50 protein-coding genes (2 of these 50 only partly in view) are annotated in these 57671 nt (G+C 43.8%); 42 read left to right on the top strand and 8 right to left on the bottom strand.

The features are described 5' to 3' along the window. From EDD67_RS01780 to EDD67_RS01725, 12 genes are all read left to right on the top strand, one after another. Positions 1-55, top strand: partial view of a tyrosine-protein phosphatase gene (locus tag EDD67_RS01780; protein WP_186805956.1) — the final stretch only. 734 nt of this gene lie to the left of the window's left edge; the window shows 55 of its 789 coding nt (coding positions 735-789); its start codon lies off the left edge, out of view; its stop codon occupies positions 53-55. A 12-nt stretch (positions 56-67) separates the two neighbouring features. After that, a complete protein-coding gene (locus EDD67_RS01775) occupies positions 68-913 on the top strand; it encodes a hypothetical protein (protein WP_121439457.1) in 846 nt (281 codons plus the stop codon). Between the two features lie 355 nt (positions 914-1268). Then, on the top strand, positions 1269-1931 hold the full coding sequence (locus EDD67_RS01770) for a sugar transferase (RefSeq protein WP_277872118.1): 663 nt from the start codon (positions 1269-1271) through the stop codon (positions 1929-1931). Positions 1932-1986: 55 nt separating this feature from the next. Beyond that, positions 1987-2649, top strand: a complete 663-nt coding sequence (locus EDD67_RS01765; protein WP_121439456.1) for an acetyltransferase — start codon at positions 1987-1989, stop codon at positions 2647-2649. 47 nt (positions 2650-2696) lie between these two features. Next, positions 2697-3992, top strand: a complete 1296-nt coding sequence (locus tag EDD67_RS01760) for a phosphotransferase family protein (protein WP_121439455.1) — start codon at positions 2697-2699, stop codon at positions 3990-3992. 309 nt (positions 3993-4301) lie between these two features. Then, complete coding sequence (locus EDD67_RS01755; protein WP_121439454.1) at positions 4302-6122, top strand: polysaccharide biosynthesis protein; 1821 nt, start codon at positions 4302-4304, stop codon at positions 6120-6122. Positions 6123-6169: 47 nt separating this feature from the next. Further along, positions 6170-7282 carry a DegT/DnrJ/EryC1/StrS family aminotransferase gene (locus EDD67_RS01750; RefSeq protein ID WP_121439453.1) on the top strand — a complete coding sequence of 371 codons (1113 nt, stop codon included), beginning with the start codon at positions 6170-6172 and terminating at the stop codon, positions 7280-7282. 92 nt (positions 7283-7374) lie between these two features. Then, the gene (locus EDD67_RS01745) at positions 7375-7989 is read left to right on the top strand and encodes a sugar transferase (protein ID WP_211331295.1); all 615 of its coding nucleotides are present in this window, start codon (positions 7375-7377) and stop codon (positions 7987-7989) included. A gap of 3 nt (positions 7990-7992) precedes the next feature. Further along, a complete protein-coding gene (locus EDD67_RS01740; RefSeq protein ID WP_121439452.1) occupies positions 7993-8523 on the top strand; it encodes a GNAT family N-acetyltransferase in 531 nt (176 codons plus the stop codon). A gap of 22 nt (positions 8524-8545) precedes the next feature. After that, positions 8546-9535 carry an ATP-grasp domain-containing protein gene (locus EDD67_RS01735; RefSeq protein WP_121439451.1) on the top strand — a complete coding sequence of 330 codons (990 nt, stop codon included), beginning with the start codon at positions 8546-8548 and terminating at the stop codon, positions 9533-9535. Positions 9536-9565: 30 nt separating this feature from the next. Next, positions 9566-10654, top strand: a complete 1089-nt coding sequence (locus EDD67_RS01730; protein ID WP_199739584.1) for a glycosyltransferase family 4 protein — start codon at positions 9566-9568, stop codon at positions 10652-10654. A gap of 157 nt (positions 10655-10811) precedes the next feature. Continuing rightward, a complete protein-coding gene (locus EDD67_RS01725) occupies positions 10812-11630 on the top strand; it encodes a glycosyltransferase family 2 protein (protein ID WP_121439449.1) in 819 nt (272 codons plus the stop codon). A gap of 177 nt (positions 11631-11807) precedes the next feature. Here the strand turns inward: EDD67_RS01725 and EDD67_RS01720 are convergent, their stop codons facing one another. Next, entirely contained in the window at positions 11808-12938 is a 1131-nt protein-coding gene (locus EDD67_RS01720; RefSeq protein ID WP_121439448.1) for an IS256 family transposase, read from the bottom strand. A 209-nt stretch (positions 12939-13147) separates the two neighbouring features. Here EDD67_RS01720 and EDD67_RS01715 point away from each other — a divergent pair, with 209 nt between their 5' ends. The 6 genes from EDD67_RS01715 to EDD67_RS01690 all read left to right on the top strand — a co-directional run bounded on the left by EDD67_RS01715 (position 13148) and on the right by EDD67_RS01690 (position 19912). Beyond that, entirely contained in the window at positions 13148-14269 is a 1122-nt protein-coding gene (locus EDD67_RS01715; RefSeq protein ID WP_121439447.1) for a glycosyltransferase, read from the top strand. After that, positions 14270-15529, top strand: coding sequence for an O-antigen ligase family protein (locus EDD67_RS01710; protein WP_121439446.1), 1260 nt, complete (start codon positions 14270-14272; stop codon positions 15527-15529). A 41-nt stretch (positions 15530-15570) separates the two neighbouring features. Then, entirely contained in the window at positions 15571-16857 is a 1287-nt protein-coding gene (locus EDD67_RS01705; RefSeq protein ID WP_121439445.1) for a lipopolysaccharide biosynthesis protein, read from the top strand. A 242-nt stretch (positions 16858-17099) separates the two neighbouring features. Beyond that, positions 17100-17804 carry a ParB/RepB/Spo0J family partition protein gene (locus EDD67_RS01700; protein ID WP_121439444.1) on the top strand — a complete coding sequence of 235 codons (705 nt, stop codon included), beginning with the start codon at positions 17100-17102 and terminating at the stop codon, positions 17802-17804. A gap of 71 nt (positions 17805-17875) precedes the next feature. Continuing rightward, positions 17876-18820, top strand: coding sequence for an ATP-grasp fold amidoligase family protein (locus EDD67_RS01695; protein ID WP_121439443.1), 945 nt, complete (start codon positions 17876-17878; stop codon positions 18818-18820). Positions 18821-18901: 81 nt separating this feature from the next. After that, a complete protein-coding gene (locus EDD67_RS01690) occupies positions 18902-19912 on the top strand; it encodes an NAD-dependent epimerase (RefSeq protein ID WP_121439442.1) in 1011 nt (336 codons plus the stop codon). Between the two features lie 192 nt (positions 19913-20104). Here EDD67_RS01690 and EDD67_RS01685 read toward each other — a convergent pair whose 3' ends face one another. From EDD67_RS01685 to EDD67_RS01675, 3 genes are all read right to left on the bottom strand, one after another. Next, the gene (locus EDD67_RS01685) at positions 20105-20386 is read right to left on the bottom strand and encodes a hypothetical protein (protein ID WP_121439441.1); all 282 of its coding nucleotides are present in this window, start codon (positions 20384-20386) and stop codon (positions 20105-20107) included. Next, positions 20364-20891, bottom strand: coding sequence for a competence protein ComK (locus EDD67_RS01680; protein WP_121439440.1), 528 nt, complete (start codon positions 20889-20891; stop codon positions 20364-20366). The genes EDD67_RS01685 and EDD67_RS01680 overlap by 23 nt, the downstream gene beginning before the upstream one ends. A gap of 164 nt (positions 20892-21055) precedes the next feature. After that, positions 21056-21556 (bottom strand): sigma-70 family RNA polymerase sigma factor, encoded by a 501-nt coding sequence (locus tag EDD67_RS01675; protein WP_121439439.1) that lies wholly within the window; start codon positions 21554-21556, stop codon positions 21056-21058. Between the two features lie 473 nt (positions 21557-22029). Between EDD67_RS01675 and galU the strand changes: the two genes are divergently transcribed. The 14 genes from galU (at position 22030) to EDD67_RS01605 (ending at position 39040) form a co-directional block, all read left to right on the top strand. After that, positions 22030-22929 (top strand): UTP--glucose-1-phosphate uridylyltransferase GalU, encoded by a 900-nt coding sequence (gene galU, locus EDD67_RS01670; protein ID WP_121439438.1) that lies wholly within the window; start codon positions 22030-22032, stop codon positions 22927-22929. Positions 22930-22955: 26 nt separating this feature from the next. Then, positions 22956-24122, top strand: a complete 1167-nt coding sequence (locus tag EDD67_RS01665; RefSeq protein WP_121439437.1) for a nucleotide sugar dehydrogenase — start codon at positions 22956-22958, stop codon at positions 24120-24122. Positions 24123-24370: 248 nt separating this feature from the next. Further along, entirely contained in the window at positions 24371-25174 is an 804-nt protein-coding gene (locus EDD67_RS01660; protein WP_121439436.1) for a hypothetical protein, read from the top strand. A gap of 295 nt (positions 25175-25469) precedes the next feature. Beyond that, entirely contained in the window at positions 25470-26702 is a 1233-nt protein-coding gene (locus EDD67_RS01655; protein WP_121439435.1) for a glycosyltransferase family 4 protein, read from the top strand. Next, positions 26695-27717: a polysaccharide biosynthesis protein gene (locus EDD67_RS01650; RefSeq protein ID WP_121439434.1), complete on the top strand. Its 1023-nt coding sequence runs from the start codon at positions 26695-26697 to the stop codon at positions 27715-27717. The genes EDD67_RS01655 and EDD67_RS01650 overlap by 8 nt, the downstream gene beginning before the upstream one ends. Before the next feature lie 21 nt (positions 27718-27738). Further along, positions 27739-28827, top strand: a complete 1089-nt coding sequence (locus EDD67_RS01645) for a polysaccharide biosynthesis C-terminal domain-containing protein (RefSeq protein ID WP_121439433.1) — start codon at positions 27739-27741, stop codon at positions 28825-28827. Positions 28828-28830: 3 nt separating this feature from the next. After that, positions 28831-29961: a non-hydrolyzing UDP-N-acetylglucosamine 2-epimerase gene (gene wecB / locus EDD67_RS01640; RefSeq protein ID WP_121439432.1), complete on the top strand. Its 1131-nt coding sequence runs from the start codon at positions 28831-28833 to the stop codon at positions 29959-29961. After that, complete coding sequence (locus EDD67_RS01635) at positions 29958-30950, top strand: glycosyltransferase (protein ID WP_121439431.1); 993 nt, start codon at positions 29958-29960, stop codon at positions 30948-30950. Before wecB ends, EDD67_RS01635 begins: the two co-directional genes overlap by 4 nt. 161 nt (positions 30951-31111) lie before the next feature. Next, positions 31112-32503 carry a hypothetical protein gene (locus tag EDD67_RS01630; protein ID WP_121439430.1) on the top strand — a complete coding sequence of 464 codons (1392 nt, stop codon included), beginning with the start codon at positions 31112-31114 and terminating at the stop codon, positions 32501-32503. 32 nt (positions 32504-32535) lie between these two features. After that, the gene (locus tag EDD67_RS01625) at positions 32536-33642 is read left to right on the top strand and encodes a glycosyltransferase family 4 protein (RefSeq protein ID WP_158638183.1); all 1107 of its coding nucleotides are present in this window, start codon (positions 32536-32538) and stop codon (positions 33640-33642) included. A 65-nt stretch (positions 33643-33707) separates the two neighbouring features. Beyond that, the gene (gene murJ / locus EDD67_RS01620) at positions 33708-35225 is read left to right on the top strand and encodes a murein biosynthesis integral membrane protein MurJ (protein WP_121439428.1); all 1518 of its coding nucleotides are present in this window, start codon (positions 33708-33710) and stop codon (positions 35223-35225) included. 96 nt (positions 35226-35321) lie between these two features. Then, positions 35322-36476, top strand: coding sequence for a CDP-glycerol glycerophosphotransferase family protein (locus EDD67_RS01615; protein ID WP_158638182.1), 1155 nt, complete (start codon positions 35322-35324; stop codon positions 36474-36476). Positions 36477-36675: 199 nt separating this feature from the next. Further along, on the top strand, positions 36676-38130 hold the full coding sequence (locus EDD67_RS01610) for an oligosaccharide flippase family protein (protein ID WP_121439426.1): 1455 nt from the start codon (positions 36676-36678) through the stop codon (positions 38128-38130). Positions 38131-38344: 214 nt separating this feature from the next. Then, entirely contained in the window at positions 38345-39040 is a 696-nt protein-coding gene (locus EDD67_RS01605) for a hypothetical protein (protein WP_121439425.1), read from the top strand. Positions 39041-39591: 551 nt separating this feature from the next. Here the strand turns inward: EDD67_RS01605 and EDD67_RS01600 are convergent. Further along, a complete protein-coding gene (locus EDD67_RS01600) occupies positions 39592-40803 on the bottom strand; it encodes a YibE/F family protein (RefSeq protein WP_121439424.1) in 1212 nt (403 codons plus the stop codon). Between the two features lie 437 nt (positions 40804-41240). Further along, the gene (locus EDD67_RS01595) at positions 41241-43484 is read right to left on the bottom strand and encodes a bifunctional 2',3'-cyclic-nucleotide 2'-phosphodiesterase/3'-nucleotidase (protein WP_121439423.1); all 2244 of its coding nucleotides are present in this window, start codon (positions 43482-43484) and stop codon (positions 41241-41243) included. 788 nt (positions 43485-44272) lie between these two features. On the opposite strand from EDD67_RS01595, the gene EDD67_RS01590 reads away from it, so the two are divergent. From EDD67_RS01590 to EDD67_RS01560, 7 genes are all read left to right on the top strand, one after another. Beyond that, entirely contained in the window at positions 44273-46198 is a 1926-nt protein-coding gene (locus EDD67_RS01590) for a BglG family transcription antiterminator (RefSeq protein ID WP_121439422.1), read from the top strand. Positions 46199-46582: 384 nt separating this feature from the next. Beyond that, entirely contained in the window at positions 46583-46906 is a 324-nt protein-coding gene (locus tag EDD67_RS01585) for a PTS cellobiose transporter subunit IIB (RefSeq protein ID WP_093074326.1), read from the top strand. A 111-nt stretch (positions 46907-47017) separates the two neighbouring features. Then, positions 47018-47338 carry a PTS cellobiose transporter subunit IIA gene (locus EDD67_RS01580; RefSeq protein WP_121439421.1) on the top strand — a complete coding sequence of 107 codons (321 nt, stop codon included), beginning with the start codon at positions 47018-47020 and terminating at the stop codon, positions 47336-47338. Between the two features lie 10 nt (positions 47339-47348). Further along, positions 47349-47849: an MFS transporter gene (locus EDD67_RS01575; protein ID WP_121439420.1), complete on the top strand. Its 501-nt coding sequence runs from the start codon at positions 47349-47351 to the stop codon at positions 47847-47849. 19 nt (positions 47850-47868) lie between these two features. Beyond that, positions 47869-49221 (top strand): PTS cellobiose transporter subunit IIC, encoded by a 1353-nt coding sequence (gene celB / locus EDD67_RS01570; protein ID WP_093074332.1) that lies wholly within the window; start codon positions 47869-47871, stop codon positions 49219-49221. Positions 49222-49609: 388 nt separating this feature from the next. Next, positions 49610-50584, top strand: a complete 975-nt coding sequence (locus EDD67_RS01565) for a DUF4003 family protein (protein WP_121439419.1) — start codon at positions 49610-49612, stop codon at positions 50582-50584. Between the two features lie 795 nt (positions 50585-51379). Then, positions 51380-52015 carry a thioredoxin domain-containing protein gene (locus tag EDD67_RS01560; RefSeq protein WP_121439418.1) on the top strand — a complete coding sequence of 212 codons (636 nt, stop codon included), beginning with the start codon at positions 51380-51382 and terminating at the stop codon, positions 52013-52015. A 331-nt stretch (positions 52016-52346) separates the two neighbouring features. On the opposite strand, the gene EDD67_RS01555 is transcribed toward EDD67_RS01560, so the two are convergent. Next, positions 52347-52529 (bottom strand): hypothetical protein, encoded by a 183-nt coding sequence (locus EDD67_RS01555; RefSeq protein WP_123875791.1) that lies wholly within the window; start codon positions 52527-52529, stop codon positions 52347-52349. Between the two features lie 46 nt (positions 52530-52575). Next, positions 52576-53493 (bottom strand): cation diffusion facilitator family transporter, encoded by a 918-nt coding sequence (locus EDD67_RS01550; protein WP_121439416.1) that lies wholly within the window; start codon positions 53491-53493, stop codon positions 52576-52578. 217 nt (positions 53494-53710) lie between these two features. On the opposite strand from EDD67_RS01550, the gene EDD67_RS01545 reads away from it, so the two are divergent. From EDD67_RS01545 to EDD67_RS01535, 3 genes are all read left to right on the top strand, one after another. Then, entirely contained in the window at positions 53711-55252 is a 1542-nt protein-coding gene (locus tag EDD67_RS01545) for an AbgT family transporter (protein WP_186805999.1), read from the top strand. A gap of 106 nt (positions 55253-55358) precedes the next feature. Further along, positions 55359-56567: a M20 metallopeptidase family protein gene (locus EDD67_RS01540; protein ID WP_121439415.1), complete on the top strand. Its 1209-nt coding sequence runs from the start codon at positions 55359-55361 to the stop codon at positions 56565-56567. Next, positions 56557-57671 carry the 5' portion of an amidohydrolase gene (locus EDD67_RS01535; protein WP_121439414.1) on the top strand. Its footprint extends 211 nt past the window's final position, so only the first 1115 of its 1326 coding nucleotides appear in the window; its start codon is at positions 56557-56559; its stop codon lies beyond the right edge, outside the window. The genes EDD67_RS01540 and EDD67_RS01535 overlap by 11 nt, the downstream gene beginning before the upstream one ends.

Below are 57671 nucleotides of genomic sequence, written 5' to 3'. Positions count from 1 at the left end.
TGAACGGACAAAAAAGCGCCGGAAAAAACGCAGCAAGTTTCTCGGGCTGTTTTAGGCGGCGCATCCGATGAAGTTAGCTTCCCGTAACTTAGACACTGTCATTGTCATCGCGGCCGCGCTGTTTTTATTCGCTTCGCTTCTGCTCGTCGTCGCCGTCGACATCATGAACGTTTTCGGTGTGAGCGAGCGGCTCCTCGCCGCACAAGACGGTGAAACGGCCTACGTCTGGTACCACTGGTATGAATTCCCCGTCGAAGTGCTGCAATGGCCGGCGCTAGCTGCGGCGATGCTTCTGTTCGGGATCATTTACGGCAACGCTTCCGAACGCAGCGCCGGTGCCGATTTATCGCCGCTCGGTCCGCCGCCGATCGTGCGCCGCTTCAGCTTGTTGATCGCCGCCGGACTGTTACTAATGCTGTTGGAAGATGCCGGTGACGTGCGCCATATCATCACGGATTTGATGAATATGATCACCGGCGGTGCCGGCAGCGGGAGCCGTTACGGCTACGCGGCAACGTTGTTTGAGCTCGGCTACTTCGCTGCGCTCGCCGCTGTCATGCTGTTTGCGATCGTCCGCTATCGCGCCGCGTTTATTGCAGATCGGCGCGCTGTCATCTGGCTCGCCGGCGGCATTGTCTTTTACGCCGTTGCCGTCACCTCTTCGTGGGCCGGCAGTGCCTTCGGCGCAGTACTGGATATCTCCCAGCTGTACACCGCCATCGGCAACCGCGCTGTCGAGCTGCTCTTTGTCAACGGCGCTCACAGCGAGGCCCTTTATGAACAGGCGCGCGACACGGTCGGCAACGTCGGCTTCATGTTCATGGACCGCGTTTACGAAGAGACGCTTGAACTGATGGGCGCCGCTTTCCTGCTCGCCGCCGCCGTGCGTGTGTACAACCTGATGCGTCAATAAAGATCGACAAAACCAGCCTCCGGGCTGGTTTTTTGCGTTTAAATTAAACTTTTGTCCTTCGAAAAGCCGGGGTTAACACTGTATTGAAGCTCATAACCCGACTATTGAAGCTGTCGCCAGTCAATCCCTCATGATTGTCTTTTAGAAAGAACGACCTAAAAATAAATTCAAAATAACGAACAAAAATTCAGAAAAAGACTGGTATTTCAGATAAAACCGTGCTATTATGATCTTAATAACGAACAGACTTATCGGACGCTGAATTTATCTTTGGCGTCCTCCTTTTCAATTTTCTTGTTCGTTATATAGAATAGAGCGTGTGAATAACTCTTGATCTATCTGGAGGTGATCCGATGTGAACCAACGCCCGCGCGGCTTTTACGAACGGCAAGGTAAACGGATGTTTGATTTGTTTGCAGCTGGGACAGCACTTGTCGTACTCAGTCCGGTTCTAGCCTTACTGGCAATCACGGTAAGGATCAAACACGGCAAGCCGGTGCTGTTTACCCAGGAGCGCCCCGGCAAAGACGAACAGATGTTCAAAATGTACAAATTCCGCACGATGACTGATGAACGCGGATCTAACGGTGAACTGCTCGACGACAGTGTTCGCCTCACACCATTCGGCAAGAAACTGCGTGCCACCTCGCTTGATGAGCTTCCGGAATTAATCAACATCGTAAAAGGCGAGATGTCTGTTGTCGGCCCGCGCCCGCTCCTCCCCGCGTATTTGCCGCATTACTCGAGCGAGGAACTCCGACGCCACGACGTCCGCCCCGGACTCACAGGTCTCGCACAGATCAACGGCCGCAACGGTCTCGGTTGGGAGGCGCGTTTCACGCAAGACATAGCCTATATCGACAACATTACATTTAAACGCGATATTTTGATCATCGCTGCGACGATCCGTAAAGTTCTCGCAAAAGATGGAATCAATCTCGAATGTTCGCGGGATCAAGAAAAACGGTTTGACGATCAACGTTTGAACAACGGTTTATACACAAAGAAAAAACACTAGGTTTGTTTCTGAATTCGACTCTTTTCATTCGGTGTGTAAAAGGAGGGAGAATTTCATGAACGAGAAGCTGATTATTATCGGGGCGAGCGGTCATGGCAAAGTAGCGGCTGATGTTGCCCTAAAAATGAAGATGTGGAAAAACATCTATTTTTTAGATGATGCGAAAGGGTTCGTGTCGTCTTTAAATCTCGACGTCATCGGCCCCGTAAAAGATGTAAGGAAGTATATTCGTGATGCGGATATCTTTGTTGCGATCGGAGATAATCGTGTAAGACGAAGCATTCAAGAAAGAATTGAAATATTCGGTGCAAACGTTCCGGTGCTTATTCATCCATCGGCTGTCGTAGGTTCAGAAGTGGAGATTAATGCTGGTTCGATTCTGATGGCCGGTGCGATTATCAACAGCAGCACGGCAATCGGCAAAGGTGTAATTGTTAATACGGGGGCGTCGATCGATCACGATAATGTGATTGAGGATTATGTTCATATAGCTCCAGGGGTTCATCTCGCCGGAAGTATCAAGATTGGTCAACAAACTTTTATCGGCATCGGCAGCACCGTTAAAAACAATGTGCAAATCACAGGCGAATGCGTCATTGGAGCCGGTTCGCTTGTGATCAAAAATATTGTCGAGAAAGGCACTTATATCGGAACGCCGGCGAAAAAGATGCAACCAGTTAATCAAAATACGGTTCCGAATACATTGAAGATTTTATAACCGAGTAGAGACAGCAGTATACCCATGCGCTATGAGAGGAGGAGGCCATGCTCATTTTTTACCGATTTAAGCGGATCGTGAAAGAAGAAGGGTATTTGAAATTAATTGAAAAATTTTTCAACAAACTGGCAATCATCGATTTCAATCCAGAGTTTCGGCGCTTTAATAAGCTATATGAGCAAGATAAATGGGAAGAAGCGATTGAACTGGCATATGGTTTTAAGAAAAGGACTTATCAAAATTATGAGTTTGTAAATAAATTAGGTGTTTGCCATTTTAAAATCGGCGAGCGGGAAACGGCAAATTCAATTATGAAAACCGGATTTGAGATGGAAATGAACTGCAAAATGGAAGAAGTCATACAGAAGATTGACTTCAATATTTTGGAGCAAATGCCGGCGATCGAAAACCTGATCTCAACATACAGATTTAACGGCGGCAAGCGAAATCTCGGTTTGATTGAACATGAGTATACGCAGGGGGATGAAACAAGGCAGCTGATCACAAAAGTTACCACCAATGTCAGTGAGGAACATAAGCGGTTTTTAAAAGAAGTATTCTTTTACAATGACATTCGCGAGCAGTATCCGCAATTAAAAGCGATAACCCCCAATATGGTTTGCTCGGGAGCGATCGATGGAACAAACCTGAACTTTATGACCTTAACGAAAATTCACGGAAGACCGTCGAAAAAAACGGATCTCAACCATGTATTAGAGATTGATGCGGTTATTAAATCAATCCAGGGGGAGGCGATAAAAAAGCAGATCGAGAATGCTGTATCCAAGGATGATCTGTCTTTGAGCGCGCATCTGCATAAAATATCGACTCACAGCGAAATCTTCAGTATTTTGCACAAAAAAGTGCGTGAACATAACTCCTTTCAAGATTTAGCGGATGCAGTAAAAAGATTGGAAGATGTGATGTCCGGCTCAAAGTTATACGAGAAAATCGATCTCGACAGCCACTACGTATTTTGTCACGGTGACTATAATACAGGGAATTTCATTTTCGATGATTCACGCCCGTATATTATTGATTGGGCGGAGTATCGTATCGACTTCGTCGACGCTGATTTGGCAAATTATTTTTTTAAGTTTAATTACACTTTTAAGGAAATTGAAGACACATACCTCCGTTCAATAGAAAATCAAACAGAAGAGAATCTGATCCGACGAGTGTTTTTTGTCTACATCTTGATCTTTAAGTGGCTGACGCGGATGGTTTATGAAGAAGCCGAGCAAACCGCAGCCCAAAAAATCGAGCCAGCGGTGTTATATATCGAAAACGCGCTCGACATACCGAATTATGAGACGAAGGAGCAGGCTGTATGTTCAACCTGACATCTGTCGATGTCACGACTTTGTCTATACTCTTAAGACGGCGCTGTAAATTGCCGTCTTTTTTTAGCGTATTTTTCACTGTTGAAGTAATTTTTAACAAAAAACCAAATTTAGACCTACAAATTTCTTCCGCTCTATGGTAAGATAAACCAAATGAAAATGAACGAACGCATCACAATTGCACCTTGTCAACAGATTGGCCACATCAAACGGGCTTTGATGTGTTTTTTAATGCCCAAAACCGATTTTTGTCGAATGGACTGAAATGTTTGTCGAACAATTGTCGCTACGAACGAAGGAGGAAACTTAGTGAAATATCAATTACGGTTATCCTTATTGATTTTAGTCGATTCATTGATTGTCATGTCATCAGTGTTTATCGCCTCGTGGATGTTAACGGAAAATGCCGGGATGACGGCGACAGCGACGCTGATCAGTTCGGTGACGCTCTTTTTTGCCCACCACGTGTTTGCGTACATCTTCAAGCTGTATAAAAAGGTGTGGTCGTACGCGAGCATGCAGGAACTGACGGGGATTTTTCTTGCTGTCACCGGATCGGTCGCGTTTCTCGCGCTCGTGCAGCTGATCACGCTCGGCGTCACGTACAACCGCGCGCTTGCGATCACATGGATGCTCCACATTTTACTGATCGGCGGCTCGCGCTTTTCTTGGCGTTTTATCCGCGATTACAAAATGAGCTCGGACCGGAATAAAAAGCGTGCGTTAATCATCGGCGCCGGCAACGGCGGCCACCTTGTCGCCCGGCAGCTGATTAATAGCGAGAAGTCGGAGCTGCGCCCGGTCGCGTTTATTGACGATGACAACAATAAACAGGGGCTCGAAGTAATGGGCGTGCCGGTGCTCGGTCAGCTCGAAGACATCGAACACGTCGCCGAGCATAAAGAAGTCGAGCAAATTATCATCGCGATCCCGTCGCTCTCAAAACAAGAACTGAACGACATTTTCGCCCGCTGCGCCGAGGCGAAAGTGAAAACGCAAATCATGCCGTCGGTGGAAGACATTATGGCCGGCAACGTCACGGTCAATGAAATCCGCGATGTGCAAGTCGAAGACCTGTTGGGCCGCGAGCCGGTTGAACTCGACACGGATAAAATCGGCAAAAAGCTCACCGGCAAAGCCGTCATGGTCACAGGTGCGGGCGGCTCGATCGGTTCGGAAGTGTGCCGGCAGGCGGCCGCGTTTCACCCGGCGAAGCTCGTCTTAGTCGGGCACGGCGAAAACAGCATTTACGCAATTGACATGGAACTGCGCAACCAGTACCCGAATATGGAAATTGCGCCGGTCATTGCCGACGTGCAGGACAAAGCGCAAATGGATGACGTCGTCTATAAGCAAGAACCGGATGTGATTTATCACGCAGCGGCGCATAAGCACGTGCCGTTAATGGAGAAAAATCCGCACGAAGCGGTGAAAAATAACGTGCTCGGGACGAAAAACGTCGCTGAAGCCGCAGCCAATCATAATGTCGGTGCCTTCGTCATGGTCTCAACCGACAAATCGGTCAACCCGACGAGCGTGATGGGGGCGACGAAGCGGATCGCAGAGATGGTCGTGCAGCACATGGACACCGTTAGCGCGACGAAATTCGTCGCTGTCCGTTTTGGCAACGTGCTCGGAAGCCGCGGGAGCGTGATTCCGCTCTTTAAAAAGCAGATTGAAAACGGCGGTCCCGTCACTGTCACCGATCCGGAAATGACGCGCTACTTCATGACGATTCCGGAAGCGTCGCGGCTCATTTTGCAAGCGGGTGCGATCGCGAAAGGTGGCGAGACGTTCGTTCTCGATATGGGCGAACCGGTCAAAATTGTCGATCTGGCGAAGAACTTAATCCGCTTAAGCGGCTTTCGCGAAGAGGAAATCGACATTCAATACACGGGCATGCGCCCGGGCGAGAAGCTGTTTGAAGAGCTGTTAGGCGAAGACGAAGTGCACGACGAGCAAATTTATCCGTCGATTTATCGCGGGAAAACCCCGCCCGTCAACATGCAAGTGATCGACGACTTAGCGCAAAAATTCGAAGACAGTCAAAAAAAGGAACTGCGTAACGAAGTGCTCGACATCGCGCACTTTCGCGTCAAGCAGCTGCGCGCGGTCGGGACGACAGAATAAGATTCAGAAAATCAATATCTAGATAAAGGGAAGGACGTTTCTCATCTATGACTGAGCGCATCTTTTTATCTTCACCGCATATGAGCGATGAAGGTTATGAAATGGACTATGTACAACAAGCGTTTGATACGAATTGGATTGCCCCTTTAGGCGAAAACGTGAACAAATTCGAAGAAGAATTCGCAGAAAAAGTCGGCATCGATCACGCAGCAGCGCTTAGTTCTGGGACGGCAGCGATCCACTTAGCGTTAAAAGCAGCGGGTGTCGGCGAAGGCGATGTTGTTTTATGCCCGACGTTAACGTTTTCCGCAACGATTAATCCGATTTTTTATCAAAATGCTGAACCGGTGTTTATCGACAGTGATGAAAAGACGTGGAATATGTCGCCGGCATACTTAAAGCAAGCGTTGGAACAATACCCGAATGTCAAGGCAGTGATTGTTGTTCATCTTTACGGACTGTCTGCTGATATGGATCCGATAATGGAGATATGCAAAGAATACGGCGTGACCGTGATAGAAGATGCGGCTGAATCTCTTGGAACGTACTACAAAGGACAACACACCGGAACGATCGGCGATTACGGGATTTTTTCCTTTAACGGCAATAAAATCATCACTACCTCCGGCGGTGGTATGCTAGTATCAAACAATGAAGAAAAAATTAAAAAAGCCCGCTATTGGGCAACGCAATCGCGAGATCAAGCCCGTCATTATCAGCACAGTGAAATCGGATACAATTACCGGATCAGTAATGTCGTCGCCGGGATCGGACGAGGCCAATTGAAAGTGTTAAATAAAAGGGTTGAACAGAAAAAAAATATCTTTCATCATTACAAACAAGAGCTCGGTCATTTAGAAGGTATTTCATTTATGCCGGAAAATGACTGGGACGATCCGAATTTTTGGTTGAGTGCGATGACAATAAATAACGGGATAAATCCAACAATAATCATGGATGAACTGGAAAAGGAAAACATTGAATCACGCCCGGTTTGGAAACCGATGCATTTACAGCCGGTATTTCAACAGTATCATTTTGTGGGTGACAGAACGTCAGAACGTTTATTTGCAAAAGGGGTTTGTTTACCAAGTGATACTAAATTACAAAATGAAGATTTATTAAAAATCACAGATGTATTGAAACGAATCTTTTATTAGTAATTCTAAAGCTTAAGAAAATAGCAATAAAAACTAATGTTTTTTAGAAATATTCTTGAAAAGTAAGAATAAATAAAGGAAGGCCGGATAATGTGTATTTAAAATTTAAGAGAATGGCAGATTTTTTGTTCGCTTTACTTTTTGTTATTTTATTAGCTCCGCTCTTTGTGATAGTTGCGTTGATGTTAAAAATTGATTCAAGAGGACCTGTTATTTTTAAGCAGAGCAGATTGGGCTATAAAGGTGACGTATTTAATGTTTGGAAATTTCGCACGATGTGTGATGATGCTGAAAACCAGGGAACCGGATTAACAACTGCGGAAAATGACCCTAGGATCACAAAGATTGGCAGTCTATTGAGAAAAGCAAGTCTTGACGAATTACCGCAACTCTTTAACATTTTGAAAGGTGATATGAGTTTTATAGGTCCAAGACCTGCTCCGGCAAAACATTTAAAGGAGTACTCACACTATGAAATGCAAAGATTGGATATTTTACCGGGGATCACAGGGTGGTCACAAGTTAATGGACGGAATTTTCTGACTTGGGCAGAAAGAATCCCTTTAGATATTTGGTATATGCGAAATGTCTCATTAAAAATTGATTTATTAATAATTTTAAAAACAATTAAAGTGTTAGTGCTGTCCGAAGGTGTATATTCAGGAAGAAATGATAAAGAAGTTCAAGATGCTAACAAGAAGGAGTAATAAATGTTAAAACATAATAATATTCACTTAGTTTTAATGGAAAAAAAGCATATTATAAATAAAGTTCAATGGGTTAATGACCCTGAGGTTAGAAATACTATGTTTTTTGATAATATTTCAGAGGTTGGGACAAGTAAGTGGTTAGACCAAGTATCTGTTGATCCTACAAGAGAAGACTACATAGTTCTTGAATCGGAAAGAGAAACCCCCATTGGTTTTGCTAGTGTTGTAAATATTGATTACAAGAATTCTAAGGCAGAAACTTATATATGCATCGGAGAAAAATCATATTGGGGAATGGGGTATGGGACTGATGTTAAACGAATTTTGATGAGACATGTATTCAAAAATTTGGCTTTAAATAAACTGTATTCTTTCAATTGGGCAGAAAATGAAGGTATGGTGTATATAAATCAAAAACTTGGTTTTACTAAAGAAGGTGTATTAAGGAGTGACAGGTTAGCTAATGGCGAATGGAAAGACAGAGTTTTATTCTCGATGTTAAAAAGCGAATACGATAATTTAAATAATTAATGGAGAAGAAGTTGGTGAAATTATGAATATGCTTATTTTAAGCTGCGGGACGAGAAATAAAATTGTTCAGTATTTCGTGCAGGAATTTAAAGGTTTCGGAGAAGTTATTGCAACAGATTGCAGTGAGATGGCTCCAGCAATCTATGATGCGGATAAATACTATATCGTACCAACAATAGATTCAGACGGTTATTTGGACACTATTTTGCAAATATGTCATGACAACAATGTAAGTATGGTGACTTCATTAATTGATCCGGAACTCTCTGTATTGGCAAAACATAAAGAACGTTTTAATAATCTTGGTACGGAAGTTTTGGTGTCTAGAAGTGAACTGACGGATCTTTGTTTAGACAAGTATGCATTTCATAACGATCTTAAAAAAAATAGCTTTCCTGTAGTTCCGACGGCCTTAAACACGAGTTATGATCAAATTAAAAATGACTTGGGCGACTTTGAATACCCTCTATTTGCTAAGCCTCGCGATGGAAGTGCGAGTGTCAATATGCAAATGATCCATTCTAGTGAAGACTTGGATGCAATTTTAAATACCGACAATGACATTGTTATTCAAAAATATATGCAAGGTAAAGAGTTTGGTATCGATGTATATGTAGATTTAGTCTCTCAAGAATTGGTGTCTATGTTCATTAAAGAAAAAGTGAAAATGAGAGCGGGAGAAACTGATAAATCAATCGCATTAAAGAATGATAAGATTCTAGAATTAATAAAATCATTTGTTGAGAGTTATCAATTTACCGGAGTTATGGATGTAGATTTATTTGAAGTTGATGATCAGTATTTTATCTCTGAAGTGAATCCGCGCTTCGGAGGTGGCTATCCTCATGCATATGAGTCAGGGTTGAACTTCCCTAAATATATTTTAAACAATATACAAAAGGCATCAAATAAGCAGGAATTGAAAAACTATTCAGAAGGATCTGCAATGATGAAATACAATGAAGTGAAAATTGTGCACTATGATGACAGTAAAATTACTGTAGATAACTAAAAGAACAAATAACTATTAGAGGGATAATTGATGAAAATAATAATGAACACAAATTCCATAGCCGGTTTATATTCTTTTAGGCGAGAGCTGGTTGAAAAGTTATTAGAGGATAATCACAGAATTGTTATTTTAGGTCCCCAAAATGAGAAGTCAGCTTATTTTGAATCAATAGGGGCAGAAGTTAAAAATAATATATTTGAAATTAATAAAGTGACACCAATTGCAGATATAAAACTTTTATTTAGATATTTATTGTTTTTTAAAAATGAGAAGCCTGACGTCATCTTAAATTATACAATAAAACCCAATATATATGGTGGTATAGCAGCGCGATTGCTAAAAATCCCTTATATTTTAAATATTACAGGTTTAGGTAATGTAATGAATAAAAATTATGTTATCAAGCTCATAATTAAACAACTTTACAAGTTATCAACAAGGTCGGCTAAGACAGTTTTTTTTCAGAACGAAGATAATTTGACCTTTATGCAAAAAAATAAATTATTGAATGATAATTATAAATTAATACCTGGTTCTGGTGTTAATTTAGAACATTTTAAACCTATAGAGTATCCAAAAAACACTGATTCAATACACTTTGTTTTTATTGGTAGAATAATAAAAGAAAAAGGGATTGATTATTACTTAGAAGTGGCTAAGTTTATTAAACAACGGTATCCGAATACCGAATTTCATGTTGTTGGAGGGTGTACTGAAGATTATGAAAACAAAATTAATACTTATCATGACAAAGGTATTATAACGTATCATGGCAAAGTAGAAGATATCAGAGTTACATTAAAGAAAGTACATTGCACGGTTCATCCAAGTTATTATCCAGAAGGAATGTCTAATGTTTTGCTTGAAAGTGCAGCTAGTGGAAGGGCACTTATCACTTCTGACAAACCAGGTTGTAAAGAGATTGTTGATGATGGTGTGAATGGTTTTATAATTAAAGAGCTAAATGCTTCAGAAATATCGAAGCAGATTGAAAATTTTTTGAATTTAGACTATACAGTTAAGAAACAAATGGGATTATCAGGGAGAGCCAAAGTCGAAAGAGAATTTGATAGAAATATCATAATCACTTCTTATGAAAAAGTATTAATTGATAGCTGATTTAAATTATAAGTATTCTAAAGGTACTAATGTTATAGATCATAGAATATCTAAAAAGGATTGTCATAAAATTCAGTGAAATTCGATTACTATAGGACCACAGGTGAAGTTAAAATTTTATCACATCGAATTACATTCGTGATGAAGGAGGTTAGTTATGGCAAATATAACTGTCATAATGGGGGTATACAATTCTTCTGAAATATTGCCAAATTGTATAAATTCAGTAATTCAACAAACGTATCCTGATTGGGAAATGATTATCTGTGATGATTGTTCAACAGATAACACGTATGCTGTAGCTGAGCAATTTGCAAGTCTTTACGACAATATAGTTTTAATAAAAAATGAGAAGAATATGGGACTAGCTTATTCATTAAATAAATGCCTTAGTCTGGCAAGAGGTGAATTTATTGCAAGAACAGATGCAGATGATATTAGCTATCCTGAACGATTTCAAAAACAAATTGATTTTCTTAATGAGAATAAAGAATATCAAGTGGTAGGTAGTTCAGTGGTTTTGTATGATGATCAAGGTGAAAAGGTCCTAAGAAAAGCTATTGAAAGACCTAGTGTGGAAAGTCTCATAAAAGGTAAATCATTTATACATCCAACAATAATGATGAGGAAAGAAACATATGATGCCTTAGGGGGTTATGTTGTTTCCAAAAGAACCCAGAGAGGACAAGACACTGATTTGTGGTTTAGGTTTTTTTCCAAAGGCTTTAAAGGATATAATATTCAAGAGCCACTTTGTAAATATCATGAGAGCTTAAAAGATTATAATAAACGTAGTTTTATAGTGCGGTGCAGAGGAATGAAAACAAGGTTTATAGGCTATAGAAGATTAAAGGTTCCTGCCAGATATTATGTATACTTACTCAAGCCTTTAATAGGAGCATTTATTCCAAAGAAAATCATGTATTATTATCATAAATCAATAAAAGCAAAAAAAATTGAAGGGAGTTATTACTAACCTTAATTTTTTAAATCAGATGATTTAGAAGCTTTAATCAATTTTAGTAGAATGCCCTCTTATACTTATTAGATAATAAATATTAATATATTGAATTACTTTGGTACCGTCAATAAGTTTGTGTAAACCCGTAGGGTTGTCTTTAGCTGAGGATTCATATTCCTTCCAAATCGAATTTCAAAATCCGTAACGTTCTTCGAACATGGTGTTTAGTTCAGAGCTCGCTTCCTTGAAACCGCGGAGTTTGCGTGTGGCCCACTTGGCATTGCATTCCTCTGAAATCACATAGATCACCTTTTCCACGGCTTCTTCGGAGGGAAGACTGTTCATAGTTTTCAAACGCTTTTTTAACTCTTTCATCGTCCGCTCAATCATATTGGTCGTGTAGATCATCGGACGAATGGACCAAGGATATTTCAGAAACGTCGTCAGGACATGGATGTCTTCCCGCCAAGTCTTGGCTATAGCTGGATACTTCGTCTGCCATGTTTCACAGAAGGATGTCAGTTCCTCTTTCGCTTCCGCGTCACTGTTGGACTGATAGATCGCTCTCATATCCTCACTGATGGCAAAACGGTCTTTTTTTCGGACTTTATTCAGCGTGTTTCGCACTTTATGAATGACGCAGCGCTGCACATCGGCTTTTGGGAAGATCGTTTTCATGGCTTCTTCCAGACCGGGAAGGCCATCAAAAATACCGAGTAACACTTCTTCCCAGCCAAGGGAACTTTCCTGACCACCGACATAGAAACCGAGGATTTCGCGATAGCCGTCTTCTGTGACACCGATGACGACATAAACGACCTCATTGGCGACATCATCCCGGCGCAGCTTCAGATACGTACCGTCGAGATAAAGCACCGTATATCGTTTCTGAAGAGGGCGTTCCTGCCAGGCTCGGATATCGTCGATGACCACATTGGTGATGTGGCTGATGGTGCCGGGGACATAGGTATGACCAAGGATTCGCTCGAGAAAGTTCCCGATTTCACGTGTACTCATGCCTTTTTGATACATGGCAATAATCGTTTCGCCGAGCCACTGTTCGTACCGTTGGTACGGCTGAAACATCTCTGTCTGAAACGCATTTTCTCGGTCTCGCGGTACTTGAAGATCTTCGATCCGTCCGTACTTCGTATCCAGTTGCCGGTGATAACTGCCATTTTTATAATTTTTTAATTCCGGATTCTCTTCGAAGAATTGGTTCATTTCTTCTTTCTTGATTGTTTCGAGCTTTTCCTGGACGAAAGAACGAACCATTTCGTCCAATTGATTTTCGAGGTTGTTTTGTCCTATACTTGGTAACATGAGGTAGGGCATCTCCTTTCACTGGTTGATTTCGTCATTAACTGTGAGGATACCCTACCTCTCTTTTTATCTTCAAAAGCTTTTACACAAACTATGATACGTCATCATTACTTTTTGAATTTTTTATGAGTTTTAGATATTTATAGCTAATAGAAAGAATTTTAAATAAATTATTTTGTACAGTATTAAATGTAAAAAGGAGAATTTTTATGAGAAAGAAAATCATGTTCTATATATATAGATTGGGAGGGGGGGGAGCAGAAAGGACAATTGTGAATATAATAAATAACATTGATATTAATAAATTTGATGTCATATTAGTGATATCTACTAATGAGGGCAATGATTACATTAATCTACTAAGAAAAGATATAAAAATTATATGTTTATATGTAAAAAGGCTAAGAAACTCAATACCGAAATTAAAAAAAAGTATAAAAAATGAAGAACCGGATCTCTTATTTAGTACAATTAATGAAAATAATATTATATTACTGTTATCTAAAGTTCTTACTTTTAAGGATATTCCTGTGATTGTAAGAGAAGCAAATAATAGAGGTGCCTCCGGTAGAGTAAATATAATTAATAAAATTGTCACTAAATTTCTTTATAATAAATTTTCGTCACAAGTTGTTGCTCTTTCTAATGGTGTGAAAGAAGATTTAATTTCTAATTTTCAAATTGACAAAGAGAAATTAAATGTTATATATAACCCTGTTGAAATAGAGTATATTCAAAAAAAAGCTTCAGAAAAAATTGATTTCGATTTTGATAATAAAAAAGTAATTGTAAGTGTAGGGAGACTGACAGAACAAAAAGATTTTTTTACATTGATAAGGGCTTTCAAAATAATTTTAGAAAAAGAAGATGCTAAATTGATTATTCTTGGTAAAGGTCCCCAAAAAGTAGAGTTAATAAATTTATGTAAATCGTTAAATATAGAAGAAAATGTGATTTTCGAAGGTTTTAAGAGTAATCCATATAAATATATAAAAAAAGCAGATTTGTTTACATTAACTTCTAAATGGGAAGGCTTTGGCCATGTTATAGTAGAAGCAATGTCTCTAGGGATACCGGTAGTATCAACTGATTGCCAATCTGGCCCTAGAGAAATAATCAAAAATAATGAATATGGTGTGCTAGTCCCAGTAACAGATTATAAATCTCTCGCAAAAGAGATGACTTTACTTCTTCAAGATGAGACAAGAAATGATTATTACAGAAATAAAGGACTAGAAAGAGCGAATAAATTCAAGGCACAAGAAGTGACAGTTTTATATGAAGAATTATTTTTAAAAGAATTAAATAAAGATAATTTACAGGGTGATTAGGTGAGAAATAATTTATTTTTTAGAAAAGAAAATATACGATCAATATTTATCCTTATTTTGATATCTCTTTTGTATACTTTTCCTTCGTTTATAATGTTAAATACAAATGTATTTAACTATGAAGTATTTATGGGGATACGATATATAGGTGTAGTTATTATCTCAATTATTTTTGTATTTATTTATTTAAAACTATTTACTACAGACAATAATAGACTAATAGTACCCTACAAAAATGTTAATATTGGGGTTTTGTTAATTTGGTTAACTTTTTCAAGTGGAATATTTTTTTCGCAAGTGATAAACCAAGAGTTTCCATTTCAAGGGGTTTATTTTTTAATCGTTGTACCTCTGTTGTTTTTTTTAATGATCCCTTTGACAATTAGTGAAATAGCAAACAAGATTATAGCAATGGCTCTATTATTATCAGGTGGTATATTTTTAATATTCTCTTTTTTATTTGAACCAATAAATTTTGACCGAAGCTATTTTGGTATCACTGACAATTCTAATAGTTTAGGTTATTTAGCGACTCAAACAGGTATTGCAGCTTTCTGTTTACTTTTAAATGCTTTTAAAAACAGAAAAAAAATTCTAGTTTATTTATTTATTTTGATTTTTCTCCTTTCAACTTTTTTTGTGTTTTTATCTCATAGTAGAACATCATTCATAGTCCTTTTGGTGACATGTTTTTCAACAATGTTAATTTTTATGTTACAAAATAACATTAAATTACGGAATTTATTTTTACCAGCATTAATATTTATTGGTGTATATTATTGGCAATTACGTGATTTACTTATGGATGGTGTGATTAGTAAGTTCGATAGACTTGGAGAAGAGGGTGATCTACTAAATACTAGAGATGAAATTTGGCTTCAAATTATTAATGATGCCAACTTGATTGGTAATGGGAGTGACTATTTTGATGAAACTCCATTTAGCCCCCATAGTTCGATTTTTTCTATAATAGGTGAATTTGGTATAATTTCTGGATTATTATTAGTTGTGATGTATGTGACTACTATATATTTAAGTTTGAAATTTGCTATACAGCGAAAAGATGAATCATTCTCTTATCTACCTTTTAGTATTATATTAGCTTTTATTTTATTTAGTTTTACTGAAGGTATGTTTGGTACCGTTGGAAAAGGTTTAACATTAGCTTATTTTAATTCAATTGGAGTGTGTATCTTTCTAAATAAAAGTATGCATAACAAAAAAATCAGCCGTAATACAGATTTTCATGATCATCAATAAATAATAAGATGAATCTATTTTATTCCAAGTGAGGCCCTGTAATGATTAATAAGATTAAAAATTTGTTGAAAAAAAATTTTGTGAGAAATGTGGCTGTACTTGCTTCTGGAACTATGCTAGCACAAATTATCAATATATTTTTCCTACCAATAATTACAAGAATATATGGACCAGATATATATGGAGTGTTAGGGGTCTTTAATTCTACAGTTATGATAATGACACCTTTAGTTGCTCTCACTTTTCCATATGCGATTGTTTTGGCGAATGATAAAAAAAATTCTGAAAAAGTTGTTAAATTATCCTTACAAATAGCAATTATTATAATAACAATAATAACAATCATTTTTTTAATATTTAATGATCAAATAGTTGATGTATTAAATATAAATGAAATTAGAGAGTTCATATTTTTAATCCCCTTGATATTATTATTTACAGCATTTTATCAAGTTATGAACCAATGGTTAATTAGAAACAAAGAATTTCAGACTATATCCAAAATTGAAGTAATTCATGCGCTATCTTTGAATCTTAGTAAAACGATCGGAGGGCTATTCGCTCCGTTCGCTTTTGTATTAGTTTTACTAACAACATTAGGTAGAGCAATCAAAGGCTTGTTATTATATGTGAAATCGGGCTCAAGTCCTTTTGGTGAAGGATTATTTATAAACAAAACAGATTTCATGAGTACTTTTATAAAGTACAGAGATTTTCCATTTTATCGGTCTCCTCAAACAATAATAAGTGAGCTATCTAAAAATCTTCCTATTATAGTTTTAGTTAGTATATTTAGTCCAGCTGCTGCAGGTTTTTTTACATTGAGTAAAACAGCTATGAAAACGCCTTCCAATTTATTAGGGAAGGCAGTAGGAAATGTATTCTATCAAAAAATTGCAGAGGGCGCCAATAACAATAATAATATTATAAAACCTTTAATCAGTGCCTCTTTAAGTTTGTTACTAATTGGAATAATTCCTTTTGGATTGATTATATTTTTTGGACCTATTATCTTTAGTTTTATATTTGGAACTGAATGGTATACTGCAGGGGAATATGCAAGATGGATTGGTATTTTGTCATTTTGTTCTTTTGTAGCTAATCCAAGTGTTAAATCATTGGCAGTAATAAAAGCCCAGCGGTTACATTTATATTACACTATAATTAAGACGATAGTTAGCACTGCTCTACTACTATTAGGAGCTTTTGTTTATGAAAATGATGTTATTTCTGTTGCACTATATGGAATATCTTCCGGTATTTTTAGTTTAATATTAGTGGTAATAACAATTAAACTTGTTATTAACTTTTCGAAAGATGCGAACTAGAAAATATTTCAACTCACAACTAAAAATCAATAAATGCGTTCTTTAAAATTGATTATTTAATAAAAGTCTTTTTTCGTAGTATTTATAATGGTATCTTTTGAAGCTTCATTTCAAGTCAGTGTTGATAGCAAAATTAATAATCTACATGTTAATAATAATGTCTTGAAGATCCAAAAATTATATATTAATTATTAATTTTATAACGAAATTAAGGGAATTATTTAAAGACAGGTGTGTTAATCATGCAAATAAAAGTTTTTTCTATTTTAAGAGTTATAAGTAAAAGATTCAGTACTACTTATTTAGTGAATAAAATTTTTGATTTTTATTATAAATGTAAATTTGCTAAATTAGCACCAAAAAATAAAGTTTTGTGGGTCGAACCAAATACAATTAAATACATTTTAAATAATGAAAAAAACAAAAAATGGTCATTTGGAAATATTATGAATGGCGATTGGGATTTAGATAAAAAGTTAAGGTATGAACTAAAATATAAATCGTTAGTACAACGTTTTATATATGATTATGAATGGCCAGATACTGATATTTTTAAAAACTATGAAAAAAGACTTAAAGATGAAGAGGAGGTTTTAGGATGTAAATCAATAGATCAATTAGAAGAAAGGTATGAAGAGAAAATTGATAAATTATATTTCGAAATTAAAAAAAATGGCTTTTTAAATCCAAATGAAGATAATAAAGTGGATCCAATATATATATATATAGATAGATATGGAGAACTTATTTACAGTGATAATGGTAATCATCGTTTAGCAATCGCAAAGATATTAAAAATTGATAAAATACCCGTACTTGTTCACTCTAGACATAAGGAATGGCAAGAGATCAGGGAAAGAATATATAAAGATAATAAAAATGACAAAACTGAATTTATTAATTTATACTATAACCATCCGGATGTTCAAGATATTTTAGAAAATTAATCTTCGGTCTATACTATAGTGAGAAGATTTTCAATAATATCACAAAGATGATGAGAAGGTGTGTTTAGAAAATGCCACTAATATCAAGAAAATATTTGTATTCAATAAGGCGAGTAATTGAAAATAGAAAGTTGTTGATGGAATTTTTTAAATTTAAAGAAAAATTACTCGGATATCCTCGTCTTAAAAGAGATTTCAAACGAAGGACGGGGTATAGATTAAATTTAAAAACTCCTGAAAGTTTCAATCAAAAAGTTTGTTGGAAAAAAGTTTATGATAGAAACCCTTTATTACCAGTTGTGGCAGACAAAGATAAAGTTAGAGATTATTTGAAAGATACTTTAGGTCAAGAAGAAGCTGAGAAAATTTTAATACCTCAATTATATGTAACTGATGATCCTGAATCTATTCCATTTGATAAACTTCCAAAAGAGTATGTAATTAAGGCTAATCATGGATCCGGTACAAATATTATCGTTGAAGATAGTTCATCTATTAACGAAAAACAAATAATAGATACATGTAAAAATTGGCTTGGAACATCATATGGTGCTCTTAAACACGAATGGGCCTATCAAGAAATTGAGAGAAAAATTGTTATTGAAAAACTACTTCGAGATGGAGAGGGTAGAATTCCTAATGATTACAAATTTCATATTTTTCATGGTAAATGTTATATGATTCAAGTAAATCAGGGTGATTTCAAAGATAAAGATAATCGAACCTTAACTCTATTCACAAGAAATTGGGAAAAGCATGATGTTTTTTGGGAGTTTAAGCCTGCGTCACATGTTGATCCACCAAAAAATTTAAATAATCTCATAGCTTTTTCAGAGAAATTAGCAATGCCATTTGATTATGTAAGAGTTGACTTGTATTCTTTAGATGATGGGAGTATTTATTTTGGAGAGTTTACTAACTATCCAACGAGTGGAAATGCTGTTGTTGATCCAATAACTTTTGATTTCAGTATAGGGTCAAAATGGACAGTCAAATCAAAATATTGGGAGCAATGAGACTTATCTTTTGAATAAAAACGAAAGTTTTTATAATAAAATAAGATTATTTTCGTTTAACTATTTTAAAGGAGTTATTTTATGAATATATTTGTTTCAGGTGCCGCAGGTTTTGTGGGTTTTCACTTATCTCAGTTGTTATTAAAAAAAGGTCATAATGTTATAGGTTATGATAACTTAAATGATTACTATGCAGTTAATCTTAAATATAACAGACTTAATCTACTAGAAAAATTTGATTTATTCAATTTCTTTGAGCAACCACTGGAAGATCTTGAAAAAGTAAATAAATGTTTTATTGAAAATGATATCGATGTCGTCATCAACCTCGCTGCCCAAGCCGGAGTACGCTACAGTTTGGAGAATCCGCATGCCTACATCGATTCGAATATTCAAGGCTTTACAAATATATTAGAAGCCTGCCGTCATCATAATGTGAAGCACTTGATTTATGCATCGTCCAGTTCAGTTTACGGTGCAAACGTGAATATACCGTTTTCGACTTCGGATGAAGTGAATCACCCGGTTAGTTTATATGCTGCCACGAAGAAGTCGAATGAACTGATGGCCCATACGTACAGTCATTTGTACGATATTCCGACAACCGGCCTTCGTTTCTTTACCGTTTACGGACCGTGGGGACGTCCGGATATGGCGTATTTCTCCTTCACCGAGAAAATATTAAACGGCGAGACGATTTCCGTCTTTAATAACGGCGACATGATGCGCGACTTCACCTATATTGATGATATTGTCGACGGGATCGTCGGCCTTATCGATCAGCCCCCGCAAAAAGATCCGGAATTCTCGATGGCAACGCCTGATCCGAGCCGCAGTTATGCGCCGTACCGTCTTTATAACATCGGCAACAATCAGCCGGTCCGGTTAATGGACTTTATTTCCACGCTTGAGAAGCACCTCGGGGTCGAAGCAAACAAAGAATACTTGCCGATGCAGCCGGGCGACGTGCAAGCGACGTATGCTGATATTGATGACTTAAAGGTCGCAACCGGCTTTGAGCCCTCGACAACGATTGACGAAGGCCTCGGCAAATTCGTCGAATGGTATAAGTGGTACTACAACGTGAACTAATGAGTATGTATTGATAAAAGATTATCGCTAAAAAATAGCTGTATAAGGCGAAACTGAGAAATGAATGCAGCAACTTCCTCCGACGCCTTTGGGAAAAGCAAGGGCTGAAGATCCACTGCCGGTAATCTCACGGCAGTTAGCTGAAGCCTTGCCCAAGGCAAGCGGAGGTTAGTAGCTGCATGTCCTGATTATTTACGTTGTTACAGGTTTCGTTTCGTGCATATACTTCCCCGCGTTTAAAAGCGTTTCATTTAACGTCACCGTCTGCGAGAACACTTGCGAGACGTTGAGCCGGCCGTTGTCATCCCATCCTTGTTCCCAGCCGATCCAGCGCTTGCTCGGGTAGACGTACTCAACGAACACCGTCGTCGACGGCGAGGAGCGTTTCGTGTAGCGTTCGCCGAAGATCACGATCTGAAATCCGCAGTTAATGGCATGTTTATCAAGATCCTCAGTCTTCATCCGTTTCGTCATCGGGCGAATCCCCCTTTTTCGGCATAAACATAAAGCGGTTTTGGAACTTGGCTACCCCGTAACCGGTGCGGGTGATTTGTTTTTTAAACGTATGGATTGAAATCGGGACAGTTAAGATGAGATTGGAATAGGTAGTGAATGTGGTTTGTTTCGGGTCATGCTCGTGGGGTTCATAGGTATCGATGTGATGGAAGGCAAGCCAGACGCAGCGGGGATCTTGCTGGGAGTGCGTTGGAAAGGTGAAGATGGCATTGGCTTCATCGATTAACAGCGGTACTTTCTTCTGCACTTGCGTTAAGTGCGATATGTATTTTCGCCGGCTTTCCATGTCGCTGCAGTACTTCCGGCAGCTTTTGTCAATAATCGCTACGATCGTTTCTTTCACGCCATAGATGCCGTCCAATTCATACACGAGCGTGTCATAATCTGAATGATAGGCAGGAAATAGCGCAACCGTGTTCCTCGTGATAATATACGAAGGTAAAGTAATAATCTTTCTGTTCATGTTCTCGTCTCCTTTTAGAGTTTGATTGCCTGTCAACGTGACAGACCGGTTTGCGGCGTTTCGCCGTCCCCCAATAACTTATATTATACGATTATCAAAATTTGTAAAGAACTTTCTTACAATAATTTAGAATTTATCTGTAACTTATGGCGTAATTGTGAAAATTACTTGATCAATTCGATCGGGACGTTTGCCCGGCATTTCTTTAATGCTTGTTTGCGCCAGGATTTCACTGTTTCCGTCCCGACGTTGTGTTTTTTCGCTATTTCACTCGGTTTTAAATTGTACAGCACGTATTCCGTCAGCCACAGCCGTTCGCGTGCGCTCAACTTTGTGCTTAGAAGCCAGTCGGTCATCAACAGTTCATCGAGTGCTTGGTCTTCTTCCGACGGAGCCGTTTCCGTCATCGTCACCGGCTCAACTGCGACATTGCGCGACGTCCAACGGTCCGAGCGCTCCAGTTCCTGACGGATCCGCCCGTGAATATACACTTGCGCCAACGGCGCAAAGTCGCCTTTCACTTCATCGTACTTTTGCCAAGCTTCATACAGTGCAATTCGGCCGATTTGCACGTACTGATCTTCATTGCGCCATAAATTCCAGCGCTTAATCGTTTTGTAAATCATCGGCATATATTGTTCCAGTGTTTCTTCATAAGTTTCCATCGACAGTCTCCTGTAATGGAAGCGCGCTTCCGCTTCGTATTCCGCGGTAAGATCAGCTTACCCCGGCACAGCAGCCCGCGCGAATCACGAAAAACACCGTTTGCCTAGAACAAACAACCCGTTTCCAGAGCAGAAACACTAAGTTTTCCAAAACGAAACGATTCGTTTAGGAGAAATTTATAAAGTTTTAAAAAGTTGATGAGACTGGAGCAAACTCGACTCCTGCGGAAAAAGAAGTCAGGCGAGACCCTGCAGAGCAACGCTCGAAGCGGCTTGCCGACTTCTCCGCGGAAAGCGAGTTTGCGTAAGGATCATCAACGTCCTGATAAAAACATCGCCAGATGTTCATCAGAAACATTCTGTGATTATGACGCACAACCCTTTTATTTCCTCCCTAAACGTATTACAATAATTAGGGAATCAACACCGACGAACCGCGAAAAAAATCAGCTACATAAAGGAGCGACGATACCATGAAGGTCAAAAAGGCGATTATCCCCGCTGCCGGTTTAGGCACCCGCTTTCTCCCGGCCACCAAAGCGCAGCCAAAAGAAATGCTTCCGATTGTCGATAAGCCGACGATCCAATACATCGTCGAAGAAGCAATCGCTTCCGGGATCGAAGACATCATCATTGTCAGCGGCCGCGGCAAGCGCGCGATTGAAGACCACTTCGACAAGTCGTACGAATTGGAAGAAACCCTTCGTATGAAGGAAAAGCATGCGATTTTAGAAGAAATGCAAAATATTTCCAACATGGCAAACATTCACTACATCCGCCAAAAAGAGCCCCGCGGCTTAGGCCATGCGATCTCCGTGGCGAAACACTTCATCGGCAATGAGCCGTTTGCGGTTTTGTTGGGCGACGATATCGTCAAGTCTGATGACAAGCCGTGCTTAAAGCAGTTGATCGAGATTTTTGAGCGTTACAATTCGTCTGTCGTCGGCGTGCAGCCGATCCCGGAAGAAGACGTCTCGAAATACGGGATCGTCGCGCCGAAGTCGACGGAAATCGAGCCGGGCGTGATTCACGTTGATGATCTCGTCGAGAAGCCGAAACAGGCCGACGCCCCGTCGAACAAAGCGATTATGGGCCGTTACGTGCTCCGCCCGGAGATCTTTGATATCCTCGAGAACCTTGAACCGGGTTCCGGCAATGAAATTCAGCTCACCGATGCGATTAAAGAATTGAATACGAGCCAAGTGACACTTGCCTATGAATTCACGGGTGATCGTTACGACGTCGGCGACAAGCTCGGCTTTGTCAAAGCGACGATCGATTTTGCTTTGATGCGCGACGACTTGCGTGATGATGTCCAAGACTACTTAAAAGAGATCAACCGCGAAGAAGCGGTGAAAACAACCGACAACTAAACTGCAAACGGAAAGAAGGGAATACAGTGAAGGTAACAGTAGTAGGAACCGGCTACGTCGGACTGTCCAATGCGGTCTTGTTAGCGCAAAAGTACGACGTGACCGCCTTAGATATCGACAGTGAGAAAGTAACGAAAATCAATGCCGGCGAGTCGCCGATTGAAGACGCGGAAATCGAGCGGTATTTACGCGAGAAGGACTTAAGCTTAACCGCGGTGACGGATAAGTCTGCCGCTTACGACGGCGCCGATTACGTCATTATCGCCACGCCGACCGATTACGACCCGGAAAAGAACTACTTTAATACGAAGACGGTCGAATCGGTGATTGAAGACGTGCTTCACTTTAACCCGGACGCGGTGATGGTGATTAAGTCGACGATCCCCGTCGGCTACACAGAAGAACTGAAAAAGCATTACAACACCGAGCAGCTTATCTTCTCGCCCGAGTTTCTCCGCGAAGGCCAAGCGCTTTACGATAACCTGTATCCGTCGCGGATCGTCGTCGGCGAACGGAGCGAACGGGCGGAAGCGTTCGCGGCGATGCTGGAAGCTTGCGCGGAAAAGGAGAACATCGACATTCTCTTTACCGATGCCACCGAAGCAGAAGCGATCAAGCTCTTTTCCAATACGTACCTTGCGATGCGCGTCGCGTACTTTAACGAGCTCGACAGCTACGCCGAGGTGCGCGGGCTTGACTCCAAGCAAATCATCGAAGGCGTCGGCAAAGACCCGCGGATCGGCGATCATTACAACAATCCGTCTTTCGGCTACGGCGGCTACTGCCTGCCGAAAGATACGAAGCAGCTTCGCGCCAACTACGAAGATGTGCCGAATAACATTATCGGCGCGATCGTCGACGCGAACCGAACGAGAAAAGACCATATCGCCGAGCAAATTTTGCAGCGCAACCCGAAAATTGTCGGGATTAACCGCCTGACGATGAAGACGAATTCCGATAACTTCCGCGCCTCGAGCGTGCAAGGGATCATGAAGCGGATCAAAGCGAAAGGGATCGAAGTCGTGATTTACGAACCGGTCTTAGACGACGACGAGTTTTACGGCTCGCGCGTGATTAAAGACTTTGACCAGTTCAAAGAAATCAGCGACGTGATCGTATCCAACCGCTTGGATGATTCGATCCGCGACGTGAAAGACAAAGTCTACACCCGCGATCTGTACAGCCGGGATTAATCGATGGATTCACGCCCTCGCCGTAACGGCGAGGGCTTTTTGTACTTGAGGTGAGCGGCTCTTAGCTGAGATGAAACTTTTAATTTGTAAAAAGTCTGAAATTTTTTATGTGCAACCGATGTTTTTTCTGACAAAGAATGCTATAATGATCTTAATAACGAACGATTTTACACGGATAATAAAGGATCGGCTTTGTTATCCATCTTTTAACGACTTTTTGTTCGTTATTAAGATCGGAGGGAGAGGAAATGAAACGAACGATGTTGATAGAAACAGCGAAAGCGCTGATCGCAGTGCTTTATGCAGCGTCTGACTTATTTAAAACGATCTATGCTAGGCTTCTCTATCGTTTCACAAAGCAACGGACAGACAAACATTTAAAACACCTTTCCCCTCATTTAGCGATCGAAAAAATCGTTTATATTAAAAGCAGTGATTTGAGTTCCTTTGTTACCAATAGTGAAGGAGAAACACTGAGCGGCAGAACGTTGTTTAATAAAACCTATATTAAAGACGGCGAGTGGGATACCTATACAGAGCCGATCATTCCGAATTTTTATCATAAGTCGATCAGCTACCGCACGATCATGCAGATGTTTCAAGAAGGCCGCTCCCGCTATGAGAGTGATGATTATGAACGCTTTGAAACGATCTATTCGCAAAAGCAGCTGGAACGAAAATTTGATCAGCTGCAAAATCTGTTTCAATCGATGAAAGAAAACGGGTATAAAAGCCAAAAAGATTTAGGGGTGAAACGCCGCTTTCATCCCGACAAAGTTAACGAAGTTGATGAAATGAAAGTTGTGATTGATCGAAACGGGCGTTTTTTAAAAGTACAAGAAAGCGGAAAGCATCGGCTTGCTATGGCACACATTTTACAGGTTAAGTATATTCCTGTTTATGTACAAGGCGTCCACTGTTTATGGGCTGAAAAATGTCTCGAAAAACATGGCGGCGATGTTCTGTCTGCAATTAATACCGAGTTAAGCCGTAAAGATGTATCGGTCGATAAGCAACGAGATATCCCGGTGATCGCACAGGACTCCGGTTGATATTCCTCAAGATCGTTGGGTTTCGAGCGGTCAATTCAATCGTTTTACAGAACGGTTGGCGAAATGCTGATGCTCTTTTTCAATCGCAAGTACTGTTTCGGTCTTAACCATTCAGAAGGTTCAACTCCCTTCGTGACAAGCGCTTAAAAGATTCTTCTGGATGGAAAATTTAGATTTATTTTTCCATAAAAATCTAGTTTTCATGCTAGTAATGTGGTATTATGATCGTAATAACGAACGGAGTAAACCTATCAAAGCGCCTAAACATATAAAAACGAAAGAACGGAGGAGCGCTATGAACGTTCTATTCTTGTCGATCGAGAGGTCGATCGAAAATTTACATCAACGAGGCATTTATAATGATCTGATCAATGAGTTAAAGCTTCATGTTACGAACGTTTATATCGTATCTCCGCGAGAAAAAAGATCGGGATTGGCAACAGAGTATTCCCGGCAAGGCAATGTTCATCAATTGAAAGTAAAAACAGGAAACATCACCGAAGTGAAAAGTATAGAAAAAGGAATATCAACTCTTTTGATTGAAAAGCATTATCGAAAAGCGATCGAAACTCATTTGCAAGATGCAGCGTTCGATCTTATTTTATATTCCACCCCGCCGATTACATTCTCAAACTTAATTGCTTCTTTAAGAACCGCGTACCGCTGCAAAAGTTACCTTATTTTAAAAGATATTTTCCCGCAAAACGCCGTAGATATGAATATGTTCGGAAAAAAGAATCCTATTTATCATTATTTCCGGCATGTTGAAAAGCGTTTATACAACACTTCCGATCGGATCGGTTGTATGTCGAAGGCGAATGTCGACTATATGATTAAGCATAATCCGGAAACGAAAGATAAACTGGAAATATTCCCGAACGCGATTAAACCGACGGAGGATGCGCAGTCAATCACCGTGCAAGAGAATATCCTTGCCGCCTATGATTTACCTGACGATAAAACGTTGTTTGTGTACGGAGGCAATTTAGGCCGGCCGCAAGGAATTGACGGATTAATCGACGTGGTTAATTCTTTTTCCGAAAACAAAATACCGGACAGCCACTTAGTGATCATCGGCGATGGAACGGAGTATGAAAGATTATCCCGACACATTAACAGTTATGCTGAAAAGAATGTCACCCTTTTGAACCGAATACCTAAATATGAATACGACCAATTACTGAGGAAAATGAACGTCGGCTTGATATTTCTCGATCCCAATTTTTCTATCCCGAATTTTCCGTCCCGTTTGACTGCGTATATGGATATGTCGCTGCCGATTATTGCTGCCACAGATACGAGCACGGATTTAAAAGATGTGTTAGAAGAGTCCGGGGCAGGGTTCTGGCTGGAAAATGGCGATACAGCATCCTTTGTTGGCTATGCGAATAAACTCAGCAGCAATGCCGCACTCAGAGAAGAAATGGGGAAGAACGGCAGAGAATATTTAGAGAATCATTATAATATTTCCAAAGAGGTCAAAAAAATTCTTAACTTTCTCGAGGACAGGAGGCCGACAAATGTTTGAGAATAAAACGTTATTAATCACCGGCGGAACAGGGTCGTTTGGTCATGCTGTGCTCGATCGTTTTCTGACAACCGATGTGAAAGAAATCCGCATTTTTTCCCGCGATGAGAAAAAACAAGATGATATGCGCCGGCTGTACCGGAGTGAAAAAGTTAAATTTTATATCGGGGATGTTCGTGATAAACAAAGTATTAAAAATGCGATGTATGACGTCGATTTTATTTTTCACGCAGCAGCTTTAAAGCAAGTGCCGTCTTGTGAGTTTTTTCCGTTGGAAGCTGTGAATACCAATATAATCGGCACGGACAACGTGCTGACTGCGGCGATCGAAACAGGTGTAAAAAAAGTCATCTGTTTATCGACCGATAAAGCTGCCTATCCGATCAATGCGATGGGTGTTTCAAAAGCGATGATGGAAAAAGTGTTTGTGGCGAAATCGAAAACGGTTTCACCGGAACGGACGCTTATTTGCGGAACCCGATACGGCAATGTGATGGCTTCGCGCGGTTCGGTGATCCCGTTGTTTATTAAACAAATCAAAGAAGGGAAGCCGTTAACCGTCACGGATCCGACCATGACCCGCTTTTTAATGAGTTTGGAAGATGCCGTTGAGCTGGTTGCGTTTGCGTTTGAACATGCAGAGGCTGGAGATATTATGGTGCAAAAGTCTCCGTCATGCACAGTCGGGCTATTGGCCGAGGTGTTGAGAGACTTATTTAATGTTGACAACGAGATTCAAATTATCGGTACCCGTCACGGGGAAAAGCTGTATGAGACGCTTTTGACGAAAGAAGAATATGTAGTTGCTGTCGATGCCGGTGATTTTTTCCGTGTTCCGGCTGATCAGCGGGATTTAAATTACGATAAATATTTTTTCGACGGCAGTAAACAACTCTCCACGACAGAGGAGTACAATTCTCACAACACTTACCTGCTCAATGCTGAAGAAGTGAAAGCAAAATTATTGCAGCTGGATTACATTAAGCACGAATTAGAAAATTGGCAGAAGGCCTGAATGCATGATGGGAGGCAGAGAATGAATATAGTAGTGACAGGAGCCCGCGGGTTTATCGGAAAAAATTTGATTGCTGAATTGCAAAATCGCGGTTATGAAAACATTTTACAAGTTACGAGAGAGACGACAACCAGTGAGTTTGAAACGTATTTAAGTCAGGCGGATTTTGTCTTTCATTTAGCAGGTGTCAATCGTCCAAAAGACGACATTGAATTCGATCGCGGGAATACCGATTTAACGAAGTACATCGTCTCGGGACTGATCAAGAGAAATAATCATGCGCCTCTGTTGTTTACGTCAAGCACTCAAGCAGAAAACGACTCACGGTATGGAAAGACGAAGTTAGAAGCAGAAAGTGCCGTGCAGGAAAGAGAGCATCACTATATTCTCCGGCTCCCGAATGTGTTTGGCAAGTGGTCTTTGCCGAATTACAACACCGTCGTCGCGACGTTTTGTCACAATGTTGCCAGAGACATTGATATTCAGGTCAATGATCCGGATAAACAATTGGAATTAGTCTATATTGATGATGTTGTCGATCGATTCATTGAGCTGATGGAACGGCCCAAATCAGCCGGCTTCTACAAAGTTCCGGTGACGTATAACATAACGTTAGGTGAATTGGCTGCAGCGATTCAAACGTTTCGCGACAGCCGCCGAGATCTTTTTATCCCTGATATGCAAAATGAACTTACAAAGAAATTATACAGTACGTATTTAAGCTTTCTCCCTGCGGAGGCGTTTTCGTATCCGCTGAAGATGAATGTTGATGCGCGGGGATCTTTCACGGAGTTTTTGAAGTCTGACGATCGAGGTCAAGTCTCGGTCAATGTCTCAAAACCGGGGATAACGAAAGGCAATCATTGGCATCATACGAAAAATGAAAAATTTTTAGTTGTCAGCGGTCAAGGTGTGATTCGGTTCAGACCTGTAAACTCTGAAGAAATCATTGAATATTATGTTGACGGAAGCGATTTAAACGTCGTCGATATCCCGCCAGGTTATACACATAATATTGAGAACCTTGGTCAAACAGATATGGTTACGGTGATGTGGGCAAACGAAACGTTTGATCCGAACGATCCGGATACGTATTTTTTGGGGGTATAGAAAATGAAGAAACTCAAGGTAATGACGGTAGTAGGAACGAGACCCGAAATTATCAGGCTTTCTGCTGTGATTAATAAGTTGGATCAATCAAAAGCAATAGAACATACCTTAGTTCATACGGGACAAAACTATGATTATGAATTGAACCAAGTATTTTTTGATGATTTTCATTTGCGTAAACCTGATTACTTCTTAAATAGTGCGTTAGGTTCGCCAGCAGAAACGATCGGGAATATCTTAATCAAGATTGATCCGATATTAGAACAAGTTTTGCCGGAAGCATTTTTGATACTCGGAGACACGAATAGCTGTTTATGCTCAATCGCTGCCAAAAGAAGAAAGATTCCCATCTTTCATATGGAGGCCGGAAACCGCTGCTTTGACCAAAGAGTTCCGGAAGAATCAAATCGCAAAATTGTCGATCATACAGCGGATGTGAATCTCACTTACAGTGATATCGCCCGTGAATATTTATTAAGAGAGGGGTTGCCGGCCGATCGGATTATTAAGACGGGGAGCCCGATGTATGAAGTGCTTGCATCGAGAAAAGCGGATATCCAACGGTCGGAAGTATTAAAGAAATTAGATCTTGCAGAAGGCAAGTATTTTGTCGTATCAGCTCATCGCGAAGAAAACATCAACTCGGACACAAACTTCACAAATTTGGTTCACAGTTTAAATACGATTGCGGAAAAATATAATCTTCCGGTCATTATCAGTACACATCCAAGAACCCTGAAAATGTTCAATGAAAAAAACATCGAGTTTAATCCGCTTATTAAAACGATGAAACCTCTCGGATTTAACGATTATGTCAAATTGCAGCTGGAGGCAAAAGCTGTTTTAAGCGACAGCGGCACGATCAGTGAGGAATCATCTATTCTTGGATTTAAAGCTGTGAACATACGGCAAGCTCATGAACGTCCGGAAGCGATGGAAGAAGCTTCTGTGATGATGGCAGGTCTGGAAAAAGAGCGAATATTACAAGCGTTAGAAGTATTGGAAACACAAGAAGAAGACACCCTCGAACTGGTTAATGATTACAGTATGCCCAACGTATCAGATAAAGTGTTAAGGATCTTGCTTTCTTATACCGATTATGTGAACCGCGTTGTTTGGGGGAAATCGCTATGAAGATCATCGTGTTTGATGTCCCCGCAGAAAGAGGGGGAGCATTAACGATTTTAAAGCAATATTATGACAAAGCAGTTGAAGATCATGACCATGAATGGGTTTTCGTCGTAAGTACTCCTCGGTTTGACGAGACGGAAAACGTAAAAGTGCTCAATTATCCTTGGGTTAAAAAAAGCTGGTTTCACAGGCTGTATTTTGATCGATTTGTCGCACCTGAGATCGTTAAAAAAAACCGGGCAGACGAAATTATCTCGCTGCAAAATATCACGATATCCAATGGTTATGCTGCTAAGCAGAGCTTGTACTTGCATCAATCGCTGCCGTTCGCAGAAAAGCGGTATTCATTTTTTGAAAATAAAAACTTGTGGATATATCAAAATGTTATTGGCCGAATGATTTTCAAATCAATTAGAAAAGCAGATGAAGTGATTGTCCAAACGAATTGGATGAAAGAAGCGTGTGTCTCTAAACTTGATATCGATCCAAGTAAAATAAGCGTTATTAAGCCCGAACTGAAAAATACCGCCAAGAAGACGTACAGCAAACCTGCCAAAGGCCAAAATGTATTTTTTTATCCTGCAGACAGTATGGAGTATAAAAACCATAAGATTATTGTGGATGCAGTGAAAAAATTAAGCGACCGCCAAATGGAAAATGTCAGAGTTGTATTTACGCTAAACGGTGATGAGGGAAAGAACATCAAAAGAATATACAGCGATGTTCAAAAAAATAAATTGCCGATCGAGTTTATCGGCAGGCTTAATTCAGAAGAAGTATTTGATTACTATACGAAAGCCGTTTTAGTATTCCCTTCATTTATCGAAACGTTTGGTTTGCCGTTATTGGAAGCAAGAATGCATAATACGCCGATATTAGTTGCAGACTGCCCTTATTCGAGAGAGGTTTTAGCCGGCTACAAACATGTCCGGTATTTTGATGCTTTTGATAGTCATACTTTGTTTCATTCTATGAGGAAATGGATCTCTTAAGCGGCCAGGAAATGTTATGAACAAAGGGGTACTAAATCAAAAAAGGTACTGATCACATTGTATTTGTAAAAACTTTCCGCTAATCATTGTTTCTATGCATAAATTTGGAAGGTGTCGACCAGCTTCTTTTTTATAGATCATATGAGGCGGAGGGTTCATAGATGATGAACTATAATAATTTAGCAAAAATGATGTTATGGCTTTCCTTAGGATTAAGTTCTGTCTTTTTTATGAACCAAGTGAATGGATCACCTTATTATATCAGTATCTTTTTTTTAGCGGTCTTAATTATCATTCACGGGATCTTTTCTTTTTATAAGCATGGCGGTGATTTTATAACACCGACAGGGATATACATGCTTGTAAGTGTTGTTATCGGCGGGATACCGGCGATATTAATGATTCATGACAGTTCGTACGATATTGTGTTCGGACATTGGATTGCGACGTATTCGGTTTTTACCGGACAAGTTTTGATCTATCATGTTTTCGGCAGTGAACAAAAGAGTATCAGAAAGTGCACAAAAGAGGGCAGAACTCAATTTCTGCCGAAAAAATTAATCACCTGGGCGTATGTGTTAGGTTTGTTTTTGGCTGTTATGGGATTGATATTTTCGCTGATAAATTATGGGTTTGAATCGTTTCTGACGCCAAGTGTTTATGTAAGCATGGTCATTATTTTGGTGGCATTATGGCGAAGCGGCGGCGGAGGAATAAGCGTTCATAAGCTTGTGATAACCATTGCACTGTTTTTTGTTTATTATCAATTCTTTTTCAGCGGTTTCGGCAGGATCAATGTCGCAACGTTATTGCTCGTCCTTGTCCTGAGTATGAATCATAAATTTTTAAATAAAAATTTAAAAAAAATCATCGTTATTGGCACGTTTCCGGCTATGCTGATGGCTTCTTATGTTAGTGCCGGCGGCAATTCGGGTGAAACAAGGGGCATGGGTTCTATGATATCGCCGCACTACAGGTTCGGTGAACTTATCCAAATGTACAATGAAGGGGTATTGGATTTATTTTGGGGCAAAACGATTTGGGCAGCGATCGTCACACCGGTACCACGTGAATTTTGGGCCGATAAACCATGGAATTTCAATCGCGAAATTACGTTTATTTTTCGGCCGGAATATATTGAAGACGGTCACTCAGAAGCTTCCGTGATTTATGCAGAGTGGTTTTTCAATTTTGGCTATCCAGGAATTGTCCTGGCGATTTTGTCGATGGGTCTGTTTTTGAAAGTCATTGATTCGATGTATCTTAAAGCAGCTGTGAATTTCAATTGGAAAAGGATAGATTTCGTTAAACATGTTACTTTACTGATTTTAATGGTTGGTCTTATCGATCTTTACTGGGGCGGGTTTTCAACCTTTATGGCTAGAGGGGGTATCCGTTTACTTGTTTTTTATGCAGTATTGATGATTTTTTTAATTTACATCCAACGGAAGAGGAAAAAAATGAATCGAGCTAATTACAATGACATGAACTTAAAATTTGGAAATCCGGGTAATTTGTTAGACAAACCTGCGATGAAGCGAAAGATTCTCTAAAAATAAATTGAATGACATTAAGGAGGGTAGAGATGAAAGTTCTTTTTACAACGAATCTGTTATCTCCTTATCGGGTAGATTTTTTAAATGAGTTAGGAAAATTTTGTGAGTTGGTTGTCTTTGATGAAAGCGACGTTATTGATGCAAAGCAAAGAAATCCAGAATGGTTCAGCAACGAGTATAATAATTTTTCCGTCATCAACTTAAAATCACTAAAAGTTGGCAAAAGAAGACTGTATCCTTCACTGACTAAATATATAAAAGATAATCAATTTAACGTTGTTGTTTTTGGAGGATACAGCACTCTGACGCAAATCTGGGGAATTTATAATATGAATAAAGCGAACATACCGTGTTTTATAAATTTAGACGGCGCTATTTATTCAAGCAGGAAAAAGGCGAAAAATTATTTAAAAAAAATTTTATTTATGGGAAGCTCGTCGTTTCTCGTTTCAGGAGATTACACTGCAGAGTATCTAAAAAAATTCAACGTTTCTTCGGAGAGGATCTATACGTACCCTTTTACTTCTGTAAAACAAGAAGATGTGCCTGTACGTCCAATCAACACACTAGAAAAAGAAACCGTTAGAAAAGATTTCGATATTAAAGAAAAAAACGTCATCGTTACTGTAGGGCAGTTTATCCATAGAAAAGGCTTTGATGTTTTATTAGCAGCGGCAAACAGCTTTGAGATAAATACAGGGGTATACATTATTGGCGGCACCCCGACAGAGGAATATTTAACTATCCAAAAGGATAATAATCTTTCCAACGTGCACTTCATCGGATTTCAAAAGAAAGAAGATGTGCTTAAATATTTTCAAAGTGCTGATGTAATGGTTCTCCCGACGAGAGAAGATATCTGGGGATTGGTGGTTAATGAAGCAATGGCACAAGGGTTGCCTGTCATTACAACTGATAAGTGTGTGGCAGGTTTAGAGCTGATCACAGATGATCAGAACGGATATATTGTTCCAGTTGATGATTCTGCTGCGCTGGCCGAGAAAACCATGTATATTTTAAATAATGAACCATTAAAAAAACAAATGGGGGAAAATAACCTCTTAAAGATGCAAGATTATACGATCGAGAATATGGCTGCAGCGCACATGAGAATATTTGAGCAATTTTTACATTAAGTCGGCAAGAAAACTTTTATGATCATTGTGTATGATGTTGGATTAGAATAGTGGGTGTGTAAAAAGTGAAAAAAACAGTCCTATTACTTATGATCATATCAATAATCAGTTCAATTATAGGATTTTTTAGAGAAATCACACTTTCTTATTTCTACGGAGCGTCAAGTATCAGCGACGTATATCTGATTGCCTTGACTATTCCGGGAGTGATTTTTACGTTTATCGGCAGTGCCATCTCTTCAGGATACATTCCTATGCACACGAGGATTGACAAAGAGTATGGGGCGGCTTACAGTCAATATTATACGAATAATTTGATAAATATAATTATGGTTTTTTGCACGTTCATTGTTTTTTTGACATTTATATTTACAGAACAAATTGTCTTGATATTTGCCTCGGGATTTTCAGGAGAAACGCTGCAGCTTGCTGTACAATTCACTCGTATCAGTATCTTTGGAATATACTTCACAGCTTTAGTGAACATTTTAAAAAGTTACTTGAATATTCGAGACGTTTTTGTCATCACAGGATTGATCGCCCTGCCGCTTAACTTAGTGATTATTTCCTCAATAGTAATGAGCGCAGTGTTTGCGATTGAGATTTTGGCGTATGGAAGTGTATTAGCTGTTGCTGTACAAGTTTTGTTTTTGCTTCCATCTGCACTGAAAAATGGTTACAAACATACGTTTGTGTTGAACTTGAAAGATAAACATATTAATAAAATGATGCTCCTGGCATTGCCGATCATTGCCGGGAATTCCGTCAATCAAATCAATAAAATCGTCGATAGAACAATTGCTTCACAAGTGGCTGAAGGCGGCATTTCAGCACTGAATTATGCGGATAGATTAGTTTGGTTTATAGAAACGGTTTTCGTGTTATCGATTATCACTGTCATCTACCCGAAGATCTCTAAAATGGCTGCTGATGATCATTTTGAAGGCATGAAAACATCGATTGCAAAAGCCGTGAATGCGATGAATTTATTGGTTATTCCTGCGATGATCGGGTTTATGTTCTTTTCCGCAGAACTGATCAGTTTTTTATTTGGCCGGGGGGCTTTTGATGCGCGGGCTCTGGAGATGACTTCGGCTGGATTATTTTTTTACGCCGTCGGAATGTTCGGGTTTGGTTTAAGAGAAGTTCTATCAAAGGCTTTTTATTCTTTGCAAGATACGAAAACACCGATGATCAACGGTGCAATAGGCATGGTAGTGAATATCGTCTTAAATGTAATATTGGCTTATTATATGGGGATAGCTGGGATTGCTTTGGCGACAAGTATAGCCGCAATAGTTACCGCGCTGTTGATGTTTATCAGTCTGCGGAAAAAAATCGGAGCTCTCGGAATCAACCAACTCCTGACTACGTTTGTGAAAACATTGTTTGCTGCGCTCACAATGGGCGTCATAACGAAACTGAGTTACGAACATTTAATAACAGTTGTAAACGACATTGTTGCGCTTTTTTTAGTTATTTTTGCGGGGATCATCCTATACAGCAGTTTAATCTATTTTATGAAGATCGACGATGTCGATGTAATCGTTCATACGATAAAACGAAAATTTGCGAGGGAGTAAGGTCAGCGATTTACAAACGGGCGTGTATTAAAGAAAAATATGTCGTGGTATCGATAAATGCACGATAAAATAAAGTGTTTAACTGGAGGCGGAGGCATGTTCCAAAAAATAGTCTATTTAAAAAATATACTGATCGCGATCATGATTCTTCCCTTCTTTAAAGGGAAATTAAAATCGAATGTGATATTAATCGGCGGACATGACGGGAAGCAATACACGGATAATGGAAAAGCTTTGTTTGAATACCTGTATCATTATACGGATTATGATGTCAGGTGGGTCATTAATAAGGATTATCGGTATAAACAAAACATCAAAAACTATATAACGCGTGGCAGCATCAAAAATTATTTATATTACTTTTCAAGTATCGGCTTGTTCTTTTCGCACTCCGGGTCCGATGTCGGACCGATCATTCACAAGTATGTTAAACCTAAAGCGATCGTGATCAATCTCGAACACGGCATTTTCGGCTTGAAGAAAATGAAATTCAATAACGAGAGGGACAAGAAAAAAGCCAGAATTGAAGATTTTTTCCTGTGTGTATCCGACTTTGAGAAAACCATTAAAGCAGAAAGTTTAGATGTTGATCGCGATAAGCTTATTGTTACGGGCCTCCCAAGGTTTGATTCTTTACATTCGCATATCTCATCGAGTTCCAGCGAGAATGTCATTTTGTTTATGCCGACATGGAGAGAGTGGTATTACGGTTTGTCTGAGGAGGAATTTATTCAGACGGATTTTTTTCAGTCTGTCTCAGACGTGTTGGAAAATGAACAGATTATGGCTGTTCTAAAAAAACATAATTATAAAATTTACGTGTATCTGCATTTTTATTTTCATAACTATATTGATACGTTAAACATAAAGAACGGCTTTGTTGAAGTACTGGATATTGATGAGGATGTTCAGAAGCATCTGATTCAGTCAGACGTTCTTATTACTGATTATTCTAGTGTTTGCTGGGACTTTTTTTATTTGGATAAACCGGTTATTTTTTATCAGTTTGATCAAAAAAGATATGAAAAAGAACGAGGCGCGTATATCAACTTGGATACAGATCTTATTGGACCGAAAGCGAAAGATTTAGACGAATTAATAACGGTTTTAGAGGATACAATCACGAACCGGCAAGCCGTTGTGGAACAGTTCAAACCGCAAAAGAATAAGTACTTCGCATTTCATGATAACCAAAATTGTAAACGAGTGCTTGATAGCTTTGAAAATCAGTTGAATCGAGAAGAAATCTGAACTGCACGTTTTCGAAAAAACTAGTCTTTTCTGTAAACCTGTGGTATGATGATCTTGATAAAGAACAACACGGATGCGAACTGAGGTAATTAAACAGTCTGCATCCATATTTCAGTCCAATTTGTTCGTTATAAAGATCAGATTTGCGGAATAAAAATGTCCGACAGACTAAAACGGCGTTTTGAACGGAGGAGTCATCGTGAAATCATTGCGCTCGCAAACCATCAGCGGAGTGAAGTGGACGGCGGTCAGTTCGATGGTCCTCGTCATCTCAGCGCCATTGCTGCTCTTAATTAAAACAAGGTTTTTAACGCCGGAAGAGTTCGGCTATATTGCGATTTTGTCAGTGATTATCGGGTTTTTGCAGAAGTTTGAAGGAAAAGGATTTATTAAAGGAGTAATTCAGCGGGATTACGTAGATAAGCAAGAAGCATCGACGCTGTTTCTTTTTACCGTCGTCACTTCCGCGTTAATGGCTGGAGCGCTCTATATTTCCGCTGATGTGCTTGCAAATTTTTTTAACAGTTCTGTATTAGGTCCGTTCGTGCAGCTGATGAGTCTGATTGTCTTAATCAATGGGGTGTCGATGTTTTTTCGAGCGTTTTTTGAAAAGCATTTTTTCTTCAAAGAAATCTCAATTATCGAAATCGCCAGCCATATAGTATTAATTGTCTTGATGACGCTCCTTTTTGCATTCGGGTTTGGGATCAGCGCCTTCGTGTATGCGCAAATCTCCTCCAACGTCCTGATTTTTCTTTTATATCTCGGTTTTAATGCCGCGAATAAATCGGTTGCTGTCTCCGTTTATTTCAGTTTCCAAAAGCTCCGCCATTACATGAGGTTTGGTCTTTTTACATCGGGAAGAGATGTGCTGAATTTTGCAACGAAACGAGGCGATGAAGTGATTATCGGCGCCTTGCTCGGGACAGAAATCCTTGGTATCTATTACTTCGGAAAAAATTTACTCGAACAAGTCAGACAGGTGTCGAATAAAGCTTTTGCGAAAGTCTTATTTCCGCTCTTCTCGAAATTAAAATATGAACCGGCCCGCACGCAAAATGTGTATACGACATTAACGAATTATTTATCGTTAATCTTTTTCCCGGTCTTTATCGGGATCGCTTTAACAGCCTCAAGTTTTGTCCCTGTTATCTTTGGCGAACATTGGTTAAGCAGTGTCATCGTTATTCAAGTTTTCGCGGTGCTGTTCATAGTGAAAATCCTGTCCGAGACGCTTCCGGTAAACTATTTGTATTCACAGAATAAACCAGACAAAGTCTTTTATATCGATTTGGCTGCGGCAGTGTTTTATTTTACGCTTTTAATCGCCTTTTCCTCGCTGGGGATCGCTGCAGTCATTACGGCCTACGTTTTGTTTAACTTAATCCGAACCGGATTATTAACTGGTTCGGCAATGAAATTGATGGAGATGCCGCTTGTCCCTTACGCCCGTTCGATGAAAAAAGCATCTCTCTTTACAGCAGGGATGGCTGGGGCTGTTATGCTGTTTCAAGCCGTCTCCGCCGATGTCGCCGGAGAACTCGGTACGCTGATCGGTTCAGTAGCAATCGGCGTGATTGTCTACAGTTTGCTTCTTTACTTTTATGATAAAAACGATGTGATCAGATTTTATAAACTGGCAACCTCAAAATAACTGCGAACAACAGTTGAAAAAATAGATAACCATGGTATTTCCATATGAATTTAAATTGTGTTATTTTCTATCATTTTCCTCAATTGTGAGTAATCATTTCGGTTTGATTGTATAATAGAATTAGGAGGTGGTGCGATGAAAAGAGCAATCGCTGGTCCGACGATGATTCCTGAGCTGGCTGGAGCGCTCGTTTTGTACGGGGAGGAGGATCATCATGTTCAAGCGGATCGTTATGACGCTGTTTGTTGTCGCTTTTCTCGCACTGGCCGCGTATTTTGTCATCAATGAACTGAACTTGAACGGCGATGATGTCGCCAATGAGCGGGACGAACCGATCGCTGAAGAAACGATTGAAAATGATAATGAAAACAACGAAGCGAATGATAGTGCTGACGTGAATGAAAACAATCAGGATGTAAATGAAACCAATAATGAGGAAAACAACAATAGCTCGCTCGAAGCGGCGGATGATGTCAATGCGTTCGAAGAGAATGACGGGGCCGAAGAAGAGGCTGTTGATTCAGCGGACACGCAGGATAAGATGGATTATATCGCCGAATACGACCGGCAGATGGAAGAGCTGAGCCGCATTTTTGAAGATATACAGGTTATCAGCGAAGATGAAGATCTTACCGACGCTGATTGGGAGAATGAAATACGCTTACGCTTTGACGAATTAGAGCAGATGCGCGACGAAGTGTATGCGATGCCGCGTCCGCGCGATGACCCGGAGATTCACGATATCTATTTAGCGGCGATGGATGAGTATCAGTCGGGGTGTGCGGAGTTTACTGCCGGCCTCGATAACGATGATGAAGCACGCATTGATACGGCCGCGCATCATTTCTTTGAAGGTCACAGATACTTGGATGAACATTATTACGAATTAATGAAGGATCATCCGTATTAATTGCTCGCCGTGTTTCTATCGCCGTCAGGAAAAAGCCGGGATTCTGGGTCATCCTCTTTTTTGAAGCGAGTGTATTCATAAAAAAGAAGCCATGCATCCACTCCTCCGACGCCTCAGGGAAAGCAAGGAGGCTGCTGAAAAAGTAGATGATCAATTGGTTGCCTGCATATTTATTCCCACTTATAGATTGAGAAGTTTTATGAGACTGGAGCAAACTCGACGCCTGCGGGAAAAGCAACTGCCGAAGACCCCACAAGAAGCGGTTTCGCTTCTGAGGAGGCTGAGGCGTTGCCCGCGGCAAGCGAGTTTGCGCAGGGCTCATAATATTCTGTATTCTATGCGACTCCTAAATAAACATCTACTTTGTTTATCCAGCACTTTTTCAGCAGTCTCGAAAGCAAGAGACGAATACTAGCTGAGTCCTTGCCCGCGGCAAGCGGAGGGTAGTGGATTCATGGCTGACAGCAAAATAATCGTTTGTCTACAGTCTGAAGCATTCTCCAAATGAGGAGAATGCTTCTACTTGTTTATGAGCTTTGAAACCGACTTAATTATTTGCTGCGCTTTGGCATGACGCTTCCTTTTAGTTTCGCGAGCTTCTCCCGCCGTTTGGCCCGTTTCGCTTCGATTTTTGCATTGTTGGCTTCGACATCGACATTTTTGTACATAAACGCTGCGACGACCGCCGTGAGCGGAATCGCGTAGATGAGTCCGATGCTGCCGGCTAAAATCCGCACGATCTCGGTGGAGAGCGCGTCCATATTGACGACCCGTTCAAACGGAATGTTGTGCGCGACAAGCACGAGCAACAGTGACATCGAGGCGCCCGTGTAGGCGAGGATGAGCGTATTGGCCATCGTGCCCATAATGTCTTTGCCGAGATTCATGCCCGACTTAAAGAGCTCTTTCGTTTTGATCGCCGGGTTGCTCTGTTTCACTTCGTCAATCGCCGAGGCAATCGACATGCCGATATCAAGCACCGCACCGACGGCGCCGATGATCATGCCGGCAAATAACAGGCCTTGGTAGTCAAAGTCGATCTGTTGCGGAATGTACATCAGCATTTGCGACTCATCGCCGCTTAACCCCGTGAGCCTTGTTAAGCGCGTCATCGTCCAGGCTAAAATCCCGGCGATGATGACGCCGCCGATCGTGCCGATGATCGCGGCGACCGACTTGCGGTTCCAGCCGCTGATAATTAACACCGACGAGGTGGTAATCAGCGAGGCGACGATGATCGTAATCGTAATCGGCGGAAAGCCGGCCAAGATGAACGGAATCAGCACTTGAATGACGAGAAACGCTGTCAGTCCGAGCGAGAGAATCGTTTTCACGCCTTTAATCCCGCCGATTAAGACGAGCGAGAAGACGAAAAACGCCGCCAAGTACCCTAAGTAGTGATCGCGCGTCAGTTCGCGCACGAGCGTGCGCTCGATCACGCCGTCTTCGCTTTCGACCCAGACGAGGACGCGCTCGCCTTCAGCGAAATAGAAGTCTTCGGCCGGATTGCCGGACAGGCGGTGTTCGGTTGTGACGATCTCACCCTCAAATTCGCCTTGGGTAATTTCGACGCGCATTTCTTGAACTTGCGGCGTATCAGTCATCAGTTCGACGATTTCGCCGCGGACGGTTTCGGATTTGCGATCCTCGGTTTCGGGGACCGGTTCGGCCGGATCCATCCCCGGGCCGGCGGCGAGTGCTTGAGCCGGGATGAGCAGCATGATCGCGATCAAGAGTGTGAAAAAGCCAGCTGTTTTGGGCATCGTATGTATGTCTCCTTTAAACGCGTGCCAAAGACGCGGGTCGTGATGAGTGAACGTTACTATGTATCTTACCACCGAAAGAAGGAGGCTGCTGAAAAAGTAGATGATCAATTAAGCGCCTGCATGTTTATTCTTTCTTATAGAGCGAGAGGTTTTATGAGACCGTAGCAAACTCGACGCCTGCGGGAAAAGCAACAGCTGAAGACCCCGCAAGAAGCGGTTTTTGCTTATGAGGAGGCTGAGGCGTTGCCCGCGGCAAGCGAGTTTGCGTAGGGCTCATAACCTCCTATATGCTTTATAAATAAACATTGACTCTGATTTTCTAGCACTTTTTCAGCAGCCACCGAAAAAAGCCGGAGGAAATGACGGCATTTCATATGCGGAAAACGAGAGGCTGCCGGGCAGCCTCTCGTTTCACTTGCAGACGGAGCGTCTGCTTAGTTTTCTTCCAAGGAATTGATTGTTTCGTTTGCTAGGTCGTCGAGCTTGGCTTTGGCATCGTCATCGATGTGCCGGGTGTTCGGGTTGCGGTGCAGGTGGTTTAGGAAGTTGTCTTCAACGAACTTCACGGCTTGCGGCTGGTTGTCGTTGTCGTAATGGTGCTGGGCTTGCCGCAGTGTGTTGCTCAGTTGGTTTTCCGCCGGTCCGCTGACCTTGCCGTCGTCGATGTAGTCGTCTAAGGCGGCTTTCAGGTCTGCGATTGTTGCTTCTGGCGCGTCATCGCCTGTGCCCATGATGTCGGTAAAGTTGTACGTGTAAACGGCGCCGCTGTCGGAGTCTTCGACTGTCTCGCCGGTGGCGCTGACGGCGTCTAAGCCGAGTTTTTCGATGTGCTCGGCGCCGTCAACAGAGCTGTTAAAGACGACGTCGCCGTCAACATCGACCGGTTTGATCTGCCAGTTGTTCGACGCGTATGGCGTGTACTCGTCATGGTTTTCTTCCAAGTAGTCTAAGATGACGTAGCGGTTTTCGATGCTCAAAGCTCGCAGTTCCTGCACGAGTTCGGCATCCAAACCTTCAAGGTGATCGCCGCCGCCGCCGGCACGGTAGTTATTTGTCGCGACTAAGAATTCTTGGTCTGCGGAGACTTCTTCGCCTTCATACGTCAAGTTCGTGACGCGCTCGCCTTCCGGCTGGGTGACGTCGATTTCGTACTCGACGCCTTCGATGACGTCGAAGTTAAAGGCGCTGAAGCTTGCGAGCAGCTGCTGGTCGTCTGCTTCATTCGGGTCGATTTGCTCGAAGTTTTCCGCTGAGCGTTCGATCCATTGGATCAGCCCGTCGCGGTCGACTTCAACGACTTGGAGCGTGTTGTCGTAAATGTAGATGTCGGCTAGGTCGCGAATTCGGAGGTCGCCTTCATCAACTTCCGTATAACCGCCGCGGTAGCCTGCCTGGAACGGTGCAGCTGCCGATAAGAGCGGCTTGTCTTCGTGTTCGGTGTCTTCAAGGAAGTCTTCAGTGAACCAGAGCTGCGCGTCGTTCACGAGCTGGAGGACTTCGTTATCCATCACACGCGAGAAGAAGGTATTAAAGCTGTCGCCCATTTGCCCGACGACGCTGTCAACATACTCCATCGTGCGCTCATGCACGTCGGTGATCAGTTCGACCATGCCTTCATCGGCTTCGGCGCCGGACTCTTCAACGCCGGTGACTTCGGACTGGGAGCTTTCAACGCTCCACTCGCCGTCTTCTTCGGTTAAGTCAAGCTGGATCGTGCCTAAGTGGCTTCCCCACGAACCCGCCATCACCGCGGGTACGCCGTGGATCGTGCCGGCTTCGTCGTCAACGCCGTCGACGTTGTCGTAGCTTTCGTTATTGTCCGGGAACGTCTGGTGCGCGTGTCCCATCACGAGCGCGTCAATGCCGTCGACTTCTTCCGCGAGGCTTGTCGCCGCGTGCTCGGTGCCGCGGTCGCCCGTGTTAACACCGGTGTGGGCGAGCGAGACGACGATATCTGTTTGTTCCGCAAGTTCCGGCACGTAACGCTGGGCGGATTCGACGATGTCGCGGACTTCGACTTCGCCTTCAAGGTGAAGGGCGTCCCACTGCATGATTTGCGGCGGGGTGAAGCCGATGACGCCGACATCGATCTCTTTGCCGTCGACTTCGTGTTCGATGATTTCGTACGGCTGATATTTATGTTCTTCTTTGTCCGTGCCGGCTTCATAGACGTTTGCGAGCAGCATCGGGAAGTCGGCTTGCTCGATTTGATTGTCGAGGAAATCGAGCCCGAAGTTGAACTCGTGGTTTCCTAGCGTTGAAGCGTCGTAGTCCATATCGTTAAACGCTTTGATGATCGCTTGGGTTTCTCCTTCTTCCAGCGGTTCGACGGTCGCTTCCAATTCGCCGAGTAGGCTGCCTTGAATAATGTCCCCGTTATCAAATAACAGCGCGTCTTCGTGCTCGGCGCGGATTTGGTCGATCAGGCTGACGGTTTTCGCGTAGCCGTAATCGTCAACGCTTTCGGCATTCATATAATCGTACGGCATTAAGTACGAGTGCACGTCTGTTGTCGACATGATCATTAATTCGTGTGTATCGCCGTCACTATCTGTATCTGTCTCATCTGTTTGGCCGTCCTCTTCAGCCATCGCGGTTGCCGGAATGAGGAAGGCAAACAGTGAGGCCGTGAAAGCGGTCTTGCCAAAGAGCGTGTTAAACCGGTTTGTTTTAAACATCCAATCCCTCCATATTGTTTGGTAGAAAAAACGAAATACATACTGCTGTTTTGAATCCGCTTACATCATTCGTTGTCGCGGTTCGTATGTACGTGTGATGTCCCCCTTTCGAGCTGTTGAAAAGAAGAATTTGACTCGTTTGTAAAGCGAGTACAGCCACATCGTATCACAAAATTACACGATTTTTTTGATAATTCGCTAAAAGCATAGGATTGACCTAGCGGCTTTGAACGATTTGAGGCGATCTTCTCACACTTATCTGACAGGTGGTGAGATAATGTCTCAACGCTGTTGTGACAAGGCTTATAGCAGGGAGAGAAAAGGGAGGGAGCGCTGGAAGCTTGTTACTGCCGGGAAGTAAGGTTGTATGACATCTGAGGTTAGACCATTCCGCTGTACCTAGGGAGAAAGAATCGGTGGGCTGTTTCGCGCTGCGGGTCATGAGCAGCGGTTCAACTTGTGGGGATGAATGGAAAAGATGTCTAAAAGCGGCTGTGACAGATCCGTTAACGGTGAGCGGGGCGATGTTCAGCGGATTTTTTATCTGCTATACTCCATGTGGAACCGTTTCTTCATGTTCGCATGCTGAGACGGAAAAGAGAACGTTTTTTCGATCAACCTGAACGAAGCGCCTGTCACGATTTTTATATACAGGGAACGGCGCTTAAACGCCTTCCTTCGTTAAAGATATCTTTCGTACGGTCGAGCAGCGATCGCTGTTCGGGCGGCGGACGCCTCTAAGCGCAAGGGGAACACAGGGACATGGACAACATTAGAGGAGGATATCGATGGATAGCCGATTACAAACGATTTTAAAGCAGCTGTTGGAAGCGAGCGAACCGGTCACGAGCTCAGAACTCGCCGTCCGCTTATACGTCAGTTCGAAGACGGTTCGTAATGATGTTAAAGTATTGAATGAAGCGTTAGCCCCGCTGAACGCCCGGATCGAGTCGTACCGCGGCAAGGGCTATCAGCTGAGGGCGGAAAATATAACAGCGGTCGAGGCGTTTTTGGCCAACGAAGGGGAGCACGGCCGCGAAGACATGCCGTCGTCATCCGATGAGCGGGTCCGTTATTTAATGGAGCGGCTCTTGTTTACGTCCGATTATATTAAAGCCGACGATTTAGCCGACGCGCTCTTTATCAGCCGGTCGACGTTGCAGCAGGAGTTAAAGACGATCCGCGGGATTTTACACAAATACGATTTAGCGTTGGAGCAAAAACCGCACTACGGGATACGGGTCGTCGGCAATGAAGTGCAAATCCGTTTTTGCATCTCGGAATACATTTTTAATCAAACCTCGAATTTTACCGGCAGCTCGGAAGATTGGCTGCAAATTTTGCCGCAAGAGGAGCTGACGGCGATTCAGCAAGTGACGCTTGCGAAGCTGCGCGAGCATAAAACGATCATCTCGGATGTGAGTTTGCAAAATTTAATTACCCATATTGCGATCGCCTGCAAGCGGATCCGGGAAAATCATGCGATTGAGATGATTCATGCTGAAATGGCGGAATTGGAAACCAAGGAAAAGTACCGAGTCGCTGAAGAGATCGTCAGAGAGATTGAAAACGAGCTGCACGTGACGTTTTCCAAGTATGAGACGGCGTACATTACGATGCATTTGCAAGGAACGAAACTGGCGAATTCGGCGATTAACAGCGATGACGTAACCGCGCTCATTTATGACGATGTCACCGCCGTCGTAACGGAAATGCTCGCGCGCATCGACCAGCGCTTAAACCTGCAGCTTCAAGACGATGAGAATTTGCTTGCTGAACTGAGCTTGCATTTAAAGCCGGCGATCAACCGCTACAAATACAATATGAACATCCGCAACCCGATGTTAGAAGAGATTAAAGCGGGTTACCCGCTGTCCTTTGCCGCAGCCTTAATCGGTAAAGATGTGTTAGCAGAACGGCTCGACGTGCAAATCGATGAGAATGAAGTCGGCTATATGGCGCTTCATATTGAAGCGGCTCAGGAGCGGAAAAAGCGGAGCCAAGGCCGGGCGCCGCGCTGCTTAATCGTTTGTGCCTCAGGGCTCGGGAGCGCGCAGCTGTTAAAGTATAAACTCCATTCGACGTTCGGTGAAAAGCTGCAGATTGCCGGCACGACCGAGTACCATAATTTAGCAGATCAGCCGCTGGATAACATCGATTTCATCATCAGTACGATTCCAATTCAGGAAAGCTTGCCGGTGCCGGTGAAAACGGTCAGCACGATTTTAAGCGACAGCGATGTAACGGGGATTGAGAAATTCGTTTACGAAGAGACGTTTGCGGTCGATCAATATTTGTGTAAACCGTTTACGTATTTACAGCACGATTTTGCAAGTTATCAGGACGTGATCACGTTTATGTGTGACGAGCTTTTTGCCGCGGGCAAGGTTGATGCGTCGTACCGGGAGTCGGTGTTGGAGCGGGAGAATTTTTCTCCGACGAGCTTCGGCAACCTCGTAGCGATTCCGCATCCGTTGGAGCCGCAGACAGACGAGACGTTCTGGTCCGTTTTGACGTTAACGAAACCGGTTTATTGGATCGACAAGCCGGTGCAGTTCGTCGTGCTCCTCAACATCGCGCGCGAAAATCAAGGCAACTTAAAGCCGATGTATAACGCGCTGCTCGAGCTGTTTGATGATCATACGAAAGTGAACAGCCTCTTGCAATGCAAAACGTTCGAGCAACTAAGGCACGCGATCAGCCCTGCAAAGTAAGAAAGCCGAGCAAGCCACTTCCTCCGACGCCTGCGGGAAAGCAAGAGACGAAGATCCGGCTTCGGCGGTCCGAGACCGCCGAAGGCTAGCTGAGTCCTTGCCCGCGGCAAGCGGAGGTTAGCGGCTGCGCGGCTTGCGCCGAAATAGCAGGTTGTCTGCAGAAGGGCAGATGGAGGTTCTCTCCGTCTGCTTTTTTATGTTCGTTTTAGTACTTTTCCGCTGTCAACGGAAAAAGGCCCTCTACAAAACCGGTTTCGTAACTAGTACCTTAGAGATATCGAAACGCCGGCGACGTTATTGAAATTTGGAAGCGGTTCCCTTTTTAAAAGAGCGGCAACGCTTCGTCCGGCAAGAGTCAAAACTAAACTACTGGAGGAATCAATCATGAGAAAAGCGTTAATTATTTGTGCAGCAGGAATGTCCTCATCAATGATGGCAAGCAAAACAACGGAACATTTTGAAAGCAAAGGCCACGACATTAAAGTCGAAGCGGTTTCGACCGGCGAGGGAAGCAACTTGATCGAAGACAGCGATTTCGACTTGTTTTTGATCAGCCCGCAAACGAAAATGTACTACGACAAGATGAAGCAAAGCGGCGACCGCGTCGGCAAGCCGGTGATCAATATTCCTTCGCAAGCGTATGTACCAATTCCGATGGGCGTTGAAAAGCTCGCGAACTTGATTTTAGAAGAGCTGCCGGAAGCGTAAGCTGCCCCTGAGGCAGACAAGGGCTGAACCTTGTGTTTTAGCCCTTTTTGCATGCGTTTTCGCAGCAGGTAACCGACACGACAGACAGCAAAGAAGCGGAGGGATTTAACAATGGAACAAGAGGAACTTCAAACGGTGGCGTTTCAGATTATTTTGCACAGCGGATCGGCGCGCACGTCGATTCAAGAAGCGTTTACACAGATGCGAAACGGCGAGTACCGCGAAGCAGAAAAGAAACTGGAAGAAGCGAACGAGGAGATCGTCGCAGCGCATAAATCGCAGACGGAATTGTTGCAAAAGTATTCGCACGGCGAAACGATCACGGTCGAGATCATCATGGTGCACGCGCAAGACCATTTGATGAATGTGATGACGTTAAAAGACATGGCGGAAGAAATGATTCACCTGCACGAAAAAGTCGACAACAAGTGAGGGTCTAACGATGAAAAACGACAGGCAAACGGCGGAAAAAAATAAACAGGCATTAAGCTTAAAGTCGATGTACTTTAATCGCTATTTAATCGTCCGGTATGCAACGGCATTGTTTTTCTTTACCAATCTGTATTGGCTTGCGGCGATGGTTTTGAGCCAATCGGTCTGGCTGATCGTGCCGGCCGGGCTGATGCTTATCTATATCGCCAGCATGGCGGAACAGGTGAAGATATACAGCCGGCATACGAATGATGCGAAGTACACGCGCTTGGCTTTTCGTGCGCAGCTGATCACGAATCTGCTCTTGTTAACGCCGGTTGCGTTTTTATCATCGTTTACACAGCTGTATCCGTTTCTCTCGAGTGAGACGCAGGCGCAAGCGGCGATTTTTGTGATATTAACGGCAGGGATCGCGATCAGTGCGCTCGTCCTTCGTCGCTTAACGAAAATCCGCACAAACGAAGATAAGCATTACCAGCGGATCAAACAGTACGAAGAAGTATTAAATTAATTGAAAGCGAGGTCATAGGATGGCATCAGAAAGTAAAATATTCAATCTTATGGAAAAATACCTGATGGGACCGATGAGTAAAATTGCCGCTTGGCGTTTTGTCCGTGCGATTATGGCGGCCGGGATGGCGTCGATTCCGTTTGTTATCGTCGGTTCGATGTTTTTAGTGTTAAACGTCTTGCCGGATACGTTCCCGGTTTTACAAGGTTTCTTTGATAACACGTTTTACCGCGTCAGTGACTTGTACATGTTAGCGAATACGGCAACGATGGGCATGTTGGCGCTTTACTTTGGACTTGTCGTCGGCTATGAGTATACAAAAATTCATGCCGATGAAGACGGAACGAACATGAACCCGTTAAACGGCGCGCTGTTAACGATGTTTGCGCTGTTTATGACGGTGCCGCAATTAACAACGGGCGACGGTGAAATGTCGCTTGTAAATGAATCGAACGGTGCAACAATTATTAACGGCTGGGAAATTGCCGGCGGGATCGGGCGCCTAGACGCGTCAGGCATCTTTACGGCAATCATTATGGCAATCATCACGGTGCAAGTATACCGCTTTTGTGTAGTGAAAAATTTAGTTATCAAAATGCCTGATTCGGTTCCGTCCGGGGTTTCCCGCTCGTTTACCGCATTAATCCCGGCGTTTTTAGTCGCGTTTGTTGTCCTGATCATTAACGGGACGCTCGTCGGTCTCGGCACAGATATCTTTCAGCTCGTCGCGATTCCGTTTGGCTTCGTAACAGAAATTACCGATACGTGGCTGGGTGTACTGGTGATTTACTTCTTAATCCACGCGCTTTGGATTGTCGGTATTCACGGATTCAACGTCATTTGGATCGGGTTCTTAACGCCGGTCATTCTCTCGAATATGCAAGCGAACGCGGAAGGTGCGAACATTCCGCTTGCGGGTGAATTTAACAACGCCTTCGTTATCATCGGCGGTTCCGGTGCGACGCTCGGGTTAGTGTTCTTCATTGCCTTTTTGGCAAAATCGCAGCAACTGCGGGTACTCGGGAAAGCTTCGATTGTGCCGGGTGTGTTTAACATTAACGAACCGCTCATTTTCGGTTTGCCGATTGTGTACAATCCGTTCTTGGCAATTCCGTTTTTCTTAGCCCCGATGGTCACTGCATCGACCGCGTATTGGGCGATCGAACTGCAGCTGATGGCTCCGGTTATCGCACAAATGCCTTGGCCGTCGCCGCTTGGCATCGGCGCCTTCATCAGCACCGGCGGAAGCCTCGTCGCTGTCTTGATGGCCTTTATCAATGTGTTTGTCGCCTTTATGATTTGGTTCCCGTTTATCAAATTTTACGACGCGAAGCTCGTCAAGCAAGAACAAGGCGGAGAAAATATTCTTTAATCTACAATGAATATGCAGAAAGCGTTCGCGCCGGTTGCCGGCGCGGGCGCTTTTTTTCGGTTCGGGAGCCGGGCGAAGAGAGGCGCGATCGTTGGCGTATGTAGAAATTTTTTGACTCGGGGCATTGAAATAGGGGGGACTCCTTCAATATCGGGGGCGACTGCTTCGATATCGAGGTGAACGGCGTCAATAATCGAGAGAACTGCTTCAATATAAAGGTAGATGGCTTCGATATTTGAGTTCTAGGCTTCAATACAGTGTTAACTTAACGAAAAAGTTAGGGCATGGAGTGCTGACTTTGGCAAAATACTTCGCTGCTTCGGCCTGCGAAAGGGACAAAATATGGTAAACTTGTGCTGGAAAGTATTCTCGGTTGGGAGTTGATCAAATGACCGTGGCAGTCGAACCGGTACTGGATACATACGATGAGGTGAAAAAACTGTTGCGCTGGCAGTTTCCCGGCACAGGCGTGATGCTGATGACGGCGTCGATGTACGAGCTGCGGGGTGAACCGTTTGATGCGGAGCGGTTTCTTGCTTTGGCAGATACGGTGAAAAAGAAGGGTACGTGGTTTTCGCCGCTAAAGCAGTCGTTTCGGTTTTCGCTTGCGGCGAATTTGGCTACGTCGGCGGATGATCCGGAGCGGGCGCTTGCGGAGGTGGTTCGTCTGTATGAAGCGTTGCGGCGTTATAAGTTCAAGCAGGGGACGGCGACGTATGTGACGGCGATGCTGTTGCACAAAAAGGCGGATCGTGATACGCCGCTGGAGGAGCATGCGGAAAGGACGCAGGCGTTGCACCGGGGGATGAAGGAGAAGCATCCGTTTTTGACGGGGGAGACGGATTATCCGCTCGCGGCGATGCTGGCGATGCGCGGGGGTGAGCCGGAGCCGGTGATTGAGCGGATCGAATATTTTTACAAGGGAATGGCGGAGGAGCGGCTGCAGAAGTCGAATGAGCTGCAGATGATGAGCCATTTGCTGTCGCTTGATGATGCGCATGATGATGCGGAGGTGCTTGCGAACGCGGCGGCGCAGCTGGAGCACTGGAAGAAGGCGAAGCTGCGGCTCAAGCCGGTGCACTATCCGTCGCTTGCGATGCTCGCGCTTGCGGTTGGGTCGGAGGATGTGACGGCGGAGATTAAGGCGGCCGAGGCTGAGCTGAAAAAACATAAGGGGCTTCGTTGGGAACAAGACTGGCCGCTTGTGCACGCGGTGCAGCTGACGATTCATGACTGGCTGAAAGATGATGAGGCGCTGCGCACGACACTGTACACGACGATCGAAACCGTGCAGGAAGCGCAGCAAACCGCGATGCTGGCGGCCGTGACCGCGGGCGTTGTCGTCGGCGGCAATTCGGGCTGAGGGTCGTGCAATCACTCTCGAATGAACTCAATAGAAAAAGCATTCTCTAAGTGCGGAGAATGCTTTTTTCCATATGCTTTGGCGGTTTTGATGATGGTTTATTTCGTCAGCGAAAGATTTGCGTAAAGGAGATGTTGTCATGAATATTCTCGTTCTTATTCTATTTATTGTATTCATTATTTTTGCATCCAATTTAATGCAAAAACTAACAGAACAAAATGAACTGCTTGAACAAATCAGGGATCAAATTGAACATATGAATGAGAAATAGATTTGAAGGAACCGCCCGGAGGTGACCGGGCGGAGAGAGGCGCGATCGGAGCGGAGTGAGTCCGATGGCTTCGTCCGCTGAAGGCGGACGTTCGTTATCGGGTGGATTTTTGATCGGTGTGCCGGCGCGGGTGGCGCACTCAATCCTTTGATAGCGCTCTGAGTGCAAGAAATCGAGGGCTGCAGGCGCACTCGCGGCAGTGCGGGAAGGCTGAGTGCAAAAAATAGGGGTGAATTTGTGCACTCGCGGAGAATTTGAACAGCTGAGTGCACAAAATTGGGAGAAATCTTGCACTCGCGGAGGAATCGACGATCCGAGTGCAAGAAATCAGCGGAAAATACGCACTCAGCTGCTCGGAACGATCCTGAGTGCGTATTTTTTCGCCGGGTTCGGTCTGGCGCCTGCGAAAAGTGCTTCAGTCAGCGGGCGAATAAAAAATGTCACGAGTTGTTTACAATTTTTTCTCTCGAAGCGGTGTATAATGAGAATGTACGTTCTATAACAGAGAGGAGTTTGCAATTTTTATGAAGCATGTGTTGATCTTAATGGTAAGTTTGCTGCTGGCGGTGTTCGTTACAGCCTGCGGCGGGGAAGATAACGAGGCAGCGGATAATCAAAATGAGGATCGACCGGCGACGTCGCCGGTCGAGGACGAGCCGATCGTCGTCAAAGGCGACGAGGAAGCCGAGTCGGAAATCTTGCTTGTGACCGATTATTCCTGTCCGTATTGCGTCGACTGGTATATGGACATCTTGCCGGAGATTGAAGCTAATCTCGTCGATGAAGGCGCCGCGCAATTTCGCTCCGCACCGGTCTCATTTGTCGATGAAAACTCCGAGCGTCTCGCGGCTTTTGATTTAGCGGTAAAAGAAAGCGCGCCTGAAGACTATTTTGCGATCGCTGAACGATTGTATGCGGATGCGGAAGATGACGCCGTGAGCGGTTGGGGCGAACCTTCCTACCAAGAAGAAGTGCTAGAGGAATTCGGCCTCGATTACGATGACGTGATGGGCGCGCCCGTTCCTGATACGGATGAATTCACAAACGCCTACGTCGAAGAGCACGGGTTTGAAACGGTGCCCGCCGTCCTCGTCGACGGCGAACTGATGGAAGATTCCTTCGATTATGACGCCATCGCCGACGCCGTCAACGCGGATTGAAACTAAACTTTATGAGACCGGAGCAAACTCGACGCCTGCGGGAAAAGCAACAGGTGAAGACCCCGCAAGAAGCGGTTTCGCTTCTGAGGAGGCTGGGCGTTGCCCGCGGCAAGCGAGTTTGCGCAGGTCTCATAACGACAAGAGCCTTCTCCAAAACGGAGAAGGTTTAGACTGTAGACAAACTATATTTTTATGTCAGCCATGAATCCACTACCCTCCGCTTGCCCCGGGCAAGGACTCAGCTAGTATTCGGCGGTCTGAGGCCGCCGAATCCGGATCTTCGTCGCTTGCTTTCCCGGAGGCGTCGGAGGAGTGGATGCATGGCTTCTTTTTATGAATACACTCGATTCAAAGAAGGAGGATGACCCAGCATCCCGGCTTTTTCCTGCGGGATAGCGAGACAGACGAGACCCTGCAGGGCATAAGCCCGAAGCGGCTCGGCGCTCGCCCGCGGAAAGAAGCCGGATGATGCTTCGTCATCCGTTTCTTTTAATATGACATCTATCGATGTCATGACTTTGTTAACAGGTTGAGCCTTCTCCAAAACGGAGAAGGCTCTTTTAGATTGCCCATTTGCGGTCGTTTGTAAAGGACATGGTCAGCCAGACGGTGTCGTAGGCGTCATTGTCCGGCAGCTTTTCGAGCAGCTGTTCGCGGAGCGCGTCTTGCTTGTCGATCGTTTCCACGTTATTCGCCGCGCCGACGACGATGTCGATTTCGAGCCAAAGGGTCTTTGCGACGAGCGTTGTACGGACGAAGGTTTCCTCAAAGCCGCAGGCGTGTTTCAGTTCGGCCACTGCGGCTTCCACCGGGGCGGTTACGTTGTCGTCCGGTTTCATGTCGAGCACTTCGCGCATCGATTGGCGGATTTCGCTGATCGGCCATTTCATAAAGTAAAGCGAGATGAGAATCATCATGACCGGGTCGGCGTACACGGCGAAGGGCGCCGTCGCATCAGACAGCGTCATCAGGTAGGCGATGAAAAAGCCGGCGAGAATGCCGGTGCTGACGAGAAAGTCGAGATGCCATTCGTTGACTTCAGAGCGGATTGCGTTCGAGTTGAGCGTCTGATTTTGTTTTTTTAAATAGCGCGCGATCGCGTAGCAGTAGACGGCGGCAAACGCGGCATAGGCGAGACCGGGGCCGATCAGGACGTCGCGGCCGCCGGAAAAGAGCGCGATCACCGCAGCGATCAACGAGGCGAAGACGAGCGCGATCAGCGCTAAATATTTCACTGTGATCATTAACGGTTCGAGCGTGTATTTCCCGAACGGAAAGCGTTTCGGGTCGCGGATCGTGATGAACTTCAGCACGAGAAGCGTCGCGCCGGTCATGACGATGCTGATCGTGGAAAAGATCCCGTCAAACAGGATGACTTGCGAGTTGAGCAGGATGCCTAAAAGAAAGGACAGGAGCGCAAATGCACCGACGGCTGTCAGCGAGCGCGTCATCAGCGTTTCTTCGGTTTGGGCTTTCATCGTTTCACGTCCTTCGTTGAATCGTAGAGCACTTAATGACTGACAGTCAGTCACAAAATATTATAGCTGAAGCGGGCGGCGGATGTCAAATTTCCTTACACGAAAATTCAGAAAATTTTTGCTCACAGGCAGACAGATTCGACAAAATGTGATACTTTACTCATTAACGGAATAAATAAAGATATTGTCCGTAAATGATTGTGGAGGAGGAAGAAACATGGGACAAAAAGAGGGGTATACCGATAAGCGCGGAATTTTCATGAAATTTCTCGACGTGGTGGAGAAGGTCGGAAATAAGCTTCCGCACCCGTTTATGATTTTTGTTTACTTAGCGTTCGGAATCATCGTTTTTTCCTGGCTGATCAGTTTATTTAACGTCTCGGTCTATCACCCGGGAGAAGAAGAACAAGTAGCGGTGCGCAACATGATTTCCGTTGACGGGTTAGAGTTTATGTTATCATCGATGTTGACGAATTTTACCGGTTTTGCTCCGCTCGGGCTGGTATTGGTGATGATGTTCGGGATTGGGTTAGCGCAGAAAGTCGGCTTAATTGAAACCTTTATGAAGCGGACGATCTTGAATGCGCCGAAGCGGTTGATTACATTTGTCATTATCGGCACGGGGGTTATCGGAAACTTAGCCTCCGATGCGGCGTTTGTTATTATTCCGCCTTTGGCAGCGATGGTCTTTTACGCGCTCGGACGCCACCCGCTCGCGGGGATGGCAGCCGGTTTCGCCGGGGTCGGCGCCGGGTTTACCGCGAATGTTATTGTTGCCGGAACGGACGCGCTGTTGTCGGGAATTTCGACCGAAGTCGCGCGGACGATTGATTCGACTGCGAACGTCACGCCGGTCGACAACTGGTTTTTCATGTCCGCGTCTGTCATCATGCTTATGATTGTCGGAACAGTGATTACCGAACGCGTTGTTGAACCGCGTTTAGGGACGTTTGACACGAAATATGCCGATCAGGATGCTGTCGATCAAAAAGTCGACGAACCGACAGCGCTTGAAATAAAGGGGCTGAAAGTGGCCGGGATTGCCGGGTTTCTCTACGTTGCGCTTGTCGCGCTGACAATCGTGCCGGAAAACGGCATCTTGCGCGGCGAAGAAGGAACGATCGTTCCGTCGCTGTTTTTGGATAATATCATTCCGATTATCTTGTTTCTCTTTTTGACTGTTGCGATCAGTTACGGTGTGACGACGAAAATGATTCAGCAGTCATCCGATGTGCCGGAATATATGGGCGGCGCGATGAAGGATATGTCCGGTTTTATCGTTTTAATCTTTGCCGCTTCCCAGTTTATTGCTTACTTCGACTGGTCGAACATCGGCATCTTTATCGCTGTCAGCGGAGCTGATATCCTGCAAAATATGCAATTCACCGGCTTGGGCGTGATTGTCGGCTTTATCTTGTTAACGGGTGTATTGAACTTGTTCATATTCAGCGGTTCGGCGCAGTGGGCGCTGATGGCGCCGATCTTCATTCCGATGTTTATGATTTTGGATTACAATCCGGCGTTTGTGCAGCTCGCTTACCGGATTGCCGATTCGTCGACGAACATCATAACGCCGATGAACCCGTACGTGCCGATGGTGCTGGCGTTTATGAAAAAATACGATAACCGCGCCGGATTCGGTACACTCTTTTCGATTATGCTGCCGTACGCGATGGTCTTTTTGACCTTATGGATCGTCATGTTCGTCATTTGGACGCTGCTCGGCATTCCGATCGGACCGGGTGTGACGCCGCAGTAAAGAAAAGTCATAAAACGTGATCAAACGCGCAGGCAAGTGGGGGCCGGGGGCAGCGACTGCTCTCCCCCTTTTTCCTGTGAGAACGAATAAAAAGGTGTGAACAATCATGAATGTAAAAGAGGCCGTTTTGGCTTATGAAGACCGGATCATCGCTCTTCGCAGAGAATTTCATCAATACCCGGAAGTGAGTACAGAGGAAGCGGAAACGTCGAAGCGGATTCAAGCCGAACTCGACAGGCTGGGGATTTCGTATCAGACCGGGTTTGCAGATACCGGCGTGCTCGCTGTGATTGAAGGCGCGCACCCAGGGAAGACGGTGGCGCTGCGGGCTGATATCGACGCGCTGCCGATTGAGGAAAAAAATCAGCACGCGTACGTCTCGAAAGTGCCGGGTAAAATGCACGCCTGCGGCCACGACGCGCACACGGCGATGCTTCTCGGCGCCGGCGCTGTTTTGGCGGAAAAAAAGGCCGAGCTTGAAGGTACCGTGCTTCTCGTTTTTCAGCCGGCGGAAGAAAATGCCCCCGTCGGCGGCGCCGATCAAATGATTGCGGACGGTGTGTTTGACGAGTATCCGCCCGACGCGATTTTTGCGCAGCACTGCTGGCCGGATTTGCCGGTCGGGCAGATCGGCGTGCGGCCGGGGGCGATGATGGGCAACTCCGACCGGTTTACGATTACGATCCGCGGCCGTTCCGGGCACGCGAGCATGCCGCACCAAACGGCGGATGCGATCGTGATCGCCAATCAAGTGATTTCCGCGCTGCAAACGATTGTCAGCCGTAATGCCGATCCGCTGAAATCAGCTGTCGTGACGATCGGGAAAATCGACGGCGGCTCGCGTTACAACGTGATCGCTGAACACGTGACGCTTGAAGGCACGGTGCGGACGTATGATGAAGCGATGCGCGCATTGATTAAAAGTAAAATGACCGATCTTGCCGAAGGGATCGCGCAATCGATGGGCGGATCGGCCGAAGTCGACTATCTCGACGGCTATCCGGCGACGATGAACGATCCGTTTTGGAGCGGTGTTGTCAAAGATACGGCCGAAACGGTGCTTGGCGACGATGCCGCCCCGGAAATTGAACCGAGCATGGGCGGCGAGGATTTCGGCAAATTCTTGCTCCAGTATCCGGGTGCGTATTTTTGGCTCGGCACCGCAATCGCCTCGCGCGACGTGCAAAAGCCGCTGCACGACCCGGAGTTTGATATTGATGAAAAGGCGTTGGCAATCGGCGCGGAAATGATGACGCAAGTCGCGGTTAATGCGCTTATGACGCTGAACGCCGGGGAGGATATCAATGAGCGCTGAAGAAAAACTTCGAGCTGCCTTACAAAACACGGAAGAAAAGCTCCCGGCATGGCGGCGCGCGTTTCACGAACGGGCCGAGATCGGCTGGTGCGAATACGAAACGACGTATGCGATTTACGAAGCGCTCGCGCCCCTGTCGTTTAAGCTTTATACCGGCGAAGATGTCGCGAAGGCCGATTCGCGGATGGGCCTGCCGGCAACAGACGTCGACGAAGCGTATCTGCAAGCCGCGGCAAAAACTGTGCCGGCGGAGTTTTTAGCATCGATCCGCGGCGGGCACACCGGTGTTGTCGCGGTGTTGCAGACGGGTCAACCGGGGCCGCATACGGCGCTCCGTTTTGATATCGACGCCTTGCCGATCACTGAAAGCACCGATGCGGATCATCTCCCGGCCGCGGGCGGATTTCGCGCCCGGCACGAAGGGTCGATGCATGCGTGCGCGCACGACGGTCATATCACGATCGGCCTCGGCGTCGCCCACGTGCTCGAGGCGCTGAAAGAAGAGCTCGCCGGCACGTACACGCTGATTTTTCAGCCGGCAGAAGAAGGAAGCCGCGGCGCGAAATCGATTGTCGACAACGGCTGGCTCGACGGTGTCGATCAGTTTTTAAGCGGACACATCGGCATCCAGCCGCTTGCAGTCGGCCAAGTCGCGGCGACGGCGACGCAGTTTTTGGCGACGACAAAAATCGATTGCATGTATAAAGGCACGTCCGCGCACGCAGGGATGAATCCGCACGAAGGCAGCGATGCCCTCTTAGCCGGCGCAGCGGCGGCTGTGCATTTGCAGGCGATTCCGCCTCACCCGGACGGGATTACCCGCCTGAATGTCGGCACGTTACACGCCGGGAGCGGACGCAACATTATCGCCGATCAGGCGAAACTGGAAATTGAAACGCGCGGCGAGACGACCGCGTTAAATCAGTACGTGGTTGATAAAGCAGTCGATATTTTATCGGGCGCAGCGAAGATGCACGGCGTGACTGAAGAGATTCAGTTCGTCGGCGAAGGGGTTGCCGCTGATTGCGATCAAGCGTGGATCGAAGAGGTTAAACGCGCGGCCGCAGCGAGCGAGCGCGTGATTGAGGTGCTTGACGCGCTGCC

Source organism: Salisediminibacterium halotolerans, assembly GCF_003814815.1.
GTDB classification, from domain to species: Bacteria; Bacillota; Bacilli; order Bacillales; family Salisediminibacteriaceae; genus Salisediminibacterium; species Salisediminibacterium halotolerans.
This window is presented reverse-complemented; position numbering and strand designations above follow the sequence as displayed.

Excerpts from the sequence above, each read along its gene's own strand:
- celB (WP_093074332.1), top strand. The coding sequence starts at position 47,869 with ATGGCATCAGAAAGTAAAATATTCAATCTTATGGAAAAATACCTGATG.
- EDD67_RS01730 (WP_199739584.1), top strand. The coding sequence starts at position 9,566 with ATGAAAATAATAATGAACACAAATTCCATAGCCGGTTTATATTCTTTT.
- EDD67_RS01690 (WP_121439442.1), top strand. The coding sequence starts at position 18,902 with ATGAATATATTTGTTTCAGGTGCCGCAGGTTTTGTGGGTTTTCACTTA.
- EDD67_RS01775 (WP_121439457.1), top strand. The coding sequence starts at position 68 with ATGAAGTTAGCTTCCCGTAACTTAGACACTGTCATTGTCATCGCGGCC.
- EDD67_RS01615 (WP_158638182.1), top strand. The coding sequence starts at position 35,322 with ATGTTCCAAAAAATAGTCTATTTAAAAAATATACTGATCGCGATCATG.
- EDD67_RS01605 (WP_121439425.1), top strand. The coding sequence starts at position 38,345 with ATGTTCAAGCGGATCGTTATGACGCTGTTTGTTGTCGCTTTTCTCGCA.
- EDD67_RS01625 (WP_158638183.1), top strand. The coding sequence starts at position 32,536 with ATGAAAGTTCTTTTTACAACGAATCTGTTATCTCCTTATCGGGTAGAT.
- EDD67_RS01545 (WP_186805999.1), top strand. The coding sequence starts at position 53,711 with ATGGGACAAAAAGAGGGGTATACCGATAAGCGCGGAATTTTCATGAAA.
- EDD67_RS01760 (WP_121439455.1), top strand. The coding sequence starts at position 2,697 with ATGCTCATTTTTTACCGATTTAAGCGGATCGTGAAAGAAGAAGGGTAT.
- EDD67_RS01630 (WP_121439430.1), top strand. The coding sequence starts at position 31,112 with ATGATGAACTATAATAATTTAGCAAAAATGATGTTATGGCTTTCCTTA.
- EDD67_RS01565 (WP_121439419.1), top strand. The coding sequence starts at position 49,610 with ATGACCGTGGCAGTCGAACCGGTACTGGATACATACGATGAGGTGAAA.
- wecB (WP_121439432.1), top strand. The coding sequence starts at position 28,831 with ATGAAGAAACTCAAGGTAATGACGGTAGTAGGAACGAGACCCGAAATT.
- EDD67_RS01645 (WP_121439433.1), top strand. The coding sequence starts at position 27,739 with ATGAATATAGTAGTGACAGGAGCCCGCGGGTTTATCGGAAAAAATTTG.
- EDD67_RS01715 (WP_121439447.1), top strand. The coding sequence starts at position 13,148 with ATGAGAAAGAAAATCATGTTCTATATATATAGATTGGGAGGGGGGGGA.
- galU (WP_121439438.1), top strand. The coding sequence starts at position 22,030 with ATGAAGGTCAAAAAGGCGATTATCCCCGCTGCCGGTTTAGGCACCCGC.
- EDD67_RS01600 (WP_121439424.1), bottom strand. The coding sequence starts at position 40,803 with ATGCCCAAAACAGCTGGCTTTTTCACACTCTTGATCGCGATCATGCTG.
- EDD67_RS01735 (WP_121439451.1), top strand. The coding sequence starts at position 8,546 with ATGAATATGCTTATTTTAAGCTGCGGGACGAGAAATAAAATTGTTCAG.
- EDD67_RS01705 (WP_121439445.1), top strand. The coding sequence starts at position 15,571 with ATGATTAATAAGATTAAAAATTTGTTGAAAAAAAATTTTGTGAGAAAT.
- EDD67_RS01685 (WP_121439441.1), bottom strand. The coding sequence starts at position 20,386 with ATGACGAAACGGATGAAGACTGAGGATCTTGATAAACATGCCATTAAC.
- EDD67_RS01675 (WP_121439439.1), bottom strand. The coding sequence starts at position 21,556 with ATGGAAACTTATGAAGAAACACTGGAACAATATATGCCGATGATTTAC.
- EDD67_RS01550 (WP_121439416.1), bottom strand. The coding sequence starts at position 53,493 with ATGAAAGCCCAAACCGAAGAAACGCTGATGACGCGCTCGCTGACAGCC.
- EDD67_RS01700 (WP_121439444.1), top strand. The coding sequence starts at position 17,100 with ATGCAAATAAAAGTTTTTTCTATTTTAAGAGTTATAAGTAAAAGATTC.
- EDD67_RS01650 (WP_121439434.1), top strand. The coding sequence starts at position 26,695 with ATGTTTGAGAATAAAACGTTATTAATCACCGGCGGAACAGGGTCGTTT.
- EDD67_RS01660 (WP_121439436.1), top strand. The coding sequence starts at position 24,371 with ATGAAACGAACGATGTTGATAGAAACAGCGAAAGCGCTGATCGCAGTG.
- EDD67_RS01595 (WP_121439423.1), bottom strand. The coding sequence starts at position 43,484 with ATGTTTAAAACAAACCGGTTTAACACGCTCTTTGGCAAGACCGCTTTC.
- EDD67_RS01585 (WP_093074326.1), top strand. The coding sequence starts at position 46,583 with ATGAGAAAAGCGTTAATTATTTGTGCAGCAGGAATGTCCTCATCAATG.
- EDD67_RS01720 (WP_121439448.1), bottom strand. The coding sequence starts at position 12,938 with ATGTTACCAAGTATAGGACAAAACAACCTCGAAAATCAATTGGACGAA.
- EDD67_RS01540 (WP_121439415.1), top strand. The coding sequence starts at position 55,359 with ATGAATGTAAAAGAGGCCGTTTTGGCTTATGAAGACCGGATCATCGCT.
- EDD67_RS01590 (WP_121439422.1), top strand. The coding sequence starts at position 44,273 with ATGGATAGCCGATTACAAACGATTTTAAAGCAGCTGTTGGAAGCGAGC.
- EDD67_RS01575 (WP_121439420.1), top strand. The coding sequence starts at position 47,349 with ATGAAAAACGACAGGCAAACGGCGGAAAAAAATAAACAGGCATTAAGC.
- EDD67_RS01580 (WP_121439421.1), top strand. The coding sequence starts at position 47,018 with ATGGAACAAGAGGAACTTCAAACGGTGGCGTTTCAGATTATTTTGCAC.
- EDD67_RS01765 (WP_121439456.1), top strand. The coding sequence starts at position 1,987 with ATGAACGAGAAGCTGATTATTATCGGGGCGAGCGGTCATGGCAAAGTA.
- EDD67_RS01555 (WP_123875791.1), bottom strand. The coding sequence starts at position 52,529 with ATGACATCGATAGATGTCATATTAAAAGAAACGGATGACGAAGCATCA.
- EDD67_RS01695 (WP_121439443.1), top strand. The coding sequence starts at position 17,876 with ATGCCACTAATATCAAGAAAATATTTGTATTCAATAAGGCGAGTAATT.
- EDD67_RS01740 (WP_121439452.1), top strand. The coding sequence starts at position 7,993 with ATGTTAAAACATAATAATATTCACTTAGTTTTAATGGAAAAAAAGCAT.
- EDD67_RS01680 (WP_121439440.1), bottom strand. The coding sequence starts at position 20,891 with ATGAACAGAAAGATTATTACTTTACCTTCGTATATTATCACGAGGAAC.
- EDD67_RS01750 (WP_121439453.1), top strand. The coding sequence starts at position 6,170 with ATGACTGAGCGCATCTTTTTATCTTCACCGCATATGAGCGATGAAGGT.
- EDD67_RS01655 (WP_121439435.1), top strand. The coding sequence starts at position 25,470 with ATGAACGTTCTATTCTTGTCGATCGAGAGGTCGATCGAAAATTTACAT.
- EDD67_RS01725 (WP_121439449.1), top strand. The coding sequence starts at position 10,812 with ATGGCAAATATAACTGTCATAATGGGGGTATACAATTCTTCTGAAATA.
- EDD67_RS01560 (WP_121439418.1), top strand. The coding sequence starts at position 51,380 with ATGAAGCATGTGTTGATCTTAATGGTAAGTTTGCTGCTGGCGGTGTTC.
- EDD67_RS01635 (WP_121439431.1), top strand. The coding sequence starts at position 29,958 with ATGAAGATCATCGTGTTTGATGTCCCCGCAGAAAGAGGGGGAGCATTA.